This is a genomic window from Pseudoalteromonas sp. PAR1, assembly GCF_947311895.1.
Classification (GTDB): domain Bacteria; phylum Pseudomonadota; class Gammaproteobacteria; order Enterobacterales; family Alteromonadaceae; genus Pseudoalteromonas; species Pseudoalteromonas lipolytica_C.
In genome coordinates this window covers 115,344-173,014 of the sequence record NZ_CAMZMY010000003.1, presented here as the reverse complement: position 1 = coordinate 173,014, position 57,671 = coordinate 115,344, and the positions used below count along the sequence as shown (strand labels likewise).

Genomic DNA, 57,671 nt, shown 5'->3' with positions numbered 1-57,671 from the left:
TAACGCCTTTTTTATTCAATATGTGGGCAAGTTTTAAAGAGTATGCCTATTCACTTTATCAAAATAGTATTGGCCAATTAATCTTTTTTGTTTTGGCTTTTTCTACATACTTTTGGGCGCGCCATATTAGGATAAGTAAACAAATAAAATCGGATAGAGCAAAGATCCCCGTTTCAATCGGTGGCTGGGGCACCCGGGGTAAATCAGGAACTGAACGCTTAAAAGCTGCATTATTTAGTAGTTTAACGTTAAAAGTAATAAGTAAAACAACAGGTTGTGAAGCTACACTTATTTATGCAAGAGCAAGTGGAGAGCAGTTCGAAATTCCATTGTTCAGACCTTTTGATAAAGCGAGTATTTGGGAACAAAGTGATGTACTTCATTTTGCAACAAACGTGAAAGCTGATGTATTTCTTTGGGAATGTATGGGGTTAACCCCACGTTACGTGAAAATTTTAAGAAACTGGATGAATGATAATTTCTCTACGATTACCAATGTTTATCCAGACCATGAGGATATTTTAGGGCCAACAGGAATAGATGTCGCAAATGAAACAAGTCATTTTATTGGTGAAAATAGCCTAGTATTCACCAGCGAACAAAATATGGCTCCAATTCTTGACTTAAATGCGAAACAAAAGAACTCAAATTTAATTCAAGTACATTGGGCTGATAGCTTACAAATAACAGAGGACATACGCTCTCTTTATCCATACCAAGAGCACCCTGCCAACATCGCACTGGTTTGTAAAATGGCTGAGCATATAGGCTTAAATAAAGACTATGTATTTAAAGAAACATCAGCACGAATTGTTCCAGATATAGGTGTATTACAACATTTTGCCAAAGCACCAATTGCAACAATAAGCCAATCATTCGTAAATAGCATGTCCGCAAACGAGCGATTAGCAACATTAGAAAATTGGCAACGTCTCAATATATATCAATTAAACGACGATCCTAAAAGTCAGGTCATCGCACTAATTAACAACCGTAATGATCGTGTTGCACGTTCAAAGGTATTTGCCTCAATATTAAGCAATGATCTCCGCTTTGACCGAATCGTAGTGATTGGTAGCAATGTAGATGGATTTTATAGCTATTTTTTAGATGCGCTCACAGAGAGAGTAGATAAGTTAATTGAAATTAATGATATTGAAAACTTAGAGACACTACTAGAGCAATTTAACCTACTCACAGGCTCACAAGTAAAGGCGAGGCTAAGTAGTGCTTATGGCAGCATGATAGCAGAAAACCTTCTCACCCTAAGCGAAGGAAGTGTCAATAAGTCTTGTATAAAAGAAATCACCGGAGACATTTCATCTCAAGAAATCGCGACTATTCTCTATACCCTGCGCCACTACTATCAGCGTATAGCTTTAGATTCTTTAAAGGGTGATATGCAAAAGTACAGGGATGAGATAAAAGAGCGATTAATTTTAATCACAAAGTCAAAAGTTACTCTACTTGACGACAGCAACATATCCGCAGATGAGATAACCAAAGCTATTGCAAACCTAGCTTTACCGAATACCCATCAAGTGATTGTGGGCATGCAAAATATTAAGGGAGCGGGATTAAATTACGTATACGCTTGGCAACAGTGGCAAAAGGTATCTCAAACTATAACAAAAATGCTGAGCAAACATTGCTCTGCAAAAGAATTTAGAACGGCATTAACAAACTTAAATATGATTGTATCATTTAATTTATTAGAAATAGATTATTTAAAGCAAAACTTAGTTACTCTTAAGAAAAGCCAGCTTGCACAAAATGAGTTTTGCCAAGCTGAAATAACTGCTCTTCAAGAGAAAATTTCTAGCGATAATACGTCAGTAAACGAAGAGAATTCGCAACCTCGTGCACTTCGTTATTTAAATCAAATGATCGAATCATTTTTAGATGCAGGTGCTGCTGTTAAGCGTAAAAAGCGAGCCATTCAAATTTATGATGATATTGCTGAAAAACGCATAACATTAGAAAAAGCGATAAAATTACTTAGTGAGATGAATCGAAACCAAAGCTCAGGGTGGTTTACTAAGAAATCGAAATAAGACTAACTTTATGTCGATTATATTAAAACAATATAAAACTTAATTATTTAAAATTTAAACAAGAGCAAAACGCACATTAAAAATCAGAATTTTCCTATTAAATTAAGAAATATAAAACTATCATAAACTTAGATTAGAAAACCCTGTAAAACCCACAAATAAAACCTGTACCTAAATTGAAAATATTCATATAAAGGATGAAAATAAAGAAGATAAAAACACTTTATCTAATCAAAGAAAGGATATTTTATGAAGAATTTAGTTTGTAAGTTAGCTGTATTGCCACTAGCGGTTGCCTCAGCGTTTGCTGTAGCAAACACAAATCTTGTTGAAAATGGATCATTTGAAGCAGAAGTTGTTAGTGGTCAATGGCAATTATTCAATGAAATTACAGGTTGGACACGCAGCGCTAATGCCCCTTTTGAAGTACAAACAAATAGTTTGGGTATTCTTAAAGCAAAAGATGGCCAACAATACCTAGAACTTGGCTCTACGCAACAATATAGCGTGTCTCAAGTTGTATCAACAGAAGCTGGTAAAATGTATGAATTTAGCTTCTATTACTCAGCACGTGCTTCTGGCGATGACACAGCTAGTAAAGTTGAAGTATTTTGGAATGGTGAATCTTTAGGCGTTGTTAATGCTAAATTTAAAGGCTGGACAAAATACAGCTTTACTGTAGAAGCGAGTGAAGCCAGTTCAGAAATCACCCTCAAAGGTATTGGAACAGGTGGTAGTACCGGTGGCTTTATAGACAATGTATCTGTCGCTGAAGTTGCAGAATATTGCTCAGTTAAATCTGGCTTATACGCGATTAATAAATTTGGTTCTGATACTGAAGGCTACATTTATCACTTAGATCCAGAAACATCTGCAGTTTCACCAATTGCTGGTGTTACTAACACTGCTGCAAATATCGCTGGTAAAGACGGAAAGCTCTACTTTATGGAGCAGTTAGATAGCGAAACTAGAGATTCAAAAATCTATAGTCTTGATTTAGAAACAAATACACAAAGCGAACTAGCAGATACTAACTCGTACACTATTACCCGTTCGACAGTTTCTCCTGATGGACTTAACTTGCGTGCAACAAGCAAAACTTACATGTACGACTTCAACCTTGAAACTGGGGCGAAAAAAGTATTAGGTAAATTTAGCTTCGAAGGTGAAGAGTTCACCGGCGGTGATATCGCTTATTCATATGATAATAACGTACTTTACCTATTAACTGATAAAGCACTTTACACTGTAGATGAAAGCACGTTAGAACTAACTTTAGTTGGTGAGCATGGTGTAAATTGGGCATCAGGCCTAGCAGTTGCCGATGATGGTACTATTTACGTTACTGGCAGAAAGAGTGGTCAAAGCGCGAAACTTTATACGCTAGATCAAAATACTGCTGAAGCAACTTTTGTATTACGCGGTCCTGCACATCTGAATGACCTAACTTACATTAGTGAATCAGTTTGCTCAGTTGAATAAATACATTTGATATTTTAATGCCAGTTTAATACTGGCATTATTTCAACATCCCATCATTTTTATATAAAAACCTCTCCTCAGAATTGATTTAAAATTACGCATAAAAAATCTAAAGAATAAAACACACAATAAATAAGATCTTCAGAAAAAACACCTCGAAAAAAGCAATAACTTTTTAACTAGAAAAAATAAAAAAACAAATACAAAAAACCTACCCAAAAATAAATCAAAAAAATAAACTTTAAAATAAGAAACTCCCTAGATAAAAACAACACAATAAAAGTCAAAAGGTTAACATTTAAATTAGACAACACTTAATATAAACAGGCTAATATACATTTGAAAAAGAGCCGAATAATATTAGAATTTTAATATTAATACATAACGGAGAATGTCATGAAAAAATTTGTAACCAAACTAGCAGTTTTACCTTTAGCTATCGCATCTGGCATTGCAATGTCTAGTACAAATTTGGTAGAAAATGGTTCTTTCGAAAATACTGATCCTGTAACCGATCATAACGGCGAATGGCAGTTATTTGATCAAATTCCAGGCTGGACTAGAAGCAGTAATGCTAAATTTGAAATACAAACAAACAAACAAACGAGCTTACTAGCACAGGATGGTGAGCAACGCCTAGAGCTTGATTCAACAGAAAATTACAGCATCTCACAAAATGTATTGACACAAGCAGGTAAAAAGTATGAGTTAACCTTTTACTATTCTGCTCGTTCAGAAGGAAATGAAACAACAAATAAAGCAGAAGTTTTTTGGAATGGTACCTCTATAGCTTTAGTAAACAGTACTACTCGAGGTTGGACAAAATATAACTTCACTGTTGAAGCAACTGGCGGTACATCTGAAATAATGTTCTCTGGTGCGGGAACCTCTGATTCATATGGTGCATATATTGATAATATCTCTTTAACTGAAGTTCCTGAGCCTTGCCCTGTCACAACAGGCTTATATGGTATTAATAATTTTGGTTCAGAAACCGAAGGCTACATCTACCACTTCAACCCAGAGTCAAATGCTGTAACCATTGTTTCAGGCGTGTCTAACACTGCATCAAATATTGCAAGTTATGGCGGTATGCTCTACTTCGTAGAACAGTTAGATAGCACAACGAAAGCTTCAAAGATTCATAGCTATGATCTATTAAGTGGTGTGCAAGGAGAAGTTGCTGATACTACTTCATACCCTATTTACCGTTCTGTAGTGAAAGCAGGTGGCGAGACTTTACGGGCTACAAGTAAAACCTACATGTATGATTTTAACCTAGTGACCGGTGAGAAGGACATCGTTGGAAAGTTAACATACTCGGGTGATACATTCACTGATGGTGACATTGCCTACTCAAGTGACAATAATGTGCTTTACGTACTAACTGGTAAAGCTTTATACACCCTTGATGAAGGCAGCTTTGAGTTAACATTAGTCGGTGAGCATGGTATTCACTGGGCATCTGGTATTGCGATTGCGGATGACGGTACCATCTATGTATCTGGCCGTGAAAGCAAAGAAAACGCAAAAATTTATACTCTAGATCAAAATACTGCTGCAGCGACATTCGTAATGGATGGTCCTGCACATGTTAATGATTTAACTTATGTTAGTGAAGCAATTTGCTCATTCGAGTAAATTGATATAAAGCCATAAAATGCCAGCTTGTGCTGGCATTTTTTTATCTCGCGAAACTAAAAAGAAAAAACAAGCTTTTAAATAGCATTAAAGAAAACCCTAATAACGACTATCAAAATAATAAAAACAAACTAAAATTTAAAATAAAAACAATAGTAAAGTACAAAACAAAGCCAAAAAATAATATGAAAATTCCTAGAAGCACCTTAATTTATAATTTTCAATAACATACAAAATTACAAACCTAACAAAAGCAAGAAAACACAAACAACAATTGAAAACCACTTTAATTAAAATAAAATTAATTCATATAAATAAAACAAAATATAAATGGGTTAATCATGATTAAAAAAATATCAAAACTAGCAATATTACCTTTAGCTATCGCATCAACTTTTGCTGTTTCAAATACTAATTTAGTTGAGAATGGTTCATTTGAAGCTGATGAAATAAGTGAAAGATCTGGTACTTGGCAGCTTTATAATGAACTTTCAAATTGGAGCAGCAGTGAAAGTGTATATTTTGAAGTTCAAACCAACCTTTTAAAGGAAATGACAGCACAAGATGGTGATCAGTATTTAGAACTTAACTCAACAAAAAATTATCGTATCTCGCAAAAAATAACAACAACTCCTGGTAAAACATATGAATTTAGCCTCTATTATTCTGCACGTGTTAACGGTGCACAAGGTACAAATAATATAGAGGTATATTGGAATGGTAGATTATTAGAAGCTTTAAATAGTAGTCAAAAAGGTTGGAAAAAATACACCTATACTATCGAAGCTACAGGAACAAAATCTGAAATCGCAATTGCCGGTGCCGGTGCAGCAAACGGCTATGGTGGATTAGTAGATAATATATCTGTTATAGAAGTTACAAACCCAACAACAAACTTAGTTCAAAATGGCTCTTTCGAAGTAGACAGAGTAGCCTCTGCTGATGGCCGTTATCAATTTTTTGAAAACTTAACTGACTGGAGCGCCAATGAAAATCTTTGGCTTGAATTACAATCGTCTTCTTTAAATAAGATTGATGCTCAAGATGGTGAGCAGTACTTAGAGTTAAATTCAAATGGTGCTTATAGCGCTTTTCAAGAGATACCTACAGAAGCTGGTAAACAATATGAATTTAGCTTTTACTACTCTGGTCGAGTAGATAATGCTGAAGATGTTAATAATGTTGAGGTGTTTTGGAATGGTGAATTACTAGAAGCATTAAACACGACTCAGCGTGGTTGGACTAAGTATAGTTACACTGTTGAAGGCACGGATGTAAGTTCTCTTATCGAATTAGCAGGTACAGGTAGTCATGCAGGGCTCGGTGGTTTTATTGATAACGTTGTTGTGACAGAAGTTGCTGAACCTTGTGCAGTTACTACGGGTTTATACGGCATCAACAACTTTGGCTCAGAAACAGAGGGCTACGTTTATCACTTTAATCCAGAGTCAAGCGCTGTGTCGATTATTGCTGGCCTTAACAATACGGCATCAAATATCGCTAGCAAAGATGGTATGCTTTACTTCATGGAGCAGCTTGATAGCAGCAGTAAAGCATCAAAAATCTACAGCCTAGATTTAGCCACTGACACACAAGCTGAAGTTGCAGATGTAACATCATTCCCGATTTATCGCTCAACGGTAACCCCGGATGGCCTATCTTTACGTGCTACAAGCAAAACATACATGTACGATTTTGACCTAGCAACAGGTGCGAAAACAGTATTAGGGAAGCTTTCGTATGAGGGGGATACTTTCTCTGATGGCGACATTGCATACTCAAGTGACTTCAACGTGCTATACGTTTTAACAGGTAAAGCACTTTATACTTTAGATATGGGTAGTTTTGAATTAACCCAAGTCGGTGAGCACGGTGTTAATTGGGCATCAGGCCTTGCAATTGCTGATGATGGTACAATTTATATTTCAGGTAGAGAAAACGGTGAGAATGCGAAAATCTATACCTTAGATCAAAACACAGCAGAAGCGACATTCGTGATGGAAGGCCCGTCACATGTAAGCGATTTAACATTTGTTAGTGAAGCAGTTTGCATGAAGTAAACTGAGTTTAAAGCCATAAAATGCCAGCTAAGCTGGCATTTTTTTATTAATCACTAAATTGGTATCATTTATTTGTTAGTTTCTTTTGCTCTAACATTTCTTTCCAATGCATCACTTCTGTTGGCAAAATAGGTGTTACACCTTTAAAGCCAGCGACTTCAAGCATTTCCTCAACGCTCACAACGCCATTCTTACGTTTAAATACACCACGCACATAAGCAATCGCATGTAGACCACGCTCAGAGTGAAACTTTTGCTCAATATAAAAGTATTTATGATCCCAGCCAACTAAACGCGTACTCACTGTGTATTTTTGAAGAGGTTTGATATCACGAATATAGGTAATTGCAGTCGCATTAACGATTGGGAACCAACGGCGTTTCATAATATGTTTTAGTAAGCCTACTCGCTCAGTCATCCAGGTACGAGCAAGATCCATCATCGCTAAATAACGAGAATTAGTCAGATGGAAATTAATATCGCAATCGGTTGGTAACGCTTTGAATTCAATATCAATCGTGTCTAATAATTGTTGATAATCACGATTACGTTTAATTTTAAAAAACAGCAGTATTAGTCGAAAATAGAGGTTCACAGTAAAGGTCTAACCAGTTGATAATGCACAAAGTGTATCACAGCATATTGCTAAGGCGAATAATCTGCTCTAATCTGTGCATATATTAGTATAAAAAAAGAATAACCTAATGAAATTATTTAGTTTGGTAACTCTATTTAGTGCAAGCTTTTTCACCAGCTCAGCATTTGCTGACTTTAACTTTCCTGGTGAGGGCTCTTTACGCTATCCAACGGGTGTCGAAAAGGCATTTAAGTTTGGTTTTGCGTGGCAACAAGAAGCTGAGAAGTTCACCATTGGCGATAAAAGTTATGACATGTCACTACCAGAATCTTACTCTGTAGCCATCACGCTTAGTAAAGATGAAGAGCAAGTGTGGGTTCAAGAATTCAATAATGGCTTCATTGAAGGCTTTAGTTGGAATATTGCCGATCACACCTTAAAACTTGAAAAGAGAAAGTTCAGTGATTCTGTTAAAGGTGATTACGTAATTAGCCTTGATAACCGAGATTACTTTTTTGCCCGCAATAATATTAGTATCGTGATCAAATTCGATCACGATGGTATAAAAAATATCGCCATTGATGGTGTCACCAAAGATATGGGTACCAAACAATAGTATTCAATAGAAAAGTAAAAGGCTTAGTTTTCACCTAAGCCTTTTTTGCTTAATTAAATATTATTGCAAGCTGTTACCATTAAACCTTCACAGTCTTTCGGTTAATCCCATAATCTCTAAGTTTGTTTGCCACTGCGGTATGACTCAACCCCAAACGTTTAGCGAGCTGACGAGAACTTGGGTATGCAGGGTATAACTTACGCAATAGCGTTGCTTCAAAACGTTTTACCGCTTGGTCTAAGGTTCCTTCAAAGTCAGACTCAAGATAACCTAAATCATGGGTAAAAGTTGGTAACTGCAGGTGCTCAATACGTAATTCATTATCATCTAACAAGGACACAGCACGGTAAATCGCATTTTCTAATTGGCGGACGTTTCCAGGCCAAGGATAATCCTGCAAAAAACGTAAGCAATCTTCAGATAATACAGGTACTGAATGACCATTTTGCTGGGCATACTTTTGAATAAAATGCTCTGCTAACGGGCCAATATCAGCTTTTCTATCGCGTAGTGGTGCAATTTCTAGAGTTAGTACATTGATACGATAATATAGATCTTCTCTAAAAGTGCCCTCTTGAACCATAGCAGGTAAATCTTTTTGTGTTGCAGCAACGATACGCACATTTACTTTTACTTCGTTTTCATCGCCAACTTTACGGAAGGTACCGTCTTGTAAAAAACGTAGTAGCTTAGTTTGCAGCTGAGTCGACATTTCGCCAACTTCATCTAAAAATACCGTACCACCATCAGCTTGCTCTAAAACGCCGCGTTTTGGTGCTGCGTTTTCTTCGTAGCCCGCATAACCAAATAATTCAGACTCTGCGACATCATCCGGCAGTGAAGCACACGATAATGCAATAAACGGTTTTACAGAACGATTTGACGCGTAATGACAGGCACGAGCTAAGAGCTCTTTACCAGTACCGGTTTCACCTGTTATCAGGATCGGAGCCTCTAACTGCGCCATTTTACGCGCCTCGCGAACAACACGGCGCATTGCTGTACTAAAATTATGTATGGTAGCAAAGCTTTCTTGGCCGTAACGACGAAACGCACTCACTTGCTGACCTAGTCGACTTTGCGACTTAATATTAATCACCGCGCCAGCTAATACATCCCCTTCAGCGCCTTGTGGTACAGAAATAGGCAAAATATCTGCAATAAAGTCTTCACCTGCCACTTCTACCCGTGTGGTTTGACCAAGAACCTCTTTCCCTTCAAGCCAACGAGTAAAATTAAACCCTTTCAGCAAGTTATTGATGTTGGCGCCTATAACCTCACTTTCAGATAATTGCAGGTCGCGACAAGCAGCATCATTACACAAGCGCACCCACCCTTTTGCATCAATAGAAATAACACCATCAGGTAATGCACGCAGTAATGTATTTAATTCATTATGCTCTCGCTCAGAAGGTAAAAATGCAGTGGTACGGACATCTTTTACACCATCAATCAGGCGGATTGATGGCATAATTTTTTGGAATTGTTCAAACTCAATAGGTGGGAAACTGACGTACATACGACAATTTACCGAATCTACTTCGATGCCTTTTAAATCGACCTGGTAACTCACCAAGATATTGAGAATCTCTTGTGCGATACCTATTCGGTCAGCACAGTGGATATCTAAACGCATTACATCCTCAAAAAACGGGAACCTATAGTATGAGAATAATACGCTAAGTCCCATCAACTGGGTAGTCTATTGTAAAGAATTTTGGACAAATTTAAGTAAACTGTCTATTTACCAGGATATTTTGTCCACTCTCCACCATCAAGTTGAATATAGGGTTCATTTTTAAAATACATCATTACTGTGTCTTGATTTTCTGCTACTTTCGCAGAGGTAGGCAGATTATCTAATACACGCTTAACAGGCACTTTAGCGGCGAATATATCAAGTTCAAAGGCATTATTAATAAGCTCAGATAACGAAAAATAGCTCATCGTTTCATTTACTTCGGTTAACTGAGCATGCTGTATTTTAGGGCCAATAAACTTCACAGCTGCTGGCACAGAAACAATAGAAGGACTCGGAATTTCTCGTAAGCCTGCAAACTGAAGCTTGTCACCTTCTAAAGCAGCGCCATGCTCTGGCACTACCACTAACAATACATTTCGCCCTGAACTTTCTAATTGGCTAATAAAAGTATCAATGTCATCGAATAAACGTTGCTGTCTAAGCGGATAACTTGCCAAACTATTCATCCTCTCACGGCCAGCAACTTGATTGCCATCATGGAGACTAATGGTATTGTAGTAAAGTGCTTGAGGCTGCTGACTATTCTGATGTTTTTTCGACCAATTAGATAAAATATCAGCATCAGAGTATATAGGCTCACCATCAAAACCATATTGAGCAGGCTTTAGATTACTAAAATCAAGTTTAGGTACCGAAACACCACCATACTGTCTGATCAAGCCAATAAAATCATCAAAATGTCCATCATGATTCATAGCCACATTTGTGTTAAATCCTAACTCTGCCAAATTATTAAATAGTAAGCACTCTTGTCTGGCAGGTTTAAATAAGTCAGCTTGGCTTGTTTGTCCACAACTTGCTCGCAGCAAGCGAATAGCTGCCGGACCACTATACGAGGTCGCAGAATTAAATTGACTAAATAAAATGTCAAAATTAGCAAAAAGTGAACTAGGCTTTACACCAATTGCATTGAGATCTGCCGTTGCCAATGAACATATGTTAAGCACAACAACATCAAATGGTTCACCATTAAAGGCTTTCGGAAACTGACTAATAAGCTGCGATTGCTGTTGATAAAAGTCACCTAGCTGTTGATCTGGTGTTCTCTGCTGAGCACTGTGCGTCACAGTGACAGGCGTTTGAGCTTTTTCATTAGTAGCCACTAAAACCGGTGAGGAGCTATCATTTAAAGGTGTTGAGCCAAGCCAGTATACATAGATAAAACCAACAACTGACAAACTGGTATATCGTAACCATTTAACAGTTAGAAAATAAAAAACAATTGCAATAAATAAAGCGAAGACAAAATCTAAATTGATCAAGCGAAAGGCTATTTCAAAAAAATAGCTAATACTGAAATCTTGTAAATTATCTGCTTGCTTTGTTAAACGCGAAATAGGCGGCAGCCAAGAATCCTGATACATCAAGACAATGCCAATGACCACACTGATAGCCTGTTTAAGCCGTGTTAACCAAACCTTATCAAATGAAATAACCAGAAAACAAAAGAACGCTAAATTTGCAAATAGATCAAAGGAAATAGCTCCTTGGCTAAACAATACAAACTTAATTAAAAAATATAAATTCCAAATACCTAAACCTGACAACCTCACTTGTTATCCTTCTTTTGCTTTTTAGGGGTATAGGGGGTCAATATCACATGCCTAAATGTCAATGTGCGATATAAAAATAAAGCTCTTTTAAACAGTAACTTACCTGCTTTACTAACAAAGAGCCCTAACACCAATGCAACAGCAAAGGTGATGAAAAATTGATTTAAGCTCATAATACTTCGCTTTTTAAGGTCACTTTAACCTGTTCTGAAATTGGCCGGCTAAGCTCTCTAAATTCAGGCTTCTCTTTATCCAAGTTTGCGATACCTGCCGGCTTTGCATCTAATATATTTCGCACATTATTTTGCAATTCTTTAGTGTAATCAGGTACATCGCTGTCAGCATAGCGTTGGTGAATACGTCGACACGCCTGTTGAATATAAAAATGATCTGCAATGATATTTTTTGATGAAAAGAAATCACTTATTTGCAACTTAAACAAATGTTTAATCGCATTCTCTACATCATGTTCACGACAAGCATGAAGGTACAAATAGATATACCCATCGGCATAACTAAGAATGTCCCCCTCTCGTTTTACGTGAAATAAATGCAACGGATGAATAGCATCTATTCTTGGTAACAATTGAAGTTTTACAAACACCCCACTGACACCTAAATTAGCTGCTGAATCACTGTGCTTTAATACTTGCTCAGAAAATTTCGTGATTGGCAAATAACCTTTTGATAATACATTTTCGCTTTCTTTAAGCACATCATCCAATGAGTGAGGAAGCGCTCTAGAAAATTGAAACCCTTGAATTGATTGAATTTGAGATAACAAACGTGATGGCTCTGAAAAACTATATAAAATAAGATTTACACCGAGCGTTAAAAATAGGCACTCATCTTGGTGACGAATGACACCATCTACATTTTGTATTACCAACTTTAATTTTCGACCACACTTTTTACGAAGTGAAAAACAATCTTTAGCTAACGCTAATAAGTCTGTATGGCGTGAAACAGCAAAAACTATGGTTGCCGCCTTCTTAGTTAGACTGATTGAAAACAAAGTATCATTATCATCTATCGTTTTAAATGAAGCCGGGAGCTTGGTACCTTCAGGAACTGCATTCCTAGTCAGCCATACCTCATCTTCGTCTAAATCTTGTTGTAATAATACATCGCTCTCTACAGTACGATTAACGTCTGAATCTATTAGTGCTAATTGGCCATTAAATAATTGCAGATTAATTGTACGCCCAGCAATTACACCCTCTCTATGCGCCCAAAAATCATACTCAAGCGAGCGAATTGACGCTTCTTTTGTCATATGAACTAAACCATCAAAAAAGCGATTCATAGCGTGTAATCGCTGTCTCGCTTCACCAAGCTGCGCACCTGAAATTAAAAAGACTAAAGTCACATCCTTAGTTTTAGTGAGTGCTTGGTAGAGGGTAAGCTTCTCAATTAATTGCTCATCGCTTAGTGATGCGATAACAGCAGAGTCTAAATGCACAAAGACACTGCTATTTTGTAGCTGTTTGTAGTGCTTTAATTCTCGGATGATGCCTCGTGAAAAAGAGGCGCTTTTTGATACGTTATTACTATGCTGTAAATGAAACGGATAGAGTAACCCTTGCTCAAATAAATTAAACAAAACATCCGAGCCTTGGCTATCAAAAAACAAATCAATTTGTTCAGACAAGACAAATACAGGTTCTTTATTGTTAGACAACATATGCCCAACTAACTCCAAAAGCTGGCTATTTAAAGGTGAAAGAAACGCATAGCTTGCCCCTCGCCTTAACTCAGAATACGCAGCCTTTAACCCTGTTATGTCTAAATATGACACAAATATTTCCTTTAAAAAAATACTTTAGTACTAGTTTTAAGCGATATTCTATATATAATGCAGGCTATGTCCATCGCTTGTTGATATTTTTTAAACAAATATTTTTCTATGAGTTTTAAATGAATAACTTTGCAGTAACTAAATCGAATACATTAACTCAATACGACATAGACAACTTATTGCAAAAGTTTGGTGGCAGGCAGCAAGAGTATGTCGAAATTACAGATGTCGAAAAAAATCGTAAAACAATAGAGAAGTATCCTCTTATTAGCGATATTTCAAACGCAATAGCAGATGCCCAATACACAAGAATAATAAAGTAATTAAAGAGTCATCATGAAAAGAGTTTTCTTAAAAGGAATTAAAGGAGGCACAGGCACAACCTCAGTGGTTGCAAACCTTGCCTGCGCGTTAAGAAAATCAAATGAGTCTGTATTTGTCATAGACTTAGACCAAAAAGGAGATCTAGGGCTTCATTTCGGACTAGCTTGGGAGCACCGCTTAGGATGGACTGACTACGCTGATTTTGCTTCTGCTTGTGAGCAGTTTCACCAAGATAATGATGGCGTCATTTTTTTACCCTATGGTAATCAAACCAATATGGGGCTTGATTTTTCAAGTATCATCAAACACTCATTGCAACTTGATTGTGATGAAAATACATGGATGTTATTCGATTGTCCTGCGCATATCGATGTGCTTCGCTATCCACTAAATAGCAATGATATAGTACTTGAAATCGTCAACTGTGATGCCATTTGTCATAGTTTGGCATATAAGCGATTACAGTCTCTAAAAACGGCTACTTCAACTTGGCAGCACTATTTTTTAATCAACAAATACCATTCAGCCTCAGAAATTGAGTCCGACCTATTACAATTATGGCAATCAGAATTGCCGCTGCTAGCACCGCTATTTATTAATAAAGACGAAGTGATTAAAGAAGCCACCGCTTTTCGCAATGTTGCTATCAATTGTGCTCCGTACAGTGTTGCCAATGACGATTTTGAAACACTCGCAGGCTGGCTTGTAAGCCGTGCAAGTTATGACAAATAACCACAATAAAACACTCAGTTGGCCTGAGCGAGTCACCAGAATATTATTAAGCTTCTTTTGACTAAGAAGCTCGTTCGCTTTGTTTTTTATAAATTTCATGGTTACTATAACCAACACAAAATGAGCCTGATTGGCGCATTCACATTGCCGTTTCTTTTATTACTAACTTCTGTATTTATAAAGTTAGACAAGCAACGTAAATACCAAATAAAACAAAAGCTAACATATTATTTTCCGCATATAAATCAGCCTGTATTCACTGCCAGCAATTGTGTCCGTATTTTATTACAGGCGTTTTACCTTGCCTTATTTAGAGTAACAAACAAAACATCAAACGATAAAAGCAACATACTATCTTGGCAAAAGGTTAGCGCTTTTTTTCGCTATTTAAATTTAATCGATCGGCTGTTAGTAAGAATTTGCAAACGCACATGGTCATTTAGTGTAAAGCGTGTAAAAGCAGCACCTTATCGACAACCTTTTGATTCAAAGTTGTGGCATCACCGCTATCTAAAAGTGTTATTTGCAGTCCTGCTCTTTTTCGCTGTTGCAGTGTTTGTCACTGTGCCTTTTAGTATTGAAGCACAAGCAATATTTATTAGTTTAATTTTAGTCGTCGCTTATTCTTTAAGACGAGTAAAGGGTCAAATGGCAACGATTGTCTTAGTCACTTTAGCAATCACAACATCAACACGTTACCTATGGTGGCGCTATTCAGATACACTAAACTTTGGCGATCCACTTGCCCTTGTATTAGGGATCGGCTTATTGCTGGCAGAAACCTACGCTTGGTTAGTGCTAATTTTAGGCTTTTTTCAAACCATCAATCCATTACAGCGTAAACCGATCGCATTGAGTAAAGATACGTCTAGTTGGCCGACTGTCGATATTTATATACCAACGTATAACGAGCCACTTGATGTCGTTAAACCAACAACAATTGCCGCTCAAAGTATTGATTGGCCAGCAGATAAGCTTAACATTTATATTTTAGATGATGGTAAGCGCCCTGAGTTTGCCGAATTCGCAAAGCAAATTGGTGTTGGCTATTTAACTCGTCCTGATAACAAACATGCCAAAGCTGGCAATATGAATCATGCGATGAAAGTAACCAATGGCGACTACATTGCTATTTTTGACTGCGACCACATCCCTGCTCGCTCATTTTTACAGATGACAATGGGCCAGTTCATCAATGATAGTAAAGTGTGCTTGGTGCAAACACCTCATCACTTTTTCTCAGCCGATCCGTTTGAACGCAACCTCAAAAATCATCGAAAAATCCCTAATGAAAACATGCTGTTCTATGGGTTAATTCAAGATGGCAATGATATGTGGGATGCGACCTTCTTTTGTGGTTCGTGTGCTGTTTTAAGGCGCAGTGCCCTAGAAGAAATTGGGGGTTTTGCCGTAGAAACCGTCACAGAAGACGCCCATACAGCTCTTAGAATGCAGCGCGCTGGCTACAAAACCACGTACATTAATATTCCGCAAGCTGCTGGCCTTGCCACCGACAGTTTATCTGCACACGTAGGTCAGCGTATTCGCTGGGCACGCGGCATGGCGCAAATATTCCGTTTAGATAACCCATTATTAGGCAAAGGCTTGAGTATTGCGCAACGCGTATGTTACCTCAATGCCATGCTGCACTTTTTATCGGGCATACCGCGTATTGTTTTTCTTACTGCACCACTGGCATTAATTTACTTTAATGCGCAAATTATCTATGCCCCCTTTATCGCCATATTTCTATATATTGTTCCCACATTATTGCAAGTCAAAATGACCAATTCTCGTATCCAAGGAAAGTACCGATACTCTTTCTGGGGTGAGGTTTATGAATCAGTACTTGCTTGGTACATTTTAAAACCCACAACGGTTGCCCTGATTAATCCAAATAAAGGTAAGTTCAATGTCACCGAAAAAGGCGGCTTGAACAAGTCAGAGCATTACGATTGGATAATATCAAAACCGTATATATTACTGTTACTTATCAACGTAATTGGTATGGCTTATGGCCTATCGCGATTACTCTTTGGTGATAGTTCTCATATCGGAGTTTTACTTATTAGCATGTTATGGGCAAGTTACAATATTATCATTTTAGGTGCCGCAGTCGCTGTTGCTGCTGAAGCAAAGCAAGTGCGTAGCTCACACAGAGTCAAAGCCAACTTCCCCGCTGCCATCCGCTTAGCAAATGGACGCACTATCAAAGTTCGCGTAACCGACTACTCAAATAATGGGGTTGGTATTGACACAGGCCACAATCATTTGTGCCAAGTAAACGATAAAATCGAGCTATTAATGAGTCGTGGTTTAAAACAATTTTCGTTTGACACCTATGTCTGCAATACCCGTGATTCATTGATGGGGTTAACCCTTAAAGAGCTCGATTTAGAGAAGCAAAAAGCATTTATCCAATGTACTTTTTCACGTGCAGATGCGTGGCTTGATTGGCAAGACAACTTCAAACATGACAAACCGTCATACAGTTTTTCACATGTTTTCTATACCAGCCTAAGAGGCTTTAAAAACTTAATATTTCATGCTCCAAATCAATTAAGACCGTTGATTCTATTTGTATCAAACATATTAAATTTTGTAGCGTCGTTATTACCTAAAAAACCAATAAAAGCATTAAAATCATCATGATAAAAACAATATCAACATTATTGCTGACTGTTTACGCACTAAGTTTTTCGCAGTGGGTCGTCAGTGCAGAGCCTCTTGCAAATAAAGCTATTTTTGAAGATGGCTATCCAGAGCAGGCACCTGTAGAAACGCTGACTATGAGCTTTGAAAGCCTAGGGTTAAGTACATTCAAGTTAGATGGTATCAATAATAGTGCCCGTGTTGATTTTACAAACCGATTAGACAAGTTAGGTAAGCAGTTAACGCTAGACTTTTCGTATACACATTCACCGTCTTTGATTGGCAAGGTGTCTCACTTAAAAGTGTTCTTAAATGAAAACCTAATGACGGTATTACCCATCGGTGATAAAAATAACCTTATTGGTAACAAATATGAGCATAAAGTTCCTCTTAATCCCAAGTTAATCAAGGACTTTAACCAAATTCGCTTTGAACTTGTCGGTTTCTATGACCTCGTTTGCCAAGATGATCACAGTGCCACCATCTGGGCGGAGCTAAGTAAAAGTAGCCGGATCACAGTTGATAATCAGTCACTAGCACTTGACAGTTTATTTGAATATTTCCCAGCACCATTTTTTGATAACCGTGATGCAACGAAGGTCAATTTACCTTTTATATTTGCATCACAACCTGATGAACAAACACTTGAGGCTGCTGCCACATTATCAAGCTTCTTTGGTGCGCAAGCCAAATGGCGCAAAGCGCAGTTCCCAGTAAAAATCAATCACGCGCCTACTCAGCACAGCGTTGTTTTTGCCACCAATAACAATAAGCCTGATTTTTTGTTGAATTACCCTGATGTTGAAAAACCTACTGTAGAAATTATCAGCAGCCCGACTCAACGCTACGCCAAAGTACTTCTAGTATTAGGTAAAGACACTGCACAATTAAAAGAAGCCGTTGTTGGTCTAGTCTTTGGCTATAAAGTAATGACGGGTCGAAGCGCAACAATAGATGGCATAAACACGCTTCCTCTTAGAAAAGCCTACGATGCGCCTTTTTGGGTGCGCTCAGATCGCGCAGTCACATTTGCTGAGCTTATTGATTACCCAACCCAATTACAGTCAGAGGGCTTACGTGGTCAGCCAGTGCGTCTTGATTTACGCTTTGCACCAGACTTATTTACTTGGCGTGAAAATGGTATCCCGATTACCTTAAATTACCGTAACACTCCCGTTGAGCCAAACATGCTGTCACGTTTAAATATGCTGATAAACGGTCAGTTTATTGATGGCTTTATTTTAAGTAATAAAAGCAGTGACCCCCTATCAAGCCAGACCATATTACCTCTACTGGCAAACGAAAAGTTGAACCAATCTCGACAAGATTTTGAGCTTAATGGTCTCGACTTATCAACAAATAATCAGCTTACTTATGATTTTAACTTTGCTGTTTCTAAGTCTGGTGAATGTAGTGCAATACCAGCTGGCGGTGAGTTTGGTGCAATTGACGGTAGTTCAAGTATTGATGTAAGCCGCTTTCACCACTATATTGCAATGCCAAACTTGCGCGCTTTTGCCAATGCAGGCTTTCCGTTTACTAAATTTGCTGACTTACATCAAAGTACATTATTGATGGAGGCAAATAGCTCTGTTAAAGCGATCAGTTTACTGCTCAATTTTACCGGCCACTTAGGAGCGATAACAGGCTATCCTACGCATCAGTTAGATATTCAGTTCCCAAGCGAACAGTTAAAACTCACTGATAAAGATATTATCATTATTGGTAAGCCCGACTCATTCACACAATCGCTAACAAAAGACAGTGATCTCAGTGTGTTAATCAATAATAGCCAACGTATTGTTGATCAAGCGATCTACAATGGTGCATACGACACACAAGACAGCGACAAAGTTAAAGTAAGCATAAAGAGTGTTGGTCGATTAGCGGTAATATCAGGCTTTCAATCGCCGTTCGATTCTGAGCGCTCAGTGGTGTCGTTAATCGCCACTAACGACGATGCTTACACGCTGTTATCTGACACACTCTTAAGTGACGAAAAAACAGCCCAAATTATGGGTAGCTCAGCGATCATAAATAGTCAGGGTATAAAAACGATTAAAACGGATGAACAGTATTATGTCGGCCAAGTGCCAATCCATACTTTAATATGGTTCCATCTCTCAGATCGCCCCTTTGTTTTAGCAATTTTATCGCTTATTACATTATTACTTATTTCATTTATTTTTTGGCGATTGTTGGCACTACTAACGAAAAAACGTTTATCTGAAGGAGATAACGCATAATGAAAATCTTTGCTTCTTTACTATTCGTTTTGACATTGTCTATCAATGTGTCAGCCGAGCAAAACTGTGCGGCTTGGCCTCAATGGAATACATTTAAACACCACTTTATCTCGCCTGAAGGTCGCGTGATCGATTTAGGCTCTCAATACGATATAACGACTTCAGAAGGACAGTCTTACGCACTTTTTTTCGCATTACTTGCTAATGACAAAGCAAGCTTTGATAAGTTACTCGAGTGGACCGAAGTGCAGCTTTCTGAGGGTGACTTAAGTACACGCTTACCCGCATGGCAATGGGGGATTAAAAACAATCAACCACAAATTTTAGACTCTAACCCCGCTTCTGATTCAGACTTATGGATTGCTTACACCCTGTCACAAGCTGCTATTTTATGGAATGAAAGACGATACGCAGTACTTAGCTCAGTGATGGCTGAACGCATTATTCGCGAAGAAACAGCCTATATTCCCAACCTTGGCCTTACATTATTGCCAGGGCCAAACGGCTTTGAGAAAGAAACACATTGGAAACTAAACCCTAGTTATGCGCCATTATTTATTTTGGCCCAATTTAGCCAGTTATACCCTCATTCACCGTGGCAGCAATTACATGATAACTCCGCAGACATGCTAATTAGCACTGCTCCCAAAGGTTTCAGTCCTGATTGGGTTAATTACAATACCGATAAGGGTTTTTATCACGATGTACATGCGCCGCCAACAGGGAGCTATAATGCTATTCGTGTTTACCTTTGGGCTAGTATGATGGCCGAAGATGCAAAATACAAAACAGCACTTATGCAGCAGTTCAAACCCATGGCCAATAGCGTAACTGCATCTGGTAAAGTGCCATTACAAACTAATGCTATTAACGGTAAAACTCGTGGCACAGGCCCAACAGGATTTAGCGCTGCAATGCTGCCTCTTCTAGAAACTGAGAATCAATCACAAGCTGTCGGTGCTATTCAACAAACACTGATGATGGATACACGCTTTACAACTAATCGATACTACGACAGTGTACTTTACCTATTTAGCAATGGTTTTATGACAAAACGTTTTAGTCTTGATAAAAACGGTGCCTTAACAACCAACTGGAGCAATAAATGCCAATAAAGTGGCTACTTGCTGTGTTTTTAGCAAGCTCCAGTGCATTCGCAGCAACAAATAAAGACCTTAATACTCAGTCTATTGATTGGCTAATTAGCCAAATACATTTAGGTGAAGTCGAGCGCGATACGCAATTAATGTCTGACAGCTTAGAAAAGCTGTTAAGTATTGCGCCGCAAAACCCCCAAGTAAAATGTGCTGAAATACGTGTTTTGTATGCCCTTAAAGAAACGACAAAAGCACGTTCACGACTGAGTGAACTGTCTGAAAAATCACACCCATGTGTAGCCAACATTGCATTGCTTATTCGGGTCGATAACGAAGACAAGGCGGTTATCCAACAAGCCCGTTTACGTGCTCGTGCAGGTCAGTATATTGAGGCTGTGAAAATTTATAACCGCTTATTTAAATCAACCTACCCAAGTATTGAATTTGAGCTTGAGCATATTAACTGGCTTGCGCAAGACGATGAACAATATGAGTATGCTTTAAATGGCTATCGCTCCTTAATGTCTCGATATCCGCACAGCGGTCGTATCGAGCTTGCTTATGCGCGCCATCTATTAAGTAAAAACCCAACAAATAAACAAGGCTTGGATCTATTAAGTCATTATGCTCATAGTAATTTTTACAGCGTTGAAGCAGAAAGTGCATGGCTATCAACACTAAAGGCGATGCCTCTTGATAAAAACACGCTTCACGCTTACGAGCAGTATTTAGATGCTTTCCCACTCAGCAGTAAGGGAAAACTTCAATTTAATGATTTTAAAAAGGATTACCAAGCGGAGCTAAAAAAACAAGCCGATCCTGCTTTCAAAACATGGCAAAAAGGCAGTGTCGAACTAGAAAAGCAAAATTTTACAAAGGCAGAAGCGCTATTTAAACGCGCCTTGCAGGGTCGCCCAGATGACCCCGAAATATACAACAGCCTAGGTTTACTGAACCTAAGGCAAGGCAGAAATGCCAATGCCTACCAGTACTTTAAAAAAGCTCAAAAATACAGCATAGATGCAAATCGCATAACGGTATTAAAAGGTCTCGCCAATACCGCACGTTTTTGGCAATACATAGATGAAGCTAAATCGGCCATCAGTAGCAATGAATTAAAACAGGCTGATCTTAAGCTTGATTTAGCAGATACGTTAAATGAAGACCCTAATACCGTGTTGTTTTACCGCGCAGAACTTGCCAAACAAGCTGGGCAATATCAAAACGCGATGAACCTTTATAAGCAAGTGCTACAAGACGATCCCCTACAACAGCCTACTTTGCGTGCCATGCTTGAATTAACTGCCTCTGATGGTAATTATGCACGTAGCCATCAATTTTATAATGGTTTAACTCGTCAGCAACAGGCATTGGTTGCTGAGGATTATACCCTCTTACAAACCCAACAATTACGAGCCCGTGCAGACGAACTTACAGCGCAAGGCAAGCTTGATGAAGCGGTTGATGTATTACTGGTAGCAATCAAACAAAGTCCTCGCCAAAGCTGGCTTTACTACGACCTTGCAAACTTATATCAACAACAGGGTTTGGTTGATCATGCCAAAGCACTTTATAAAAAAACCTTGTGGCAATTTCCGTTAGATGCCGAGCTACGCTACAGCCATGCTTTATTTTTACGTTCGTTAAATGATTACCAAGGCGCACTGGCAACCTTAGATTACATTCCAAATAACGCACGTACTGAACAAATTAATGTACTAACAGAGCAGCTAAGCATTAATACCAAGCTTGAAAGACTGTCTGCCAACAACACAGCTAGCAATAAAGCCACGGTGATTTATAAGCTTACCGAGTTAGAAGCACAGCCATTGACACCTTTAATGCAAGCTGAGCTTGCCAGCCAATGGCAACAAATTAATGAGCAACAGTATGCGATTAGGCAACTGAAGAAAGCCCTTACTCGTGACCCAAGCTTGAGCCCTTATTGGCATATGACTTATGCAAATTGGCTAATTGAAAGCAACGATAAAAACGCTGCTGAGAGCTGGTTTGCAGACTATCAACTGCCGAGGAACGCAACCGATGCTGATCAATCACAATGGTTAGCACTGCAAGTTAGTTATATTAATCGTTTTATTGATAATAATCATAGAGTTGCCAAGCTATCTGAACTTGCAACGCAATACCCAGATAACTCAGAACTGGCAGAGGCGCTGATCAATGCTCATATCGAGCAAGGCAATAACAAAGAGGCTATTACTCGCTTTGAGCAGCACACCGCAAAAGGAAAAACTGTGTCAACGGATACTGCTTTAGCTATTGCGGCACTTGCTCGTCAGCAGCAAAGAGATGATTTAGCTGATCGCATCATTGCTGGGCAAATTAATCAAGTTTCAACTGAGCAAAGTTATCGTCAACAGCAATTAATGACCGCACTTGAACAATTTACAGATACACAAAGTGCCATTAATCTCGCTGAGCAATTGCTGGCTAAATCAAACAATAACCAAGAGCTCTATTATCAAGCGGCAGCAGTTGCACAAGCTAAACAACAAACTACGCTTGCACAAAGCTGGTACCGTGCAGCCGTTGATAAAAAAACTGCAACAAGCAATTTAACTGATGAGCAGAACTATGAGCTGTATGCCCTTGATGAAAATGAAGCTTGGTATGTCAATAATGCCAAACGTCAATTGCAAAGCATCGAGCGCGATGAGCAGGCGTATATCACTGCAGCAATCAACCTAAGCAGCCAAACCAGTACGCAAAATGAGTCAACTCTTGGCGCTGGTGCAACACCTATTGAAGCTGGTTTTCCACTTTGGGGTGGCACAGGAATTGTTAAACTAGACCCGATGACAATATCGAGCCAAGAAACCCGCTTTGATCAAACCTTTGCTGGTAGCCGCTATGGACAAGGGGTTCTGTGTATTTTTGACTGTCCATTTTTAACAATTAAACCAGAGCAACAAGGCACGGATATTGGCCTTGCCTGGCAAAATGAGCAATGGCGCTTTGATATTGGCACTACCCCATTGGGGTTTTTAGTCGAAGACATTGTGTGGGGCGTTAATTACAAAGGTGATTTAGGCGATTTTGGTTATGGCGTCACGTTTAATAAACGCCCAGTCACCAGCTCTGTATTATCGTATGCGGGGTTAGAAGATGTCTTTACCAACCAAGTATGGGGTGGCGTTAGAGCAACACAATTACAACTTAGCCTATCCCATGACCTAGGCCTAGACTGGGGTTTTTGGGCAAGTACCAACTATCAAATCTTGCAAGGTAAAAACGTTAAAGATAACCAAAGCTACAGCCTAATGGGTGGTAGTTATTATCGCTATATTCGTGAAAGAAACACTGAATTAAGCCTAGGACTTAACTTATTGCACTGGTCATATAAGTATAATTTAAGTGAAGAAACCTGGGGGCACGGAGGCTATTACAGCCCACAAAACTACTTGGGTGCATCTTTACCTGTTATTTTTGATAAACGGGTTGGTCATAATTTTATTTATAGGCTTCGTGCTGGGGTATCTTGGTCAACCACCACCACTGACGACATCGCGTTTTTCCCGAACGACCCTATTTTACAAGGCCAAGCTGAGGCACAAACTGCTGTAACGGGTGTTGTGCCTTACTTTGAGGGCGATACCAGCAGTGGTTTATCGTATAACTTAGGGGCAAGCTTTGAATACAGGTTCACGCCCCACTGGTTCTTTGGCGGTTATTTTAACCTAGATAGAGCCGATTTTTATGAGCCGAACTACGGTCAGTTGTATTTCCGTTATTACTTTAATCCAGTCTACAGTGAGCTGGCTTTCCCGGGTAAACCTGTCGTGCCTTATGCAAACTACTAACTATCGCACTACATAGGGGAAGTGTCGCAAGATCTTCCCCTCACCATAAGGTCTATGTATACTGTAGCGCACTTGTAGCTAGGATAAGGGTGTGTCCCTTTCCTTCAAGTACAAAACTTGAGCAACAAACCATTATCTTAGCTGCATCAAAAAACATGGCCACCCGTTCACTCATTCTAAATATAGAACGACTAAAGCAAAAACAATAAGGCCTCAATAAAAATCTTAGAGTTAGGAAGTAAATATGAGTTCATTACCTAAAGCAGGTGACTTTTTAGGGCATCCTAAAGGGTTATTCCTGTTGTTCGGCACAGAGATGTGGGAACGTTTCGGTTATTACGGCATGCGCGCTATTTTAGTATTATATTTAGTTGCTCTTGTGCAAGAAGGTGGTTTTGGCTGGTCAAATGCCGATGCACTAAGCCTTTACGGTACCTTCACTATGGCTGTTTACATTACACCGTTACTGGGTGGATGGTTAGCTGATAATGTTTTAGGGCAACGTAAAGCGATTATCCTTGGTGGTTTATTAATGGCTGCGGGTCATTTCACTATGGGTATTCCTCACAGCTATTTAGCTGGCCAAGAAGAAAACGTTTTCTACATTGGTTTAACACTGCTTTGTTTAGGTAACGGTTTATTTAAACCAAATATCTCAACCATGGTAGGTGACCTATATAAAGAAGGCGACCAACGTCGTGATGGCGCGTTCACTATCTTCTACATGGGTATTAACTTAGGTGGTGCATTAGGTCCACTTGTTGCAGGTTATGCTGCAGCAGCAATGGGTTGGCAATGGGGCTTCATCGTAGCGGGTATCGGTATGGTGATCTCTGTACTTATGCAACTTGCATTAAGTAACAAATACTTAGGCGATATTGGTGTTGTACCTTCGGCTAAGCTTTCACAAGCTCAATCTGAATCAAACACTAAAGAGCCACTGACTAAAGTTGAAACTGATCGCATCAAAGTTATTTTCACTATGAGTGTATTCAGCATTATCTTCTGGATGGGCTTTGAGCAAGCAGGTGGTCTTATGAACTTGTTTGCTAACGACTACACTGACCGTATGTTACTTGGTTTTGAAGTGCCTGCTTCTTGGTTCCAATCTTTAAACTCAATTTTCATTATTGTATTTGCACCTTTAGTTGCCATTATTTGGTTAAAGCTTGATAAACGTGAACCTAATTCACCAGTTAAGTTTGCTATTGCACTTATTTTCTTAGCACTTGGTTTCATCACTATGATCTTAGCGCTTATGACACAAGGTCAAGGTGAGCACTTACAAATCAGCATGATGTGGTTAGTATTATTCTACTTATTCCACACGCTAGGTGAGTTATGTTTATCGCCAATTGGTTTATCTATGGTGAGTAAACTTGCACCTCTACGTTTAGCTTCAATGCTTATGGGTATTTGGTTCCTATGTACAGCGGTTGCAAACAAGATTGCTGGTTTCGTAGGTTCATTCCTAGGTGAAGGTGAAGAAGCGCTAGATAACGCTATGGGTATCTTCATTGGTTTAGGCGCAACAGCGGTTCTTTCTGCTGTTATCATGTACTTACTAAGCGACAAACTAGTAGCTTGGATGCATGGAGCTGAAGGCCAACATGAGCCACAAACTACTGAGCACATCTTAGCTGAAGAGCTAGAAGTGACAGCTGAAAAGCAATAATATTTATTCCCCGTAGCGCCCGCTGCGGGGTATTTCTCTCTTCCCTATTCCCTCTGCGTCCTTAAAACTGATACTATATTCCGATATTAATTTGGTTTGCAAAGGAACTGAGCAAGTGCGCTTAAACACTCAACTCCTGGTCATTATTCTGACTAGCTTATTACTGACAGCATGTGGTGGCGATAAAACAACAAAAGAAGTCGCAACAGCTCCTGCTCAGTCTGGTTTAATTATTTCTGTTGAAAATGGTTTTTCCGCACAATTTGCACAAGGCGATGTCACACTTAACGCAACAAGTAACACGGTTACAACAGATACCACGTTTACTTACACTGAAACAACCGCTTCAAGCACAGATATAGAGCAAGGTATTGTCTCCGCAATTCATACTTTTCGCCCCAATAATCTGATATTTGCAGAGCCATTGAGTTTGGCGATTAAGTTACCAAATGAGCAAACTAACCTTGCCTTTAGCATAGTGCAGCTAGTCGATGAGCAATGGCAAACGCTAACCACTGAGCTAAGCGACGATGGATTTGCAGTCAGTGCTATCACTGAATTTGGCAGTTTTGCTTTAATGTCGCGAACCGTGCCTGCAGTAAGTAAAACCATTGGCGAGCAATGTAGTGACACAGCCAGTAACCAAACTGTACGCTTTATCCATGTTGCTGATTTACACGCGCGCTTTGGCTTTAAAGAGCAGTTATTTAGCCGTATTCGCAGTTACTACGACAATGCCAAACTTGAAAACCCAAATACCTTATTTACCAATGGCGGCGACGATTATGAAAAAGGCACCGTAGCTGAACAAACATCACAAGGGTTAGCCACTGTCGAAGCAATAAAAGCCATGGCCTTTGACGTACGTGTGATTGGTAACCACGACTATGCATGGGGACCAGAGCAACTGCTAGATTTTGCCGATGACGATAATGCTATCGTGTTATCAAGTAATACCAAATATGATGGTAGCGATGATACGCCGTTTGCCGGTGTCGATTTTTCAGTTGTTCAAGTTGGTTGTCTTCGAATTGGCTTTTTTGGTATGACTTCAGTACCTTGGAATGAACTTGATGAACCAGTTGAAGACGATCCCATTCCCGATTTTATCGCTAATTTCAAAATGAATTGGCAATGGCAAGAAGTGGCGGAGCAGATTGTTAACCAATACCGTCAAGATGTTGATTACATGGTGATGGTAAGTCACTTAGGTGAAGGCACAGATACCCGAATTGCACAAAATGTAGCGGGCATTGATTTAGTGCTTGGTGGGCATACCCATGGCGGTGAAAGTTATCAAACCTTAGATAACGGCAGCATTGTTGTTCAGCCAAACTTTTTTGCACAAGGGCTAACTGATCTTACCTTAACCTTTAACCTTGAAGACAAGACACTTGCTGATGTTGATTATAATACCGTAGCAACAACCAGCATTACGACCCTAGATGAAAGCACTAAAACTGCCATCGATGAAATCATGGGTCGTTATGCGCCAGATGCAAACACCGAAATTGCCGTTTCAGAAAATTACCCAACCGCAGAAGAACTCACTGCAATTACAGCCAAAGCGACTATGCAGCAGTTCCCTGCTATTGATGCAGTCTTGCTTGATGCAAGCCAAGTACAAGATCGCTGGCTACCGGGTACATTAACCCAAGAAGACTTTCATGCCGCGTTTAAGGTTGAACGCCAGCCATCAAATACCTCAGGGTTTAATGCCATTTATCAAATCGCGGTGACTGGTAGCCAATTAAAAACCATGCTTGCAAGCCAGCCTGAATGGGTCTCTTTAGTGCCAGATAACATTAACGATGCAAGCACTTATCAGGTTGCCCTATTTAAAGGCCCGGCGCTTAATACTGGGTTGTTCTTTCCTACTCTGCCAAGCTTAGAAGCCCAATTGGTCGCTGAAAGTTGGTGGTTGCTTGATAACTACGCGCGATCACGCACCAGCCAATGTTTATATATCGACACCGATAACACACTTAACGCCTGTAAAACGGATGATGCAGTCACAGTATGGAATTTTAATAACCCAGAGCAAGGTTTTAGTAGTGACTTTGGCCCCGCAACACTTAGCTTTTATGACCCTGAAGACAAAAACTGGGGGCCAGAGAATAGTCAATTTGCCACCACCACAGAGCTTGAAATTGCTGATTTACCAACTGGTGCCTCGGGTGTGCTCGCCTTTGCTCGCCATAGCCCAACCCAAGGCTTAACCTTAACGGCTAATAGTGCAGCCAACGGTGATTACCAAACAGAAGGGTTTATCGCTGATTACACCTTAGTGATGGATATTATGTGGCCAGAACAAAGCACCAATGAGTGGCGTTCATTATTACAAACCGATATGACTAATAGTGATGACGCAGACCTGTACGTTAGCCGAGATAACGCCATTGGTATTGCCACCACCGACAGCGGCTATTTTGGTGAAGTACCTGCTAACAGTTGGCATCGTATTGCCTTTGTGTTTTATGCTGCTCCAAACAATGGTGCACTAAAAATTCACCTTGATGGCGAGCTAATTGGTTTTAAAGATGAAGGTGAAATTGATGAACGCTGGGCAATTAACAACGCGGCGCTGCTTTTAACCGATAATGACTACGAAACTAAGCCGGGTTACTTAAACGCCTTGTTATTTGCTGGTCGTGCGATGACTGATGCCGAAATTGCCAATATGGGCGCAGCACAGCAACAACTCAATTTCACCCAATCAACCCGTACCCTAAACCAAGTGGTTGAGCGTCATTATCAAGCTGCACCACAAATTATGAGTAATCCTTGGTTACAACAACGTAGCAAGTTTTTTAACAAAGCGCGCCAAACCGTAAACTAAACTATACAATCAACTTAATAAAAAAGGCCGTTTAAGGCCTTTTTTATCGCCTTGCAAATACTAAAATTAATGATTAAAAACAAGTAGATAAATAAAACAAAGGATGACATCCATTAGTCAAAATAGTGCCCTGCTCATTGCCTTTGATAATGCAACTGCTGAAATTAAAATCATTGTCCCATTTAATTTACAAAGGCTGCTTTGACTAAATGTAGTCGAGATCTTCCCCTTATTAGGATTCTGGTTAATCATCCGCTCATTACAGAACAATAATTCTTTTTAGCGCAGTGCTTATAATTGCGGGAGTAATGACAATGAGCGAAGTAAATAATCCGTTAGGCCTAGTGGGCATTGAATTCACTGAATACGCAACACCAGATGCAGATTACATGGACAAAGTGTTTACTGATTTTGGCTTTTCAAAGCTAAAAAAATTCAAAGGTAAAGACATTGTTTATTATAACCAGCATGACATTCATTTCTTACTAAACAATGAGCGTGATGGTTTCTCTGCTGAATTCGCTAAAAGCCACGGTCCAGCGATCTGTTCTATGGGTTGGCGTGTAGAGAATGCACAAAAAGCATTCGAAGTTGCTGTTGAGCGCGGTGCAAAACCTGCCACAGATTCAACACACAAAGATTTACCTTACCCAGCTATCTACGGTATCGGCGACAGCTTAATCTATTTCATTGAGCAATTTGGCGACAAAGGGTCTATCTATGAGTCAGACTTCGAAGATCTAAGCGAACAAAACATTGTTGAAGACAAAGGCTTCATCCGTATCGACCATTTAACCAATAACGTTTACAAAGGTACGATGGAAACATGGGCTAACTTCTATAAAGACGTATTTGGTTTTACTGAAGTACGTTACTTCGACATTAAAGGTCAAAAAACAGCGTTATTATCTTACGCACTTAAATCACCGTGCGGCACTTTCTCGATTCCGATCAACGAAGGTAAAGATAACAACAACAACCAAATCGATGAGTACTTAAATGAGTACAATGGTCCGGGTGTACAGCATTTAGCATTCCTTACCAATGACCTAGTAAGCTCACTTGATAAGCTTGACCAATCAACGATTGCAACGCTTGATATCATCCCTGAGTACTACGACACCATTTTCGACCGTGTGCCTTGGGTTAAAGAAGACAAAGAGAAGATCCGTAAGCATCAAATCCTAGTTGATAGCCAAAGCGAAAACTGTTACCTACTGCAAATCTTCTCGAAGAACCTATTCGGTCCTATCTTCATCGAGATGATCCAACGTGTAGATGACGGCGGTTTCGGTGAGGGTAACTTCCAAGCCCTTTTCGAGTCAATCGAACGTGATCAAGAGCGTCGTGGTGTAATCTAAATCATCATCATGAATAAAAAGCAGCGTGTGGTTTGGGTAAATTCACACGCTGCTTTTTCTCGTTTTAAATTCTGTTTTAAACTAACTGTTTAAATTGCGTTGATTGCCTCCATATAGATAACTAATAAATCAGCGCGAACAAATAAGGAAAGAGTATGAGCCTAATTAACGAAACCCACGATATTAATCTAAAAAGCTGGGTTGCATCTGCTAACGAAGCGAACTGTGACTTCCCAATTCAAAACCTTCCTTTTGCAGAAGTACGTCGTAAAAATTCAGACGAAGCGTTCCGTGGCGCTGTAGCAATTGGTGACCAAGTTATCGATTTAGCGAAAGTAAACGAACTTGGTTTATTCTCTGGTGATGCACAGGTTGCTGTTAAAGCAGCAAGTCAAGCTACATTAAATGAATTTATGGGCCTTGGTCAGCAGTATTGGTCTGCACTTCGTCTTGCCCTATCAAAAGCACTCCGTGAAGGTGCCAGTGAGCAAGCACAATTAAGCGAAGCACTTATTGCTCAAGCAGACATCGAATTTGCGCTACCGTGTCGCATTGGTGATTACACTGACTTTTATACTTCTATTTACCACGCAACAGCAGTAGGTAGTCTGTTCCGCCCAGATAACCCTCTTTTACCTAACTACAAATGGGTACCAATTGGTTATCACGGCCGTTCATCGTCAATTGATGTATCAGGTCAAACGTTCCACCGCCCTAACGGTCAAACCAAAGCTCCTGATGCTGATGTACCTTCATTCGGCCCTTGTAAACGCCTAGACTACGAACTTGAACTAGGTATTTACCTTGGTAAAGGTAATGAATTAGGTGATGCAATTGCTATTGAAAACGCTGAAAACCACGTATTTGGTTTCTGTGTATTTAATGACTGGTCTGCGCGTGACTTACAAGCGTGGGAATATCAACCATTAGGTCCATTCCTTGCGAAAAACTTCGCTTCGACAGTATCACCTTGGATTGTTACAACAGAAGCACTGGCACCATTTAGAACAAACTGGACACGTGACGAAAACGATCCTCAACCAATGGACTATTTAGAGTCAGCTCATAACCGTGAGTTTGGTGCATTCGATATCAAAATGGATGTGCAAATTGAAACTGAAAAGATGCGTGCAGCTGGTGAAGCGCCAACACAGGTATCTAAATCAAGCTTCAAGCACTCTTACTGGACAGTTGCGCAAATGGTCGCTCACCACACAGTAAATGGCTGTAACTTCCAACCGGGCGATATGTTAGGTTCGGGCACGCAGTCTGGTCCTGAGCATGAAGAAGCCGGTTCATTACTAGAGCTATCTCGCGGTGGTAAAGAAAAGATCACTCTAGCGAATGGCGAGCAACGTACTTTCTTAGAAGACGGTGATAACGTAATTATGCGTGGTTGGTGTGAAAAAGACGGTTTTGCACGCATTGGCTTTGGTTCAGTTGAAGGTACAGTGTTACCTGCAAAATAAAAGTAATCATTTGTTATAAGGGCAATTTTTGCCCTTTTTTTTGCATTTTTTATAACTGGGTTACAAATTTTTGCTAGCTTTTTTGAATCATATTGCTATCTTAACTCGGTTATTAGTCATTTTTTATACGCTATGTTAGTTAAACTTAAGTCTTTTTATCGCACGTTTTTTCCAGCTAGACAGCTGTTGATCCGTCAGAATGGCGAAGTAAAGCACCTTATCCTTGCGCCTTGGTTACAGCTAACGACGTTTTTAATTGTATTAACAGCAGTTGCTTGGTTGAGCATTTCGACGCTGCAAATCATTTCGCAAGCCGATCAAATATCCAGCATTGAACAATCACAACTTAGCAAGCAACAAGAATGGCAAAAAAAGCATGCTCAACAACAGCTTACATACCAAAAACAAGTAGAACAGTTGGCCATTCTAGAGCAAAAGCAAGCGTTATTACAAAGCATGATTGAGTCATTACCTGAATCAATCAATAAAACCACTCCTGAGGGCGGTATCGAGCCGGTACTGCTCCCAATTAAAGAACATGCCGAAGAGTTTCATGCACCGTTAGAAGATGAACACCCTAAACAAGCAATGCAACTTGAGAGCTTTTCAGAACGTATAGCACGACTTGATAAAAGCTATAACTACACTTTTGGCATGCTCGAGCAACAAATCCAACAACGCCATCAAGAAATTTTAGCAATGCTTGAAGGTGCAGGGCTTAATGATGCGCTTGTCCGAAGCGCAACTGACGAAAGCGACACAGCCCAAGGTGGTCCTTTAGATTTATTTGACGAGTCAAAAATTCCCGCTGAATTTCTAACGATTGCAGATAAATTGCTAGCGCTTAATAACCTTGAAAATCTGTTAAGTGAATTACCGCAAACCCTCCCTGCTGCAGATTATTATATATCCAGTAGCTTTGGTCTGAGAAAAGATCCAATGAATGGCCGTCGAGCATTTCATAAAGGGGTTGATTTAGCTGGCTGGCATAAAACCGAAATTTTTGCCCCCGCAGATGCAACCGTACTTCGCGCAGGAAGAAACGGTGGCTACGGCAACTTTATTGAACTTCAGCATAAAAACGGTTTTGTCACACGTTTTGGCCACCTAAATAAAATCAAAGTAAAAAAAGGCCAAACAGTTAATAAAGATGACGTTATTGGCTTAATGGGTAGTACAGGTCGCAGTACAAGTACTCATTTACATTACGAAGTTTTAGTAAATGGCAAGCATGTCAACCCAGTTAAAATAACAAAGGCGCTTTCTCGTGTTCGGTAAAAAAAAACAAGCTCCAGCTAGCTCAACTAGCTCTACTTTAAAAAGAACAAACCATACTCCCTCTATTATTGCAGAAGATGTTCGCTTAACTGGCACTTTAGTAAGCCAAGGTGAAGTTCAACTTGATGGTCGTATTGACGGTGATTTAAGAGTAAAACATCTTGTTATCGGCCTAACAGGCATGGTTGAAGGTCTTATAGAAGCAGATAGTGTCGTAATTAAAGGCAAGATCATTGGCTCCTTGATTGCGAATAAGGTAACCATAGAAAGTACAGCTCAAGTTCACGGTGATGTGTTTCACGATACATTAAGTATTGAAGCAGGTGCCAATATCGAAGGCAGCTTAAAGCATCGTCATGAAGAAGACAAAATTGCTCCTATCAAGCCAAGCTCAAGCGATGAAAGTAGCCCATCAATACTCCCTGACGATAGCAACGACTTGTCGTTTGTGAACAAACAAGCCGCTGATAAGTCTTAACGTTTTTTAGCCGTTACATACATCGTAATATCCGCGGTGAACACTAACTCATCGCGGCTATTATAAACCTTCACCGGGACAACGATATCTAGCTTATCTAACCACTCGTTTGGCACCTCAATCTGTGCGACTGCACGCATATCAGTATCAATTTTCGCTAAATAATTTACCGTCATCCCCTTTGGGATCCAACGATGTGTTTTGGCAGGCACAGTTGCATCCACCATTAAGCCTGCGCAAAGCTCTGCTACATTACACTGGGCAATGGCATGGATAGTACCAATATGATTATGAATTGCTCGGCGATTTTTAACGATTGCGCTGCAATGCCCTGCTGACAACTCTGTGATCAATGGTTTTATTGAGCCAAAATAAGGGGCTTTAAAACACACCGCTTTACTAAATAACCACTTCCCTTTTGGTAATGACTGGCATTTAGTCCAAATTTTTAATAATGATGATTGTGAGCTCACGACGTTTATCCATTATTTTTATGATGTGAGATAAAAAGCTAACACATCAGACCAGATAGCGAAATGGAAAATTTTTGTAAGCAGTTTTAATGATTACACATTTCGCTAAGTGAATGCTTTTCTTTTCCTTTAGGGGCACATAAAATACCGTTTTAAAGGAGAGCGAATGCAGTCACGCCAGCACAAAAACCTAAGTCTATTATTCATCCTGGGCCTTCTGGTTATATTTAGTCCATTAGCAATAGATATTTACCTTCCAGCATTTCCTACTATTGCTGAACAGTTCAATGCTTCAGAAAAGCAAGTGCAACAAACTGTAGCCATATTTATGTTAACTGTAGGGCTTGGCCAACTCATTGCTGGCCCTTTAGCTGATAAATTCGGTCGTAAACCCGTGGCTTTAGCAGGTGTCATAATCTATGGTTTAGCTGCTTTTGGCGCTTATCTGGCACCTGATTTTGCAAGCCTTATGGTAGCAAGGGCCTTACAAGGTTTAGGAGCTTGCGCTACGTTTGTGGTGGCATTTGCCATCGTAAGAGATAGGTTTGGTAGTGAACGAAGTGGCCAAATCATCACTTATCTCAATGGTATTGTCTGCTTTATTCCCGCTCTTGCGCCTATTCTCGGTGCTTGGCTCACAGTACAGTTTGGTTGGCGCATGAACTTTTTATTCATGGCTGGCTTTGCGCTAATTGGTTTATTCATAACTTTGTTAATGTACAAAGAAACACGCCCTGCAGACAGCATTTACAGCGGTCACCTGCTTGATTTACGTCGTTTTATTCCGATTATTAGCACACCTTTGTTTTTATTTCATAGCTTAATTTGTTTAGTAACTATGTCGGCTATATTAGTGTTTGTAACATTAGCACCTGGTTGGCTTATTACTGAATTAGGAGGCAGTGTTAGCGATTTTACATTCTGGTTTACTTGTAATGCGGTATTAAGCATTGTTGCCAGCTTTATTATGCCGCTGTACATCAAACGTCAACCAAAGCGCGCATTAAAAGCTGGTCTCTTATTACTTGTTATATCTGGTGTCTTAATGTTGGCACTAAACCAACAACGCACTGCTCTGGCATTAATGTTTCCTATGTTTATTGCTGCATTTGGCTTTGCACTTACGCTCGGCTCATCAGCTGGTCGCGCATTAAGTATGTTTTCGAAACAAGCAGGCACCGCTTCAGCTCTTATCGGTGTAATGCAAATGAGTGGTGCCAGCTTACTGGTATTTCTTACACAGTTTCTAAATTTAACAACCCCATCACTGATTGGGGTACACTTTTTATTGCTCATACCATTTGCGTATCTATTATTTAGGTATAAGCAACTATCATAAAAAAGTTCACCCGCACTTTTATACTAAATACGGGTAAATGAGAATTATTATACTTTATTTACCCGTTTAGACTTCCTGTTATACCAATAAACTATAAAAACCCTTTTTATAGAATAAATTGTTCCGTTTTTCTGAGTAATTTACCTTGTACCCATACTTTCGTTAATTTATTGTTTAGACTCGTTAACGCAAGGTTAACCAAACAATATGTCAGGGATACTATTTATGAAAAAGAATAAATTAGCTTTAGCTCTAATCCTAAGTGGCCTTTGTGCTGCGGGTACAGCAAATGCAGCAAACGATCGCTTCATCATCCAAGTAGATAACAACAAAAAAGGCGTAGTTAAAGCACTCGCTAAAAAACTCGGCGGTGATATAAAAGTCGACGGTAATGGCTTTATTGCAGCACAATTTACCGGTCAAGATTTAGCAAGCATTAAAGGCTTGCTTAATAACCCACATATCAAACTGATTGAAGAAGACCAAAAACGTGTACCAATGGCGCTTTATAACGATGATGCTGGTAATGCAATGCAGCAGCAATTAACGCCTTACGCAGTTTACCAATCACAAGCTGACCTAGTAACCTTTGATGCTAATGCGGGCATGAAGGTGTGTGTTATTGACTCAGGTCTTGATGCATCAAACCCTGACTTCATTTGGGGTAATATCACGGGTGACAACGATAGTGGCACAGGTAACTGGTATGACAATGGTGGCCCTCATGGTACTCACGTAGCAGGTACAATTGGTGCTGCAGATAACAATATCGGTGTGGTTGGTATGGCACCGGGTGTTGCAATGCACATCATCAAAGTATTCAATGCCGAAGGTTGGGGTTATTCTTCTGATTTAGCACATGCAGCAGATTTATGTTCTCAAGCAGGCGCAAATATCATCAGCATGAGCTTAGGTGGTGGTGGTGCAAATAGCACAGAGTCTAACGCCTTTGCTAATTTCACTAATGCAGGCGGTCTTGTTGTTGCGGCGGCGGGTAACGATGGTAACAGCGTTCGCTCGTACCCTGCTGGTTATTCATCTGTAATGATGGTTGGTGCAAATGATGCGAACAATCAAATTGCAGATTTCTCGCAATTTCCTAGCTGTACATCTGGTCGTGGTAAACGCGCTACTACAGATGAAACTATCTGCGTTGAAGTGACAGCAGGTGGTGTTGATACACTGTCTACTTACCCTGCAGGCATGGCAACTTCTGCAAGCTTAGCTGCTGATGGCGCGGGCTTTGCAACATCGTCAATGGAAAACTCAGGTAATGCATCTGGTAATGCTTATTACATGGGTACTGCTGAGAGCATTGATTCTGGTGCAGCTGGTAAAATCTGTATGATTGACCGCGGTAATATCTCATTCTATGACAAAGTAAATAACTGTGAAAACTCAGGTGGTATTGGTGCTGTTATCATCAATAACGAAGCGGGCATGTTATACGCTACATTAGGTGATACCAACGATACAACGATTCCTGCTGTAGGTGCTGCACTTGAAGACCGTTCAGCGCTGCTTGCAAGTACAACGATTGATATTACCATCGGTACTAGTGACTACGGTTTCATGAGTGGTACATCAATGGCAACACCTGCCGTTTCAGGTATCGCAGCACTCGTTTGGTCAAATCACCCTGAGTGTACAGGTACAGAAATTCGTGACGCATTAAAAGCAACAGCACAAGACCAAGGCGCAGCTGGCCACGATGTGTACTTTGGTCACGGTATTGTTAAAGCAGCCGATGCAGATGCATATTTAACTGCAAATGGCTGTGCTGGCGGCAATAATGGTGGCGATCCAACACCGGGGGGTGATGAAGTTAGCCTTTCAGCATCTGGTTATAAATCAAAAGGCACAGCCTATGTTGATTTAAGCTGGAGTGGCGCAGCGACTAGTACTGTTGATGTATACCGTAATGGTACTTTGGTAGGTTCTGTAGCAAACACAAATAGCTACACAGATACCATCACAACAAAAGGCGGTGGTAGTTACACATACCAAGTATGTGAAGCACAAAGCACAACTGTTTGTTCAAACAATAGCACTGTGGTCTTTTAAAACTTTCCCCAAACCAATATGAGCGGGCATTAATGCCCGCTTTTTCTTTTTTAATAAGCTTGTTAAAATCAGCTACCTAGCTTTTTTAATTTGTGCCAATGATCAATCCAGAATCGTTACTGTCGTTTTTAGGCGCCAGTTTTTTAATTGCCGTAGCCCCCGGCCCTTCTAATGCATTTTTAATGGCGCAAACTTTTGCCGATGGCCGTAAAGCCGGAATGCAAAGTGCCTTTGGCTTTGCACTCGGTGGCGTTGTGCATACCTTTTTTGCAGTCGTAGGCTTAACCGCAATTCTTAAAGCCTCTAGTGTCGCGTATACAACGGTACAATACCTTGGTGCCGCCTATCTTTGTTATTTAGGTATCATCACACTAAAGGACACCTTTAGTCAGCCAGAGCCGCACTGTGAAGATAAACCTCATGTGAGCACCAGTAAAAAGCAAAATGTGATGTTTCAAGCGATGATGACTGAGGTCCTCAATCCGAAAGTAGCCTTATTTTTTATTGCGTTCATTCCACAGTTTGTTGATCCAAGTTTATCTTCAACGACCTTTCAGCTCGCTTTTTTTGGTTTACTCTACCCGCTTTTTGCTTTTCCAATCGACTGCACGTATATTTATTTCGGCGATAAGATAGCCAGCTATTTTCGTGAGCATCCACAAACCCAAATTTGGATTGATCGGATCACGGGCATAGTATTTATTGCCTTAGCAATTAACCTATTGATATAAGAGCACTTATGGAACAAAAACAACAAGCCCTCCCCGCCAAAAAAAATATAGCCCTCGTTGCCCACGATGGTAAAAAAGCAGCGCTGCAAGCTTGGTGTGAAAAGCATCAAGATGTGTTAAGTAAGCACACCCTTTACGGTACTGGCACAACGGGTCATTTAATTGAGCGCACTACAGGGCTTGAAGTGATAAAGCTATTAAGTGGCCCAATGGGTGGCGATCAGCAACTCGGCGCTAAAATTGCTGAGCATGAAGTGCATATGTTGGTATTTTTCTGGGATCCACTTGCATCGCAGCCACACGACCCTGATGTGAAAGCATTATTACGTTTAGCTGCTGTTTGGAATATTCCTGTTGCCTGTAATGAAGTCAGTGCCGATATGCTATTAAGCTCACCCATGATGGAAACAGAGCTGTGCCGCACGCTGCCAGATTACGAAAAATACCTCGCAACGCGCCAAGTGACTCTTTAATTCTTAAAGTCGATATCTCAAAGTGGGGGCTATTAGCTATAAAGCTTTTGCGCCCACTTAGTTAAACCTGCAGTAACACTACCAAAGTGATCCCCGTTCAGCATAGTAATATCACCTAAATGGGATTTTAACGCGGCCTTGATCAGAGGTGATTGCGCACTACCACCCGTTAAGTAAATGACATCTGGCGTTGTGCCTGCCTCTTTAATCGCTTGTTTAGCTAAGCTCACTATTTGGCTTATCGAGTCATCAACAGCTAAGGCTAAATCATTTAAGGTCAAACACTGAGTTAATTCAGAATCTAAGAAATGCAAGTCTGTGGTAAATTCATTCGCTGACGACAATGCAATTTTTGCCGCTTCGCCTTGCTGTACTAATTGGTGACCTTGCTTATTTTGCTGCAATTGAATTAAGCGTTTAAATAGCGCTGGCTCTTTAATTTCACGCAGCTGGGTCAATAATTCACGATGATGGGCATCGCTATAAAACTGGCTTTGTAGATTCACATCATTGATTTTACATGCTTGCCAAAACGGTTGATTAGGTAATGGCAGCCCAGATTTAAACTCTGTGCCTAAACCAAGCAATGGCATTAAACCATGAAAACTCAGCGCAATATCTAAATCATTCCCTCCCACACGCTTACCACTGTGAGCTAAAAAGTCATTGTCACGACACTGTTTTTGACGGAAGCTTGGTCCCATTTGTACGAATGAACAGTCGCTGGTCCCCCCGCCAATATCAACAACCAATACTTTTTGGTCTTGCTGCAATGAGGTTTCATAATCAATCCCTGCCGCTAATGGCTCATATAAAAATGAAACCTCTTTAAAGCCAGCACGCTTTGCCGCTCGCTCTAATATACCCAGCGCTTGTTGATTAGACTCTTCACCACCAACTGATTGAAAGTTTACCGGTCGTCCAATTACCGTTTCTGTTAATGACTCTTGCAGTGATTGCTCAGCGCGTTGTTTTATTTTTAAAATCATCGCCGTAGCAATGTCTTCAAAGAAATTAATTTGCCCTTGCTTTAAGCCCACAGCGCCAAAGAACGACTTTGGCGATTTTACAAAATAACCTTCCTCAGGAAATTGCACATACTCGCTAATGGCTTCACGACCAATGAATAAGGTGTCATCTCCAGCTTGAATATCTAAATCTGATTTAATGCGGGGAATGGTATTTAGAAGCGCTTGACGCTCAGTTTTAAAATCGTGCTCAAATGAGCTGCCAGCAAGGTGTTTTGCGACAAAATCAACAACCAACGCACTGTGATGGGTATAAAGGGTTGATGGTAAATACTGTTTGCCTTGCTCAAGCGGTACTAAAGACACTTGTTGCTCGTTATCTAAAACACCGATTGCACAATTTGAACTACCATAATCAAAGCCTGCAAACATACTACCACCTATACATCATTAAAAAGGCCGCGAAATTTAACACAGTCGCGGCCATTTTTGAATGACGCTATGGCCTTTCGTGTAAAAAGCTGGCAAAGCGTGGCAAGCCATTTTTTGTAAAACCATGATATTTATAAGTAATCGTACTGCCAATCGCTGGAGGAGACTTTCTTTGCAGATCAGAAAATCCAGAGCCAATTTTAAATTCAATCCCTTCATTGTTGCGTACTTTTAGCGCCCCAAGCATATTTTTATATTTACCTTTTCCTGCTATGTGTTCAATAACAACAGCCTCAGCATCCAGGTAAGGCTTCAATTTTAACAGTACATTGCTGCGCCCCGCTGTGTGTTCCGCTTTTGCTAAGTGCAGCATAACGCCTTCGGCACCTTGTGCAATCAACTCATCCATAAACATACTAAGCTGTTGATTATTATCAAAGTGCTTCTGTTCAACTGCTTTTATATGGGGGCTATTTAGCTGTCTAACTAGCCGTGAATAGTTTTCATAGCGTTTACTAAATGGTAACTCGGCATTTGGCATATCGAAAATTAGATAGCTAACGGTCTGCCATTCGCTATCAACAGGTTGCTGCGATCGCACAATACCACTGACCTTGGCAAAATCTTGATGCTTGGTCCAAAGTTCACCATCCAACCATATATCAGGCAGTGGCGCAGTAAACCAGGTTGGAGCATTAATAGGGTTACCATTACGGGTAATTAATTGCTTACCTGTCCATATGGCACGTACACCATCATATTTTTCACTAACTAAATAGTCAGATACATTAACCTTTTCGGCTTCATAGACGTTTGCCAAAAGTACTGAGGGAGCTTGTTGAGCTTTTACTGAGAAAGCCAAAAGTAACGAAATTGCGCATACCAATGCACGAGTGAACATAACCATCATTGCTTCCTTGCAAATTTGTAAGTATTAACTGGTTATTACTGCTTAAAAATAACTGTTTAGCAATAGCCGTTTAATTATAGTTTAGTTTCTAGCCATTTATAAAATTCATGCAAATCACTAAACACCCCAGCCGCTTTGCTAAAATCATGCTCTTGGGTAAAGTGATTAGGCACTGCATACACAGCAACACCAGCGTTGCTAGCGGCTGTAACACCGGTAAACGTATCCTCGACTGCGACGGCTTCATTGGCTTTGATTTCTAACGTATCAAGAGCGAGTTGATATGGATCGCCAGCAGGTTTGGGATTGTTAACATCATCTTTGGTAACGACACAATCAAACCAATCAAAAATGCCGTAGCCTTTTAAAATAGGATAAGCTTCATCTTTGGCACTGCCTGTTACTAATGCCATTTTTACACCACTGGCTTTTACTTGCTCAAGCACAGCTTTTGCGTGCGGCATGAAAGTTGGTAAGTTTGTACTGACAAAACGGCCAAATGCAGCATATTTATCATCTGTTAGCTGCTCTGGACTGATGTTAAGTTGATAGTTGGTAACAACCTCTTTAGCTGCTTCAAGGGTTGGCCTACCAGAAAAGCGCTGACAAAACGTAGTCTCATCATATTGCACACCAAAAGGCGCTAATAAGTCGTTCCAAATATTAAAATGCACACTTTCTGAATCTACCAAAGTGCCATCCATATCAAACAAAACCGCTTTTAAAGTCATCCTCATTCCTTTTACGATCTAAAAACTAAAAGGTGCCTATGGCACCTTTAAATAATTCAATATAATTACTCGGTTAAGCCTGCCGGAGGTTCAGCAAACGCTTCTTCACCTGTTTCTACATCGACCAGCTCATAGCCTCGTTGCTTTCTAACTACTTTTAAAATCGGTTTAGAAAAAGCCGTTTTTAAACGCTCAGCATCTGCTTCTAGTTCTTCAACAGTGTGACCAAACGGAGCAGCTCCTGTTTCAGACCAATTGGTTACTTTACCATTGAGGTTATATTCAACTTCATGAATTTGATATTGTGCCGCTTCATCCTTTGTTGCTTCACAAAAAATAACGCGGTAGTTCCAAAATCCAGCCATAGAAATTCTCTTCTCTTAAATTAATCCTGCCACTTTAGCAGTTACAAATGCGATTATAAACGAAAAAACCCGCTATACAGCGGGTTTTAATAGGCTTTTAATTTCAGCTTAGAAGAAGCTTACTTTGAACTCAGCACCGATGTAACGCTCTTCGTTCACCATTGCTGTGTTGTTATTAAAGTCGATAGCGCCGATTGATTGCTGCTCGTCGAACATGTTACGAACGAATGCTGATACTTCATATTCGTTGTCGCCTTCAGCCCAAGCATAACCTGCACGTAAACCAACTTCAGTTAATGGCTTGCCTTCAAACTCAACTGACTCATATAAGAAGTAGTTGATTTCGCTACGGTAAGACACGTCAGCGTAAGTGAAGAATTCACCGTCAGCAACTTCGCGGCTATAACGTAAAGTTAAGTTTGAGATCCACTCAGGTGCGTGCGGTAAGCTGTTACCATCAAGGACAGCTTGACCTGCGCTGTTTAATGAGTTTGTAACAGTACACTGTGCACATACGTCAACGGCTAAGTCTTTATCTTTAAGCTCAGTGTTGTTGTAGCTTAAGTTAAATGTAGCGTTTAGGTTGTCTGTTAATACCCACTCAGTGTCTAACTCGAAACCGTAACCAGTTGTCTTATCAGCATTAACTAAGCGGTTGAAGTTTGCACCACCACCTACAGCTGTTAATTGTTGGTCATCCATTGTGTAGTAGAACACTGTCGCGTTTACACGACCTTGGCCGTCAAGTACGTCAGATTTGATACCTGTTTCGAAAGACGTCACAGTTTCAGACTCAGCAACAGTTACTTCGTCACCGAATAAGATACGACCTTGGATACTTGGAGCACGGAAGCTGTTAGCAACACGCGCGTACCAGTTTACGTCATCGTTGATCTTGTAGTTAGCAGATAAATCCCAGCTAACGTGGTCGTCACTTGGATTTTCTGTAAGGTATAACGCACTACCACCAATTGGGCTTAAAGTACGGTCTGCTGAGAATTCTTTTTCGTCATCTGAGTAACGAAGGCCCGCAGTGATTTTTAAGTCGTCAGTGATTGTGTAATCTAATGAACCGAATACCGCCCATGCTTTGGTATCTTGTTGCTGGATAACATAGCCGTTTAACTCACCTGGTGTTGAACCATAAGTGTCGTAGCTGAAGTTTTCGATTGTTAGCGCTTCATCAAAGTAGAATAAACCTACTTGGAAGTTAACGTCGCCAGCATAGTTGCTAGATAAACGAAGTTCTTGCGTGTATTGGTCTTGATCTGGAATACCGTCAGCACTTTCAGAGTAGAACGGGATAAAACCTGGGCCCATATCTGGTAAGTAGCTTGCACCGTAACCACCGTCGATGTCAGCGCGAGAATAGATTTCAGCACTTTCCCATGCAGAGATTGACGTAAGAGTTAAATCGTTGATATCCCACTCAAGCTTTAAGCTTGCGCCTTGAGATTCAACTTGCTGTGTCGCACGAGAAGCAGCATCGTGGTAAACCACATCGTGCTCGTAGTTATCAGCTAAATCGTTTGTGCCGGCTTTGATAGCGTTACCACGGAATGCGATTGGCGTACCATCCATATCACGTACATGGTAGTTGAAAAGACCTGTGAAATCGTCGCCTTCATATAAGAATTGAACACGTGCCGCTTTTTCAGTGTACCCACCTAATACATCATTTTGCTCAAAACCTGGTGCACGGTTATCGATATAATCGTCTTTTTCTTGCCAAAGTACAGAAACACGTGTTGATAAACGGTCTGTTAAACCACCGCCAACAGCACCTTCAAAATCAACTGCGCCACGGCTACCGTAAGAAACTGAGCCATAGCCATCAAATTCTTGTGATGGTTTTACTGTATCAAATTTAACAAGGCCAGCCGGTGTATTACGACCGAATAAAGTACCTTGTGGACCACGTAGAACTTCTACACGTGCTACGTCAAATACAGGGAAACCTTTTAAAATTGCGTTCTCTTGAACAACTTCGTCTACAACTAGCGAAACTGGTTGAGAGGCATTTAGGTCAAAGTCAGTGTTACCTAGACCACGAACATAAAAGCGTGGGAAAGAACGACCAAACGAAGATTCGATTGATAGGCTTGGGATTTTCGCGTTCATAAAACGAATATCCATACCAGCTGAGCTATAAGCGTCTAAACTGTCACCTTGTAGTGCAGATACTGCTACAGGTACTTCCTGTGCATTCTCTACACGTTTACGTGCAGTGATTTGAATAACTTCTAATTGGTTGTTTTTTGCTGCTGGTGCTTCGTCTGCAGCAAGAGTTGAAAATGAAGTACCTGCTACGGCAGAGAACAACGTTGCATTGATAAGTGTTGCTAACGTAGATCTTTTCATTGCTTTCATGTCGGGTTTTAACCTTTTTTATGCACTCTTATTCAACGGTGATGATGTTGCGTCAATTCATTTGACGGGCTCGGCCAATTTTTCGCGCCTTGTAATAAGCTGCGCGGACCTCTTAATCGAGAGTGCAAAACGAGGTAAAGAGGCTGAACGAACGCTGACGATTATAACACTTTATGACACTTTTACTGCATTAAAAATTATAAATATACAAATTTTTTACAACAATTAGCGGCAACATCGCCGCATTTAGAAGATTTTATGCAATTATTTTTCAACAAAGCGGACATATGTCCTGTGCAAATAATCACGACAATGTGTAGGCGTTGTGTACAGATGAGAGCCACTTTCATTTAACCCTTTTTTAGTAACTATTCACCAACGCGCGCGAATTCTGGATTAGCCAATTCACAATTATGCTCATTTAATAATCCTAGAATAGCAAGGTTTAACTCTTCAATTACTTCCATATAAAATGCAAAGTCAACCGTTTCTACGTAGCTTAGTACATCAATTTGTAAAGCCCAAGGTGTAAACCCTTTAAAACGCACTCTACAAGGTTCAAATGCAATATGCTGGTGCTGCTCTAAAAGCTCACGAAGGGCTGTCATAAAAGCTTGTAAGTTTTGCTGTTGGGTATTAGCGCTAAGCATCAGTTTAGGTCGATAAGAAATACGCTCACGCTCAGAAATATTCTCAAGCTGCATATCAATAAATTTAGCATTAGCAACATATATAACAGAGCGATCAAGGGTGCGGATACGCGTAGCCCTTAGCCCTATTTCTTCAATCGTACCAAGATGATTACCAAATTTGCACAAACTACCAATTTTAACCGGAGCCGAAATGTAAATTGTAATAGCCGCTATAATGTTCTCGACTGTTTTTTGCGCAGCCAAAGCAATGGCAAGGCCGCCAATGCCTAAACCTGCTAATAAGGTTGTTGCATTGAAGCCTAGATTTTCAAACCACACAAATAGCAACGAAATAACGATCGTCGTTTTTACAACATTGCTAACAGGTCTCAATAAAAATACAGCTTGTGGTTTATCTTGATTTATAAAGCGTTGGCTTAATCTATGCTTTGCTAAATCAACAGCGCGCAAACACACCCACCCCCAGGCAATAAGTAACACAGTTGCACCATGAAATAGAGCCATCACCGCAATAGTGACATTAGACTGATCACTTAATGAACGTGACAGTAATACTGCAAGTAATAAACAAATAGGACCATTTACAAAGCTCAAGACGTCGTCTTCAACCGCTACCTTTTTATGTCCAAGCACAAAAGTAATTAGCCGAGTAATGACAATCGCTGCAACTAAAAACAACACAAATGAAAAAGCAAAATAAATCCATTGCCATAACATTACGCCTAAAAATTCTAAATCAGGCAAATGCTTATATAACCATTCCCCAATCAAGTTATAGCCAAACTCCTTGGTTAAAAGAGGTATTTGACTAACGGTAGCGTTAGAGATTTTCCAGATCCGGTTACCTGTTTTTTCATCGGGCACAAGCTGTAATAAAACCTGCACTTTTCCTTCAGATGTTTTAATTTCTCCCACTAAGTCGCGATAGCTTGGCACATCTTCTTTTTGCTTCCCTTTGGGTTTATTACTTAAGCTATCTACATCTACCCACAACGTGCGATCAAGCACGACTGAAAGGTTCTCTGCAAGTTGTAATTGACCTACAGCTAGCACCTCTTGCGGCAGGTTTCTGTAATCAAGGTAATTTTTCGCACGTTCAAAGTCACGGTTTCGAGCAGCTTTTAAGTAACCTTGCATGGCACTTCGTGGGGTGAGTCGATCAAAGGCATCAAATGGCTGATCATCATATTGTTCAACGCTGGGGTCAGCGACAGTGGTTGTTGCTTCTTCAACTTGAAGGGGGGACTTTTTTTCTTCTTGCTGTTCTTTGCTATCTTTATCGATGAGCGATTTCACGGTTACTTCAGGTGTTGTAGCGAATACTGGGTTAAAAAACAATGCCAATAACCACACCGATAAACTGGCTAAATATAGCGGAAACTTGTTAGCGCAACTCTTCACACATCATTCCTTGTTCGAAAAACATTAAATACGATTACAAATTTTATCCTATAAATTAGAGCATGGTTTGGATAACTGTACAAAAAATAATTAAATACCTATGCAAGCAGTCAGCTAAATGTTAGTTATAAAGGAACATTAGCAAAGGAAAAATATAATGCAGATCTCAAGTTCACTGATCCCTCATTGGTCATCTTTACTTATTCATGGGGCTATCGCCATTATCTTTGGTTTATGTGGTTGGTTTGCACCTCAAGCCTCTTTAGCCGTATTAATGTTTATATTTGCCGCTTACTTCTTTGTAGATGGTTCCATTCGAACCTGGCTTGCAATTGCATCTAAAAAAGACAACCCGCTTTGGTGGATGCTATTAATAGGTGGCTTGATATCAATTGCCGCAGCACTCGTTACTCTGTTTGCACCGAATGTGACTGCTATTTTAATGTTGTACTTTATTGCTGCGTGGGCAATTGCTATAGGGGTAATTGAAATTGCAATAGCCAGCAAACTTCGTAAAGAGATAACTAACGAATGGCTACTAATTGGCAGCGGTATTATTTCAATTATCTTTGGTGGTTACCTGATGTTTAACCCGGGTGCGGGCATAATTACCCTACTTTGGCTAGTTGCAAGCTATGCCATCGTGTTTGGTATTATGATGGTGTTGCTAGCCTTCAAGCTTAAAAAACTTAATGAACAAGCATAAAAAAAGCGGCTAAGCCGCTTTTTTTATTTTTGACTATTACGCCTTGTTAGGGCAATTTCACCATCGATATGAATATCGCGCTGTGGGAACGCAATGGTAATGTTGTTTTCAGCAAATACTTTATAAATGCTAAAACGCAGTTCACTACGCACTTGGCGAAGCGGTGCTTCTGATTCGGCACACACCCAAAAAATAGCGCTAAAAGTTAAAGAGCTATCTGCAAAGTCATCAAATAACACAGATGATGCCGGTGTTTTTAAAATGGCAGGATGCTCATCAAGAATTTGCTTCATCAGCTTTTCAACTAACACCACGTCTGAACCATAAGCAACACCAACATTCACAAATGAACGAGCATTACGGTCAATCAAGGTCCAGTTTGTTACAGTATTCTCTAGCAAGTGACTATTTGGTACTAGCATGTGCACACCATCGTTACGGCGAATACGAGTTGAACGAGTATTAATAGTTTCAACCACTCCTTTTGCTGTACCCACTTCTAAAAAATCACCAATACGAATTGGTCGCTCCCACATTAATATCCAACCACTAATAAAGTTATTGATAATGTTTTGCGCACCAAAACCAACACCGATTGCAATGGCACCAGAGACAAATGCAAACGCCGTTAGCGGAATATTGAGTACCTCAAGTGAAGTAAACACCAGCACCGCGATAGTTACAACAAGGTAAATACGGGTGAATAAATGAACTGTGTCTGGCCCTAGGTTTTTTGCCAACAATGCTTTTTTAATTAATCGACCTATCCATGTGACCACAAACCACATTAAAAACAGCACCAGAGGCACTTGAATTACTTTAAGTACGGTAATTTGCACGTCGTTATAGGTGAACAACACAAACGATAATGCAGATTGCAGATCAGCAAAGGTCATAAATTAACATTCCTGGTAAAAAGAGAGTTTGATTCAGTTTTGACTAAGTTTAGCACGGCATAATAGGGTAAAACTTGGTAAATACTAAGTTCTTTATGCGCAAAATGCGCTAATTATTAACTCTTTTAGCCCATAGCTGCTATATACATAGGTAAAGCTTGTAGGTTTAGCAGGCTTTGAATAGCACGAGGAGAACACAATGTCACAAATGACACTCACACAAAAACTTGCCACTTTACAACCACTGGTTGATTTAAACTTATTTGAATCAAGTCTAGAATATCGCAACCGCATCTTGAACTTACTTGCTGAACAAGAACAGACACTTGCACTAATCAATAAAGAATTTGGTAATGCAATGCCTGAAAACTTTGGTTCAGAGAAAAAGTTTGTGTTGGGCTACAACTGATCAATGCCAGTTAACTCTAACAAAAATCTAATTTGGCAATCAGCGCCATTTTCAATTTAAGCTAGCCATCACCTTTATTTGATGGCTTTTTAAACACTTTATCCCTGAATCACTCTTTTTTGCGGCATACTTACCTATTAAAGCGACAAACTTGCTTCTTTCTACTTATAAATTTGATAAGTTAGAGAAGATTTATCCACATTTTTGGAGCTCTCATGCGTAAAACCTTAGTAGCAACCACCATTGCTAGTGTTCTTTTATTATCTGCTTGTAGTTCACAACAAGCTGACACTCAAACTCAAGTTGAAACAGCCGCTGAAACACAAACAGCCAATGTTGAAAACATTCTTTTTAAGCCAAGCCCTTTACAGTACATGGCACCAGAGTTTGATAAGCTTTCGACTAAAGACTATGAGCCAGCGTTTGAAGCAGGGATCGCACAACAAAAAGCTGAAATTGCAAAGATTGCAAATAACCCAGAGCCAGCAACATTCGAAAATACCCTTGTTGCAATGGAATACTCGGGTGAATTATTAGACCGCGCTTCTGCGGCATTTTTTAATTTATCGGGTTTAATCTCTGACAGTGAGTACCAACGTATCGCCGCGAAAATGGCGCCGATTATGTCAGCTCACACTGATGACATTTACTTAAACAAAGCTTTATTTGCTCGCGTACAAAGCATTTACGACAATAAATCGTCACTAAATGCTGAAGATCAACGCCTTGTTGATTACTACTACAAAAAATTCGTTAACGCGGGTGCAAAACTAACTGAAGCTGAAAAAGCAAAAATGCGTGAAATAAACGCAGAGCTTGCCAAGCTTTCAACGATGTTTTCACAAAACATCTTAAAATCATTTAAAGAAGATGTGATTTTAGTTAAAGATAAAAGCGAGTTAGCAGGTTTATCTGAAGGCGAAATCGCAAGTCTTGCGGCAGCAGCCAAAAAAGCAGGTAAAGAAGGCTACATGATCACACTAGTGAACACGACTCGCCAACCTATCTTACAAAGCCTTGAAAACCGCAAGCTACGTGAAAAAATTTGGACTACATCTGCAACGCGTGCACAAGCGACAAATGGCCCTATTATCATTAAAGAAACCAAGTTACGTGCAGAAAAAGCAGCATTACTTGGCTACAAAGATTGGGCTTCATATGTGATGACTAACCGTATGGCACAAACAACTGAAAACGTTTACGGCATTCTTGATGATTTAGCGCCAAAAGCGGTTGCTAAAGCAGAAGCAGAAGCAGAACAAATCCAGCAAGTAATCAAAAAATCAGGTGAAACGTTTGCACTACAGCCATGGGACTGGGCGTTTTATGCTGAGAAAGTTCGTCAACAGAAGTACGACTTAGACCCAGCTTTAGTTAAGCCTTACTTTGAAATGCAGTCAGTGATCCATGACGGCCTATTCTTTGCGATGAATAAACTTTATGGCATTACGTTCAAAGAGCGAAAAGATCTGCCTGTTTATCACGAAGACGTGATGGTGTTTGAAGTATTCAATGAAGACGGTAGCGCTATCGGCCTGTTCTATATGGACCCTTATGCACGTGAAGGTAAACGAGGTGGTGCATGGATGAGCGCCTATGTTAGCCAAAGCGGTTTAAAAGGCACCAAGCCTGTGATCTACAACGCACAGAACATTCCTAAGCCAGCTGAAGGTCAACCAACACTCATGACTTTCTCTGAAGTAACAACGATGTTCCATGAATTTGGTCATGCTGTACACGGTTTATTCTCTGATGTTAAATACCCAAGCTTAGCGGGTACAGCGACTGCACGTGACTTTGTTGAATTCCCTTCACAAGCAAACGAAGACTGGAATATTGAACCGACAGTACTTGCAAACTACGCCAAGCACTACAAAACAGGTGAGCCAATTCCAAAAGAGTTACTTGCAAAAGTACTTGAGTCACAAAAGTTCAACCAAGGCTTCGATACTACTGAGTATTTAGCGGCGGCACTGCTTGATATGGAATGGCACTCATTTGGTGTTGATGCTGATATCACTGACGTACAAAAGTTTGAACATGATGCATTAGACAAGCACGGTATCGCGTACTACCCAGTACCACCACGTTATAAGTCTTGCTACTTTAGCCACACTTTTGCTGGGGGTTACTCAGCTGGTTACTACGCTTATCTTTGGACTGAAGTATTCGCAGCAGATGCGTTTGCACACATGACTGAACAAGGTGGTTTAACACGTGAAAATGGTGACAATTTCCGTAAAGAGATTTTATCTAAAGGTAACAGCCGCGACTTAATGCAAAGCTATATTGAGTTCCGTGGTCAAAAACCAACTACAGACGCACTATTAAAGCGTCGTGGTTTAGTTGAATAATCACACCGTTATTTAAAGCATGAGGGGAAACCCTCATACTTTTTAAGTATCAATTAAACTTTCACCCCGCTTTTATTCCTATTTACCTCAAAGCAATTGTCAGTTAACTCGTTTTTGCTAATCTCAAAGAAAAACACGAGTTCACACATGAAAAACGCTTTACTTTTAGGACTTTGCTCAGCTTTAGCTGCATGTTCATCAACCCCAGATGAGCGCGCCGATATCGTGATAGAAAACGCCCAAATTATTGATATGCAAACTGGGGCTATCACAGCAAAGCAATCACTTGCCATTCGCGATGGGATCATCATCAAACGTAGTGATAAACCTTTAAGTAGCCAATATCAAAGCTCAACATTTATTGATGCAAAAGGTCAGTATGTCATGCCTGGTTTATGGGATATGCATGTCCATTTTGGCGGTGGTGATAAGCTTATTGAAGAGAATAAACAGCTACTGCCACTTTATTTAGCCTATGGCGTAACAACCGTTCGTGATGCTGCGGCTGATTTGAGTGAATCTGTACTTAGCTGGCGTGAACAAGTAAAACAAGGTCAGTTAGTGGGCCCAACTATTTTTACCTCTGGCCCGAAATTAGAAGGTAAAGGGTCTATTTGGCCCGGTGATTTGGAAGTAGAAACAACCGCAGAAATGCATGCTGCAATGGATCTGTTAAACAGCATGGACGTCGATTTTATCAAAATTACCGACAGCGCTTTAACGCCTGAGCTTTACCTAAAGGCAGTAAAAGAGGTTAAAAAGCGGGGTTATCAAATTTCTGGTCATATTCCATTTTCATTGTCTGTGACTGATGTCTCCATGGCGGGTCTTGATGCTATTGAGCATATGACCTATATGCTTAAAGCTGCGGCTAAAAACGAAGCGGATATTTCTGCAAAGGTTGCCTCAAAAGAGCTGAGCTATCGCACTGCGCTGCCCATTATCACCGCGCAGTTTAATGAACCAACAGCCGTTGAGAAATTTACAGTTCTTGCCAACAATAACACCGCAGTGGTGCCTACCTTGATTGGTGGCAAAATAACGGCTTACATTGATGAAGATAATCATCAAGACGATGCTTTTTTAGATTATTTGGGTAAAGGTTTAAAAGCAACTTACCAGTGGCGAGTCGATAGAGCTAACAAAGACACGCCCGCACAAATCGAACAGCGCAAAGAGCGTTTTATTAAAACTGCACAGTTACTCCCTATCGCCCAACAAGCAGGTGTGAGCATTATTGCAGGCACAGATGCAGGCTTTTTAAATTCGTATATTTATCCGGGGCTTTCTTTACACCAAGAACTGAGTATTTTTACTGAATATGGCCTAACACCACTGCAAACGCTGCAAGCTGCAACACTCGCGGGGCCTAAATTTTTAAATAAACAACAGCAATACGGTGCACTTAGTGAAGGCAAAGTAGCCGATCTCATTTTGCTTTCAAAAAACCCGCTTATTGATATTCGTAATACACAAACACTAAAGGGTGTTGTCTCGCACAGCACGTTTTACGATAGCAACGCACTTGAGCTATTAAAGCAACAAGCAAAAGCCTTTGTTGCCAGCCAACCCTAACCCCCCCATTGCCCATGACCGCGTATTATCCGTCATGGGCAATTTTAATTTTCAGCCATCTCATATACACTGCCCTTTTTTGCACAAAACTCGAATAACATGACCTACTTATTTGCTGTAACCCTGCTTTGGGCCTTTTCGTTTAGTCTTATTGGTGTCTATTTAGCAGGCCAAGTGGATGCATGGTTTAGTGTGTTAATGCGCATTGGCTTGGCAACTTGCGTGTTTTTGCCCTTTTTACACTGGCGTAAAACCCCTAAAGCCTTAGCACTAAAGCTCATGGCAATAGGCGCAGTACAACTTGGTGTGATGTACAGCTTCTATTACCATTCGTTTTTGTACCTTAGCGTGCCCGAGGTACTGCTATTCACGGTAATGACGCCACTTTACATCACCCTGTTAAACGATTTGCTTGAAAAGCGTTTTAATGCCAAGTTTTTATTCGCCGCATTACTGGCTATTCTAGGCGCCGTTGCTATTCGCTATGAAGGCGTCGATGAAAACTATCTTATTGGTATGTTAATGGTTCAGGCTGCTAATATTTGCTTTGCCACTGGGCAAGTAACTTACAAACGTTTAATGCAAGATCAGCAACTCCCCCACTCTCGGGTGTTTGCTTGGTTCTTTATTGGCGCTTTAATTGTCGCACTGATTTGTTACGGCTTATTTGGTGATACCAGTAAGCTGCCCACCACTACTACACAATGGGGCGTGTTAATTTACTTAGGCACGATCGCTTCAGGGCTTGGTTATTTCGCGTGGAACAAGGGCGCGACCATCGTCAATGTAGGTGCGCTGGCAGTAATGAATAACCTACTGATCCCAGCAGGGATCATCGTTAACATTGTTATTTGGAACCGTGATGCTGATATCATCAAGCTTGCCATTGGCGCAGCGATTATCTTATTAGCACTTATTATAAATCAGAAACTTAATAAAACTGCCATGGAGTAATGATAGGCTAAACTCTATTAGATTAGAGGAATGCTGTTATGCGCGCACTGGTTTTATGTTGTTTAGTTTTCATTATTCAAGGTTGTAAGAGTCTGCCTGATGAGCAGGCAGTGCAAGTTGGCGCTAGGCCTTACTATTTAATCGACAATATGCCTGATGGGCCGTTAAAGCAGCAACTTGCGGCATGCGGTAATGGCCCTTTTTACAAAACTGATTTTGTCATTGGTCATCGCGGTGCCCCCATGCAGTTTCCTGAGCACAGCAAAGAGTCATATTTAGCCGCTGCAAGAATGGGCGCTGGCGTACTTGAATGTGACGTCGCCTTTACTAAAGACAAACAACTCGTGTGTCGTCATTCACAGTGTGATTTACACACCACTACCAACATTTTAGCGATTCCTGAGCTCGCAGCAAAATGCAGCCAACCTTTTACTCCGGCCAAAGACGGCCAACCAGCTCAGGCTAAATGCTGCACCAGCGATATCACCCAAGCTGAGTTTTTAACCCTAAAAGCTAAAATGGATGGCGCCAATGCAAATGCCAAAACGGTCGCAGAGTATATGCAAGGAACACCAAGCTGGCGCACTGATTTATACGCAAACAGTGGCACCGTAATGACCCACCAGCAAAGCATTGAGTTATTCAAATCACTGGGGGTAAAAATGACACCCGAGCTAAAAAGCCCAGAAGTTAGCATGCCATTTAACGGTTTTAGCCAGCAAGATTATGCGCAAAAAATGCTTGATGAGTACCGAGCTTTAGGTGTGAATAGCGATGATGTGTATCCGCAATCATTTAATCTTGAAGATGTGAAGTATTGGCTAAACAATCACCCTGAATTTGCAAACAACAGTATTTATCTTGATGGCCGAGATGGGCAAGCAGACTTTGATGCTATGGATGAAACAACTTGGCAGCCATCAATGCTGGCTCTGTATAACGAGGGAGTACGCATTATCGCACCGCCAATGTGGATGCTTTTGAGCCTTGATGAGTCAGGTAAAATCGTGCCATCGCTTTATGCTATTAAAGCTAAACAAGCCGGACTGAACATCATTACTTGGAGTTTAGAGCGCTCTGGTCCATTAAATAATGGCGGTGGTTATTATTACCAGTCGATTGCCAGTGTAATTAAACAAGATGGGCAAATGATGAAAGTGGTAGACGTCCTTGCTAAGCAAGTGGGTGTGATGGCTATTTTCTCTGACTGGCCTGCTACTCTTACCTATTACGCAAGCTGTATGCAGTATCCTGCCTCAGAGAGTTAACTGAGCATCAATAAATTTCAAGGGCTTTGACTCGTCCAAAAGGTGGGGCTGAGGTATTATTAGCTAAACCGTTTTTTACAAGGATAAACATGATTATTCAGCACCAGAGCCACGACATAGCGACCAACACAGGCACAATGCGCACCAGTATTTATCGCCCTGTAGAAGAAGGTAAATACCCGTGTATTATTTTCTATTCTGAAATTTTCCAAGAAACAGCACCAATTGCACGCTCTGCGGCAATACTTGCTGGTCATGGTTTTGTCGTGTTAGTGCCAGAAGTTTTTCATGAGTTAAATCCTATTGGGACAGTACTTGCCTATGATGATGCTGGTAAAGACAAAGGCAATGCCGACAAATGGGCAAAACCGCTTGAGAGCCATGACTCAGATACTGACGCCTTAATTGCATTTGCACGTCAGCAAGATTACTGCACAGGAAATGTAGGTGCGATGGGCGTATGTATTGGTGGTCACCTCGCGTACCGTGCTGCATTAAACCCAAGTATCAAGGCCGCTTTTTGTTTATACGCGACAGATATACACAGCGATACCTTGCCTGCACAAGCGGGTAATAACTCGTTTGAGCGCATGGCAGATATTAAAGGTGAAATTCATTTTATTTGGGGTAAACAAGACCCACATGTACCAAAAGAAGGCCGCCTTAAAATTTACCAACAAGCGGTGGCAACAGGAATTAATTACCAGTGGCAAGAGGTTAACGCCCAACATGCGTTTATGCGCGACGAAGGCGACCGATACGACCCAGCCCTTGCGATCAGCATGTATCAACAAGCCGTTGCTTTATTTAACAGAACACTGGTTTAAATTGTCATAGTAGCAACTTGATTAGTAAAATAATCTTTCAAGTAATCAAGTAAAACCCGCAATTTTTTACTTCCCGCCGCCCCTGGCGGGAACACCCCAAAAAGCTCAATATCTGCGGTTTTGTAATCATCTAAGATTGTCCGTAACAATCCCGCTTTGATCCTTGGCAGTGCATCATAAACAGGGATCTTCGCTAAACCATGCCCAGCTTCAACAAAAGCTGTTCGCGCAGCAGCATTATTAGTACTTATGCCACCACTAACAGGCACCTCATAGCGGCGTTTATCTTTTTCGAGTGTGGCAATGGCACTACTTGGTTGATACACCACCCACGTATGCTCAGCTAAATCGTCAATGCTCTTTGGTATAGGGTATTTTGTAAAGTAATCGACTGAGCCACATATGCAGGTCGCCAGACTTGCAAACTTAGTGGCTTGTAGATTTGAGCTCTCAAGGGCTACGCCTCTAATCGCTAAGTCATAGCCCTCTTTGATGATATCAACCACATCATCACTGAGCTGTAAATCGATATCAATTTTTGGATACAAACGCTTAAACTGGGCCAGTGCCGGTACCACAAGTTGTAAGCCAACATTCACCGGACAACTCAATTTAATAACCCCAACGGGCTCACTCTTTAAGTTTTCAAGGTGTAAGTTAGCAGCCTCAGCATGCTCGGTGATAGCCTGACAACGTTCGTAATAAGCCATCCCTGCTTCGGTGAGGGTCATGGTCCGCGTTGAGCGATTAAGTAACGTCAGCTTTAATTGCTGTTCTAATTTCTTTAAGTGGTAACTGACAACGGCCCTTGATAAACCAAGTTGTTGAGCCGCTTTAGTTAAGCTGCCTTGCTGCACAATATGGGCAAACACCACCATGCTTTTTAATTGCTCAAACGATACTTTCATACAAACTCCTAATCTAACCTGAATGATTGTATCAATTATTAAACCAATGAAGTCAAATTTATCTGCGTTGTTTAACTCGATTTTCACCCCTATAGTGTTATTAACGATGTTTAATAAGCAAAAAAGGGATTCATTATGTCAGCTAAGAAAATTTTAATGGTACTTACTTCACACGATGAGCTTGGCGATACCGGCCATAAAACGGGCTTTTGGGTTGAAGAATTTGCCGCGCCCTACTACGCCTTTGTTGATGCTGGTGCAGAGGTAACTTTAGCCTCTGTTAAAGGTGGCCAACCTCCGATTGATCCAAACAGTGCGGCACCTGATGCTGCAACTGATGCTACAAAACGCTTTGATCAAGACAGCGCAGCACAAACCTTAATGGCTAATACAAAACCTCTGGCTGACGTAAAAGCCAGTGATTACGATGCGGTGTTTTACCCAGGCGGCCATGGTCCGTTATGGGATTTAGTTGATAACCAAGATTCGATCAATTTAATTGAGCAATTTCTTAATTCAGATAAGCCAGTGGGTGCAGTGTGTCACGCCAGTGCAGTATTACTTAATGCGAAAAATGCAGCTGGTAAATCTGTAGTGTTTGATAAAAAAGTAACTGGCTTTAGTAACTCAGAAGAAGACGCCGTACAGCTTACCAATGTTGTGCCATTACTTGTTGAAGATGAGTTAATTAAACAAGGTGGTCAGTATCAAAAAACCGATGATTGGGGCGAGCTTGCGATTGAAGATGGCCTACTAATCACAGGGCAAAACCCTGCAAGTTCAGAGCTTGCTGCGAAAAAACTACTTACCAAATTAGGTTAACCCAAGCCTTTAGTAAACACCTTGCTTAGCAGGGTGTTTACCTTCACTTTTAATAAGTTATACTCATTCGGTCACCTTGATTTAAGAGCTTCTCATCATGACTGAAAAAAAAGCTGTCAAACTTCCTCCAATCAGTAGTAAGCGATTCGCCATTTTAGGCATTATGCTGGTGTGCTTGGTACTTCAAATAATTAATACCCTACCCGGCATCAATTTGAATGGTTTAGGGATTTTACCAAGGCAAATGTCAGGTCTATCAGGGGTGTTTTTTGCGCCATTTTTACATGGTGGCTGGGCACACCTTTTTAGTAACCTAGTGCCATTTGCTATTCTCGGCTGGCTAGTTTGCCAATTTAGCGTAAAACGCTTTTGGCTGGTATTTACTGGTACTGCGCTCATTGGTGGGTTATTAGTATGGCTATTTGGTCGCAGCAACATTCATGTTGGACTAAGTGGTGTTATATACGGTTTATGGGGCTACTTAATTAGCTACGGCATTATGCACCGCTCATTCAAAGCCATTTTAA

General features: G+C 40.4%; 43 protein-coding genes (2 of these 43 cut by a window edge). 30 read left to right on the top strand and 13 right to left on the bottom strand.

From position 1 onward, the window contains the following. The 4 genes from QL229_RS03500 to QL229_RS03485 all read left to right on the top strand — a co-directional run. On the top strand, nucleotides 1-2,054 hold the 3' portion of the coding sequence (locus tag QL229_RS03500; protein WP_281546490.1) for a poly-gamma-glutamate synthase PgsB. The gene continues 2,026 nt to the left of window position 1, outside the view; the window shows 2,054 of its 4,080 coding nt (coding positions 2,027-4,080); its start codon lies off the left edge, out of view; it ends in the stop codon at nucleotides 2,052-2,054. Between the two features lie 249 nt (nucleotides 2,055-2,303). After that, nucleotides 2,304-3,536, top strand: a complete 1,233-nt coding sequence (locus tag QL229_RS03495; RefSeq protein WP_138556816.1) for a DUF642 domain-containing protein — start codon at nucleotides 2,304-2,306, stop codon at nucleotides 3,534-3,536. Between the two features lie 396 nt (nucleotides 3,537-3,932). Beyond that, the gene (locus QL229_RS03490; RefSeq protein WP_138556815.1) at nucleotides 3,933-5,177 is read left to right on the top strand and encodes a DUF642 domain-containing protein; all 1,245 of its coding nucleotides are present in this window, start codon (nucleotides 3,933-3,935) and stop codon (nucleotides 5,175-5,177) included. 341 nt (nucleotides 5,178-5,518) lie between these two features. Next, nucleotides 5,519-7,237, top strand: coding sequence for a DUF642 domain-containing protein (locus tag QL229_RS03485; RefSeq protein ID WP_281546489.1), 1,719 nt, complete (start codon nucleotides 5,519-5,521; stop codon nucleotides 7,235-7,237). A 64-nt stretch (nucleotides 7,238-7,301) separates the two neighbouring features. On the opposite strand, the gene QL229_RS03480 is transcribed toward QL229_RS03485, so the two are convergent. Continuing rightward, the gene (locus QL229_RS03480) at nucleotides 7,302-7,832 is read right to left on the bottom strand and encodes a thioesterase family protein (RefSeq protein WP_135925649.1); all 531 of its coding nucleotides are present in this window, start codon (nucleotides 7,830-7,832) and stop codon (nucleotides 7,302-7,304) included. A gap of 109 nt (nucleotides 7,833-7,941) precedes the next feature. On the opposite strand from QL229_RS03480, the gene QL229_RS03475 reads away from it, so the two are divergent. Then, a complete protein-coding gene (locus QL229_RS03475) occupies nucleotides 7,942-8,430 on the top strand; it encodes a hypothetical protein (RefSeq protein ID WP_135925652.1) in 489 nt (162 codons plus the stop codon). Nucleotides 8,431-8,509: 79 nt separating this feature from the next. On the opposite strand, the gene tyrR is transcribed toward QL229_RS03475, so the two are convergent. The 3 genes from tyrR to bcsE all read right to left on the bottom strand — a co-directional run bounded on the left by tyrR (nucleotide 8,510) and on the right by bcsE (nucleotide 13,543). Further along, complete coding sequence (tyrR, locus tag QL229_RS03470; protein WP_135925654.1) at nucleotides 8,510-10,066, bottom strand: transcriptional regulator TyrR; 1,557 nt, start codon at nucleotides 10,064-10,066, stop codon at nucleotides 8,510-8,512. Between the two features lie 104 nt (nucleotides 10,067-10,170). After that, nucleotides 10,171-11,745 (bottom strand): cellulose biosynthesis protein BcsG, encoded by a 1,575-nt coding sequence (gene bcsG, locus QL229_RS03465; protein ID WP_138556813.1) that lies wholly within the window; start codon nucleotides 11,743-11,745, stop codon nucleotides 10,171-10,173. Nucleotides 11,746-11,914: 169 nt separating this feature from the next. Continuing rightward, complete coding sequence (gene bcsE, locus QL229_RS03460) at nucleotides 11,915-13,543, bottom strand: cellulose biosynthesis protein BcsE (protein ID WP_138556812.1); 1,629 nt, start codon at nucleotides 13,541-13,543, stop codon at nucleotides 11,915-11,917. Between the two features lie 119 nt (nucleotides 13,544-13,662). Here bcsE and bcsR point away from each other — a divergent pair, with 119 nt between their 5' ends. From bcsR to QL229_RS03400, 12 genes are all read left to right on the top strand, one after another. Continuing rightward, complete coding sequence (gene bcsR / locus QL229_RS03455) at nucleotides 13,663-13,866, top strand: BcsR/BcsP family cellulose biosynthesis protein (protein WP_135925662.1); 204 nt, start codon at nucleotides 13,663-13,665, stop codon at nucleotides 13,864-13,866. 13 nt (nucleotides 13,867-13,879) lie between these two features. Beyond that, nucleotides 13,880-14,599, top strand: a complete 720-nt coding sequence (bcsQ, locus tag QL229_RS03450; RefSeq protein WP_135925664.1) for a cellulose biosynthesis protein BcsQ — start codon at nucleotides 13,880-13,882, stop codon at nucleotides 14,597-14,599. 42 nt (nucleotides 14,600-14,641) lie between these two features. Further along, nucleotides 14,642-17,251, top strand: coding sequence for a UDP-forming cellulose synthase catalytic subunit (gene bcsA / locus QL229_RS03445; RefSeq protein WP_281546497.1), 2,610 nt, complete (start codon nucleotides 14,642-14,644; stop codon nucleotides 17,249-17,251). Next, nucleotides 17,248-19,497, top strand: a complete 2,250-nt coding sequence (bcsB, locus tag QL229_RS03440) for a cellulose biosynthesis cyclic di-GMP-binding regulatory protein BcsB (RefSeq protein WP_281546488.1) — start codon at nucleotides 17,248-17,250, stop codon at nucleotides 19,495-19,497. Before bcsA ends, bcsB begins: the two co-directional genes overlap by 4 nt. After that, nucleotides 19,497-20,612, top strand: coding sequence for a cellulose synthase complex periplasmic endoglucanase BcsZ (gene bcsZ / locus QL229_RS03435; protein ID WP_138556810.1), 1,116 nt, complete (start codon nucleotides 19,497-19,499; stop codon nucleotides 20,610-20,612). Before bcsB ends, bcsZ begins: the two co-directional genes overlap by 1 nt. Next, nucleotides 20,603-24,415 (top strand): cellulose synthase subunit BcsC-related outer membrane protein, encoded by a 3,813-nt coding sequence (locus QL229_RS03430; protein ID WP_138556809.1) that lies wholly within the window; start codon nucleotides 20,603-20,605, stop codon nucleotides 24,413-24,415. Before bcsZ ends, QL229_RS03430 begins: the two co-directional genes overlap by 10 nt. A gap of 244 nt (nucleotides 24,416-24,659) precedes the next feature. Next, nucleotides 24,660-26,090 carry a peptide MFS transporter gene (locus tag QL229_RS03425; protein WP_075594538.1) on the top strand — a complete coding sequence of 477 codons (1,431 nt, stop codon included), beginning with the start codon at nucleotides 24,660-24,662 and terminating at the stop codon, nucleotides 26,088-26,090. A gap of 115 nt (nucleotides 26,091-26,205) precedes the next feature. After that, the gene (locus QL229_RS03420) at nucleotides 26,206-28,929 is read left to right on the top strand and encodes a metallophosphoesterase (protein ID WP_281546487.1); all 2,724 of its coding nucleotides are present in this window, start codon (nucleotides 26,206-26,208) and stop codon (nucleotides 28,927-28,929) included. A gap of 314 nt (nucleotides 28,930-29,243) precedes the next feature. Beyond that, nucleotides 29,244-30,290, top strand: a complete 1,047-nt coding sequence (gene hppD, locus QL229_RS03415) for a 4-hydroxyphenylpyruvate dioxygenase (RefSeq protein ID WP_062564358.1) — start codon at nucleotides 29,244-29,246, stop codon at nucleotides 30,288-30,290. Nucleotides 30,291-30,445: 155 nt separating this feature from the next. Then, nucleotides 30,446-31,759: a fumarylacetoacetase gene (gene fahA, locus QL229_RS03410; RefSeq protein WP_138556807.1), complete on the top strand. Its 1,314-nt coding sequence runs from the start codon at nucleotides 30,446-30,448 to the stop codon at nucleotides 31,757-31,759. Nucleotides 31,760-31,891: 132 nt separating this feature from the next. Continuing rightward, the gene (locus tag QL229_RS03405; RefSeq protein ID WP_138556806.1) at nucleotides 31,892-33,037 is read left to right on the top strand and encodes a M23 family metallopeptidase; all 1,146 of its coding nucleotides are present in this window, start codon (nucleotides 31,892-31,894) and stop codon (nucleotides 33,035-33,037) included. After that, complete coding sequence (locus tag QL229_RS03400; RefSeq protein ID WP_135925682.1) at nucleotides 33,027-33,515, top strand: polymer-forming cytoskeletal protein; 489 nt, start codon at nucleotides 33,027-33,029, stop codon at nucleotides 33,513-33,515. Before QL229_RS03405 ends, QL229_RS03400 begins: the two co-directional genes overlap by 11 nt. On the opposite strand, the gene QL229_RS03395 is transcribed toward QL229_RS03400, so the two are convergent. Further along, on the bottom strand, nucleotides 33,512-33,988 hold the full coding sequence (locus tag QL229_RS03395; RefSeq protein ID WP_135925683.1) for a hotdog fold domain-containing protein: 477 nt from the start codon (nucleotides 33,986-33,988) through the stop codon (nucleotides 33,512-33,514). The two genes, QL229_RS03400 and QL229_RS03395, sit on opposite strands and share 4 nt — an antisense overlap. 166 nt (nucleotides 33,989-34,154) lie before the next feature. Here QL229_RS03395 and QL229_RS03390 point away from each other — a divergent pair, with 166 nt between their 5' ends. The 4 genes from QL229_RS03390 (at nucleotide 34,155) to QL229_RS03375 (ending at nucleotide 38,595) form a co-directional block, all read left to right on the top strand. Further along, nucleotides 34,155-35,327 (top strand): multidrug effflux MFS transporter, encoded by a 1,173-nt coding sequence (locus QL229_RS03390; protein WP_135925684.1) that lies wholly within the window; start codon nucleotides 34,155-34,157, stop codon nucleotides 35,325-35,327. 225 nt (nucleotides 35,328-35,552) lie between these two features. Beyond that, nucleotides 35,553-37,391: a S8 family serine peptidase gene (locus QL229_RS03385; RefSeq protein WP_281546486.1), complete on the top strand. Its 1,839-nt coding sequence runs from the start codon at nucleotides 35,553-35,555 to the stop codon at nucleotides 37,389-37,391. 98 nt (nucleotides 37,392-37,489) lie between these two features. Further along, nucleotides 37,490-38,122 (top strand): LysE family translocator, encoded by a 633-nt coding sequence (locus QL229_RS03380; protein WP_281546485.1) that lies wholly within the window; start codon nucleotides 37,490-37,492, stop codon nucleotides 38,120-38,122. An 8-nt stretch (nucleotides 38,123-38,130) separates the two neighbouring features. Continuing rightward, a complete protein-coding gene (locus tag QL229_RS03375) occupies nucleotides 38,131-38,595 on the top strand; it encodes a methylglyoxal synthase (protein ID WP_135925687.1) in 465 nt (154 codons plus the stop codon). Nucleotides 38,596-38,627: 32 nt separating this feature from the next. Here QL229_RS03375 and yegD read toward each other — a convergent pair whose 3' ends face one another. The 6 genes from yegD to QL229_RS03345 form a co-directional block, all read right to left on the bottom strand. Further along, nucleotides 38,628-39,995, bottom strand: coding sequence for a molecular chaperone (yegD, locus tag QL229_RS03370; protein ID WP_281546484.1), 1,368 nt, complete (start codon nucleotides 39,993-39,995; stop codon nucleotides 38,628-38,630). Between the two features lie 67 nt (nucleotides 39,996-40,062). Further along, a complete protein-coding gene (locus QL229_RS03365; protein WP_135926299.1) occupies nucleotides 40,063-40,896 on the bottom strand; it encodes a DNA ligase in 834 nt (277 codons plus the stop codon). An 83-nt stretch (nucleotides 40,897-40,979) separates the two neighbouring features. After that, nucleotides 40,980-41,636, bottom strand: a complete 657-nt coding sequence (locus QL229_RS03360) for an HAD family phosphatase (protein ID WP_253038705.1) — start codon at nucleotides 41,634-41,636, stop codon at nucleotides 40,980-40,982. 65 nt (nucleotides 41,637-41,701) lie between these two features. Continuing rightward, nucleotides 41,702-42,001, bottom strand: a complete 300-nt coding sequence (locus QL229_RS03355; protein WP_135925690.1) for a hypothetical protein — start codon at nucleotides 41,999-42,001, stop codon at nucleotides 41,702-41,704. 108 nt (nucleotides 42,002-42,109) lie between these two features. After that, complete coding sequence (locus QL229_RS03350; protein WP_281546483.1) at nucleotides 42,110-44,371, bottom strand: TonB-dependent receptor; 2,262 nt, start codon at nucleotides 44,369-44,371, stop codon at nucleotides 42,110-42,112. Nucleotides 44,372-44,739: 368 nt separating this feature from the next. Beyond that, on the bottom strand, nucleotides 44,740-46,425 hold the full coding sequence (locus QL229_RS03345; protein WP_253038706.1) for a mechanosensitive ion channel domain-containing protein: 1,686 nt from the start codon (nucleotides 46,423-46,425) through the stop codon (nucleotides 44,740-44,742). A 157-nt stretch (nucleotides 46,426-46,582) separates the two neighbouring features. Here QL229_RS03345 and QL229_RS03340 point away from each other — a divergent pair, with 157 nt between their 5' ends. Further along, nucleotides 46,583-47,131, top strand: a complete 549-nt coding sequence (locus QL229_RS03340; protein WP_135925692.1) for a DUF308 domain-containing protein — start codon at nucleotides 46,583-46,585, stop codon at nucleotides 47,129-47,131. 23 nt (nucleotides 47,132-47,154) lie between these two features. Here QL229_RS03340 and QL229_RS03335 read toward each other — a convergent pair whose 3' ends face one another. Then, a complete protein-coding gene (locus QL229_RS03335) occupies nucleotides 47,155-48,027 on the bottom strand; it encodes a mechanosensitive ion channel domain-containing protein (RefSeq protein WP_135925693.1) in 873 nt (290 codons plus the stop codon). A 199-nt stretch (nucleotides 48,028-48,226) separates the two neighbouring features. Between QL229_RS03335 and QL229_RS03330 the strand changes: the two genes are divergently transcribed. From QL229_RS03330 to QL229_RS03305, 6 genes are all read left to right on the top strand, one after another. Continuing rightward, on the top strand, nucleotides 48,227-48,436 hold the full coding sequence (locus tag QL229_RS03330; protein ID WP_135925694.1) for a hypothetical protein: 210 nt from the start codon (nucleotides 48,227-48,229) through the stop codon (nucleotides 48,434-48,436). A 215-nt stretch (nucleotides 48,437-48,651) separates the two neighbouring features. Next, complete coding sequence (locus tag QL229_RS03325; protein WP_135925695.1) at nucleotides 48,652-50,790, top strand: M3 family metallopeptidase; 2,139 nt, start codon at nucleotides 48,652-48,654, stop codon at nucleotides 50,788-50,790. 147 nt (nucleotides 50,791-50,937) lie between these two features. Further along, the gene (locus QL229_RS03320) at nucleotides 50,938-52,365 is read left to right on the top strand and encodes an amidohydrolase family protein (protein ID WP_281546482.1); all 1,428 of its coding nucleotides are present in this window, start codon (nucleotides 50,938-50,940) and stop codon (nucleotides 52,363-52,365) included. Between the two features lie 99 nt (nucleotides 52,366-52,464). Next, nucleotides 52,465-53,319, top strand: coding sequence for a carboxylate/amino acid/amine transporter (locus tag QL229_RS03315; protein WP_138558852.1), 855 nt, complete (start codon nucleotides 52,465-52,467; stop codon nucleotides 53,317-53,319). Between the two features lie 38 nt (nucleotides 53,320-53,357). Then, nucleotides 53,358-54,587, top strand: a complete 1,230-nt coding sequence (locus tag QL229_RS03310) for a glycerophosphodiester phosphodiesterase family protein (protein ID WP_138558851.1) — start codon at nucleotides 53,358-53,360, stop codon at nucleotides 54,585-54,587. An 89-nt stretch (nucleotides 54,588-54,676) separates the two neighbouring features. Next, nucleotides 54,677-55,414, top strand: a complete 738-nt coding sequence (locus tag QL229_RS03305) for a dienelactone hydrolase family protein (protein WP_138558850.1) — start codon at nucleotides 54,677-54,679, stop codon at nucleotides 55,412-55,414. Here the strand turns inward: QL229_RS03305 and QL229_RS03300 are convergent. After that, entirely contained in the window at nucleotides 55,411-56,322 is a 912-nt protein-coding gene (locus QL229_RS03300) for a LysR family transcriptional regulator (RefSeq protein WP_138558849.1), read from the bottom strand. The two genes, QL229_RS03305 and QL229_RS03300, sit on opposite strands and share 4 nt — an antisense overlap. Nucleotides 56,323-56,457: 135 nt before the next feature. Here QL229_RS03300 and QL229_RS03295 point away from each other — a divergent pair, with 135 nt between their 5' ends. Then, nucleotides 56,458-57,144, top strand: a complete 687-nt coding sequence (locus tag QL229_RS03295; protein ID WP_138558848.1) for a type 1 glutamine amidotransferase domain-containing protein — start codon at nucleotides 56,458-56,460, stop codon at nucleotides 57,142-57,144. Nucleotides 57,145-57,241: 97 nt separating this feature from the next. Next, nucleotides 57,242-57,671, top strand: partial view of a rhomboid family intramembrane serine protease gene (locus tag QL229_RS03290; protein ID WP_138558847.1) — the 5' portion only. 161 nt of this gene lie beyond the right edge of the window; 430 of the gene's 591 nt are visible here — the first part of the coding sequence; its start codon is at nucleotides 57,242-57,244; its stop codon lies beyond the right edge, outside the window.

Coding starts and splice junctions, on each gene's coding strand:
- QL229_RS03305 (WP_138558850.1), top strand. CDS start 54,677: ATGATTATTCAGCACCAGAGCCACGACATAGCGACCAACACAGGCACA.
- QL229_RS03430 (WP_138556809.1), top strand. CDS start 20,603: ATGCCAATAAAGTGGCTACTTGCTGTGTTTTTAGCAAGCTCCAGTGCA.
- bcsR (WP_135925662.1), top strand. CDS start 13,663: ATGAATAACTTTGCAGTAACTAAATCGAATACATTAACTCAATACGAC.
- QL229_RS03325 (WP_135925695.1), top strand. CDS start 48,652: ATGCGTAAAACCTTAGTAGCAACCACCATTGCTAGTGTTCTTTTATTA.
- tyrR (WP_135925654.1), bottom strand. CDS start 10,066: ATGCGTTTAGATATCCACTGTGCTGACCGAATAGGTATCGCACAAGAG.
- QL229_RS03350 (WP_281546483.1), bottom strand. CDS start 44,371: ATGAAAGCAATGAAAAGATCTACGTTAGCAACACTTATCAATGCAACG.
- QL229_RS03300 (WP_138558849.1), bottom strand. CDS start 56,322: ATGAAAGTATCGTTTGAGCAATTAAAAAGCATGGTGGTGTTTGCCCAT.
- QL229_RS03310 (WP_138558851.1), top strand. CDS start 53,358: ATGCGCGCACTGGTTTTATGTTGTTTAGTTTTCATTATTCAAGGTTGT.
- QL229_RS03405 (WP_138556806.1), top strand. CDS start 31,892: ATGTTAGTTAAACTTAAGTCTTTTTATCGCACGTTTTTTCCAGCTAGA.
- QL229_RS03335 (WP_135925693.1), bottom strand. CDS start 48,027: ATGACCTTTGCTGATCTGCAATCTGCATTATCGTTTGTGTTGTTCACC.
- QL229_RS03355 (WP_135925690.1), bottom strand. CDS start 42,001: ATGGCTGGATTTTGGAACTACCGCGTTATTTTTTGTGAAGCAACAAAG.
- bcsQ (WP_135925664.1), top strand. CDS start 13,880: ATGAAAAGAGTTTTCTTAAAAGGAATTAAAGGAGGCACAGGCACAACC.
- QL229_RS03425 (WP_075594538.1), top strand. CDS start 24,660: ATGAGTTCATTACCTAAAGCAGGTGACTTTTTAGGGCATCCTAAAGGG.
- QL229_RS03375 (WP_135925687.1), top strand. CDS start 38,131: ATGGAACAAAAACAACAAGCCCTCCCCGCCAAAAAAAATATAGCCCTC.
- QL229_RS03485 (WP_281546489.1), top strand. CDS start 5,519: ATGATTAAAAAAATATCAAAACTAGCAATATTACCTTTAGCTATCGCA.
- fahA (WP_138556807.1), top strand. CDS start 30,446: ATGAGCCTAATTAACGAAACCCACGATATTAATCTAAAAAGCTGGGTT.
- hppD (WP_062564358.1), top strand. CDS start 29,244: ATGAGCGAAGTAAATAATCCGTTAGGCCTAGTGGGCATTGAATTCACT.
- QL229_RS03295 (WP_138558848.1), top strand. CDS start 56,458: ATGTCAGCTAAGAAAATTTTAATGGTACTTACTTCACACGATGAGCTT.
- bcsZ (WP_138556810.1), top strand. CDS start 19,497: ATGAAAATCTTTGCTTCTTTACTATTCGTTTTGACATTGTCTATCAAT.
- QL229_RS03475 (WP_135925652.1), top strand. CDS start 7,942: ATGAAATTATTTAGTTTGGTAACTCTATTTAGTGCAAGCTTTTTCACC.
- QL229_RS03385 (WP_281546486.1), top strand. CDS start 35,553: ATGAAAAAGAATAAATTAGCTTTAGCTCTAATCCTAAGTGGCCTTTGT.
- bcsB (WP_281546488.1), top strand. CDS start 17,248: ATGATAAAAACAATATCAACATTATTGCTGACTGTTTACGCACTAAGT.
- QL229_RS03380 (WP_281546485.1), top strand. CDS start 37,490: ATGATCAATCCAGAATCGTTACTGTCGTTTTTAGGCGCCAGTTTTTTA.
- QL229_RS03330 (WP_135925694.1), top strand. CDS start 48,227: ATGTCACAAATGACACTCACACAAAAACTTGCCACTTTACAACCACTG.
- QL229_RS03360 (WP_253038705.1), bottom strand. CDS start 41,636: ATGACTTTAAAAGCGGTTTTGTTTGATATGGATGGCACTTTGGTAGAT.
- QL229_RS03315 (WP_138558852.1), top strand. CDS start 52,465: ATGACCTACTTATTTGCTGTAACCCTGCTTTGGGCCTTTTCGTTTAGT.
- QL229_RS03490 (WP_138556815.1), top strand. CDS start 3,933: ATGAAAAAATTTGTAACCAAACTAGCAGTTTTACCTTTAGCTATCGCA.
- QL229_RS03495 (WP_138556816.1), top strand. CDS start 2,304: ATGAAGAATTTAGTTTGTAAGTTAGCTGTATTGCCACTAGCGGTTGCC.
- yegD (WP_281546484.1), bottom strand. CDS start 39,995: ATGTTTGCAGGCTTTGATTATGGTAGTTCAAATTGTGCAATCGGTGTT.
- QL229_RS03320 (WP_281546482.1), top strand. CDS start 50,938: ATGAAAAACGCTTTACTTTTAGGACTTTGCTCAGCTTTAGCTGCATGT.
- QL229_RS03365 (WP_135926299.1), bottom strand. CDS start 40,896: ATGTTCACTCGTGCATTGGTATGCGCAATTTCGTTACTTTTGGCTTTC.
- QL229_RS03340 (WP_135925692.1), top strand. CDS start 46,583: ATGCAGATCTCAAGTTCACTGATCCCTCATTGGTCATCTTTACTTATT.
- QL229_RS03390 (WP_135925684.1), top strand. CDS start 34,155: ATGCAGTCACGCCAGCACAAAAACCTAAGTCTATTATTCATCCTGGGC.